Source organism: Streptomyces sp. NPDC047042, from assembly GCF_040644035.1.
GTDB lineage: Bacteria > Actinomycetota > Actinomycetes > Streptomycetales > Streptomycetaceae > Streptomyces.
Genome location: NZ_JBEYVP010000056.1, coordinates 1 through 55,883 on the forward strand (window position 1 = coordinate 1; position 55,883 = coordinate 55,883).

The 55,883-nt window shown below is 69.6% G+C and carries 52 protein-coding genes, 2 other RNA genes and 6 pseudogenes (1 of these 60 running past the window's edge); 19 read left to right on the plus strand and 41 right to left on the minus strand.

The window, feature by feature from the left end; all coding sequences use genetic code 11:
* Positions 1-9: 9 nt before the first annotated feature.
* The 4 genes from ABZ855_RS42950 to pntB all read left to right on the plus strand — a co-directional run bounded on the left by ABZ855_RS42950 (position 10) and on the right by pntB (position 4,404).
* Positions 10-171 carry an SDR family oxidoreductase gene (locus tag ABZ855_RS42950; RefSeq protein WP_360817780.1) on the plus strand — a complete coding sequence of 54 codons (162 nt, stop codon included), beginning with the start codon at positions 10-12 and terminating at the stop codon, positions 169-171.
* Between the two features lie 40 nt (positions 172-211).
* The gene (locus ABZ855_RS42955; RefSeq protein WP_360817642.1) at positions 212-898 is read left to right on the plus strand and encodes a TetR/AcrR family transcriptional regulator; all 687 of its coding nucleotides are present in this window, start codon (positions 212-214) and stop codon (positions 896-898) included.
* 550 nt (positions 899-1,448) lie between these two features.
* Entirely contained in the window at positions 1,449-2,978 is a 1,530-nt protein-coding gene (locus tag ABZ855_RS42960; RefSeq protein WP_360817645.1) for a Re/Si-specific NAD(P)(+) transhydrogenase subunit alpha, read from the plus strand.
* 7 nt (positions 2,979-2,985) lie between these two features.
* The gene (gene pntB, locus ABZ855_RS42965) at positions 2,986-4,404 is read left to right on the plus strand and encodes a Re/Si-specific NAD(P)(+) transhydrogenase subunit beta (protein WP_360817783.1); all 1,419 of its coding nucleotides are present in this window, start codon (positions 2,986-2,988) and stop codon (positions 4,402-4,404) included.
* A 246-nt stretch (positions 4,405-4,650) separates the two neighbouring features.
* On the opposite strand, the gene ABZ855_RS42970 is transcribed toward pntB, so the two are convergent.
* Positions 4,651-5,616, minus strand: a complete 966-nt coding sequence (locus ABZ855_RS42970; RefSeq protein WP_360817648.1) for a phosphotriesterase-related protein — start codon at positions 5,614-5,616, stop codon at positions 4,651-4,653.
* A 310-nt stretch (positions 5,617-5,926) separates the two neighbouring features.
* Here ABZ855_RS42970 and ABZ855_RS42975 point away from each other — a divergent pair, with 310 nt between their 5' ends.
* Positions 5,927-6,850, plus strand: coding sequence for a LysR family transcriptional regulator (locus ABZ855_RS42975; RefSeq protein ID WP_360817652.1), 924 nt, complete (start codon positions 5,927-5,929; stop codon positions 6,848-6,850).
* 125 nt (positions 6,851-6,975) lie between these two features.
* Here ABZ855_RS42975 and ABZ855_RS42980 read toward each other — a convergent pair whose 3' ends face one another.
* The 5 genes and pseudogenes from ABZ855_RS42980 to ABZ855_RS43000 all read right to left on the minus strand — a co-directional run.
* Positions 6,976-8,115, minus strand: a complete 1,140-nt coding sequence (locus ABZ855_RS42980) for a zinc-binding dehydrogenase (RefSeq protein ID WP_360817655.1) — start codon at positions 8,113-8,115, stop codon at positions 6,976-6,978.
* Position 8,116: 1 nt separating this feature from the next.
* Complete coding sequence (locus ABZ855_RS42985) at positions 8,117-8,713, minus strand: nuclear transport factor 2 family protein (protein WP_360817658.1); 597 nt, start codon at positions 8,711-8,713, stop codon at positions 8,117-8,119.
* Between the two features lie 14 nt (positions 8,714-8,727).
* Positions 8,728-9,705, minus strand: coding sequence for a cyclase family protein (locus ABZ855_RS42990; protein WP_360817661.1), 978 nt, complete (start codon positions 9,703-9,705; stop codon positions 8,728-8,730).
* A 152-nt stretch (positions 9,706-9,857) separates the two neighbouring features.
* Entirely contained in the window at positions 9,858-10,613 is a 756-nt protein-coding gene (locus ABZ855_RS42995; protein WP_360817664.1) for an aldolase/citrate lyase family protein, read from the minus strand.
* A 520-nt stretch (positions 10,614-11,133) separates the two neighbouring features.
* Positions 11,134-11,432 (minus strand): annotated as a pseudogene (locus ABZ855_RS43000) (transcriptional regulator); the annotation flags it as partial.
* An 8-nt stretch (positions 11,433-11,440) separates the two neighbouring features.
* Here ABZ855_RS43000 and ABZ855_RS43005 point away from each other — a divergent pair.
* Positions 11,441-11,524: pseudogene (locus ABZ855_RS43005) on the plus strand (transcriptional regulator); the annotation flags it as partial.
* Here ABZ855_RS43005 and ABZ855_RS43010 read toward each other — a convergent pair.
* The 16 genes and pseudogenes from ABZ855_RS43010 to ABZ855_RS43085 all read right to left on the minus strand — a co-directional run bounded on the left by ABZ855_RS43010 (position 11,515) and on the right by ABZ855_RS43085 (position 27,020).
* Positions 11,515-11,715 carry a hypothetical protein gene (locus ABZ855_RS43010; protein WP_360817668.1) on the minus strand — a complete coding sequence of 67 codons (201 nt, stop codon included), beginning with the start codon at positions 11,713-11,715 and terminating at the stop codon, positions 11,515-11,517. The pseudogene ABZ855_RS43005 and the gene ABZ855_RS43010 sit on opposite strands and share 10 nt — an antisense overlap.
* 335 nt (positions 11,716-12,050) lie before the next feature.
* Positions 12,051-12,451, minus strand: an RNA gene (rnpB, locus tag ABZ855_RS43015) — RNase P RNA component class A.
* A 52-nt stretch (positions 12,452-12,503) separates the two neighbouring features.
* The gene (locus ABZ855_RS43020) at positions 12,504-14,462 is read right to left on the minus strand and encodes a zinc-ribbon domain-containing protein (protein WP_360817670.1); all 1,959 of its coding nucleotides are present in this window, start codon (positions 14,460-14,462) and stop codon (positions 12,504-12,506) included.
* A gap of 399 nt (positions 14,463-14,861) precedes the next feature.
* Positions 14,862-15,278: RNase P RNA component class A (gene rnpB / locus ABZ855_RS43025), an RNA gene on the minus strand.
* A 68-nt stretch (positions 15,279-15,346) separates the two neighbouring features.
* Positions 15,347-16,177, minus strand: a pseudogene (locus ABZ855_RS43030) (EamA family transporter); the annotation flags it as partial.
* A 19-nt stretch (positions 16,178-16,196) separates the two neighbouring features.
* The gene (locus ABZ855_RS43035) at positions 16,197-17,036 is read right to left on the minus strand and encodes an AraC family transcriptional regulator (RefSeq protein ID WP_360817673.1); all 840 of its coding nucleotides are present in this window, start codon (positions 17,034-17,036) and stop codon (positions 16,197-16,199) included.
* 26 nt (positions 17,037-17,062) lie between these two features.
* Positions 17,063-17,860, minus strand: coding sequence for a class I SAM-dependent methyltransferase (locus ABZ855_RS43040; RefSeq protein WP_360817676.1), 798 nt, complete (start codon positions 17,858-17,860; stop codon positions 17,063-17,065).
* A complete protein-coding gene (locus ABZ855_RS43045; RefSeq protein WP_360817679.1) occupies positions 17,857-18,057 on the minus strand; it encodes a hypothetical protein in 201 nt (66 codons plus the stop codon). The genes ABZ855_RS43040 and ABZ855_RS43045 overlap by 4 nt, the downstream gene beginning before the upstream one ends.
* 62 nt (positions 18,058-18,119) lie before the next feature.
* Positions 18,120-19,955, minus strand: coding sequence for an ABC transporter ATP-binding protein (locus tag ABZ855_RS43050; RefSeq protein ID WP_360817682.1), 1,836 nt, complete (start codon positions 19,953-19,955; stop codon positions 18,120-18,122).
* Positions 19,952-20,077 carry a hypothetical protein gene (locus ABZ855_RS43055; protein ID WP_319205281.1) on the minus strand — a complete coding sequence of 42 codons (126 nt, stop codon included), beginning with the start codon at positions 20,075-20,077 and terminating at the stop codon, positions 19,952-19,954. The genes ABZ855_RS43050 and ABZ855_RS43055 overlap by 4 nt, the downstream gene beginning before the upstream one ends.
* A 2-nt stretch (positions 20,078-20,079) precedes the next feature.
* Positions 20,080-20,736: a hypothetical protein gene (locus ABZ855_RS43060; protein WP_360817685.1), complete on the minus strand. Its 657-nt coding sequence runs from the start codon at positions 20,734-20,736 to the stop codon at positions 20,080-20,082.
* Positions 20,733-22,616 (minus strand): alpha/beta fold hydrolase, encoded by a 1,884-nt coding sequence (locus ABZ855_RS43065; protein WP_360817688.1) that lies wholly within the window; start codon positions 22,614-22,616, stop codon positions 20,733-20,735. The genes ABZ855_RS43060 and ABZ855_RS43065 overlap by 4 nt, the downstream gene beginning before the upstream one ends.
* Before the next feature lie 176 nt (positions 22,617-22,792).
* Positions 22,793-23,080, minus strand: coding sequence for a hypothetical protein (locus ABZ855_RS43070; RefSeq protein ID WP_319205275.1), 288 nt, complete (start codon positions 23,078-23,080; stop codon positions 22,793-22,795).
* Between the two features lie 197 nt (positions 23,081-23,277).
* A complete protein-coding gene (locus ABZ855_RS43075; protein ID WP_360817692.1) occupies positions 23,278-24,690 on the minus strand; it encodes an NAD(P)/FAD-dependent oxidoreductase in 1,413 nt (470 codons plus the stop codon).
* A gap of 179 nt (positions 24,691-24,869) precedes the next feature.
* Positions 24,870-26,234 (minus strand): histidine kinase, encoded by a 1,365-nt coding sequence (locus tag ABZ855_RS43080; RefSeq protein ID WP_360817695.1) that lies wholly within the window; start codon positions 26,232-26,234, stop codon positions 24,870-24,872.
* A gap of 99 nt (positions 26,235-26,333) precedes the next feature.
* Positions 26,334-27,020, minus strand: coding sequence for a response regulator transcription factor (locus tag ABZ855_RS43085; RefSeq protein ID WP_360817787.1), 687 nt, complete (start codon positions 27,018-27,020; stop codon positions 26,334-26,336).
* A 255-nt stretch (positions 27,021-27,275) separates the two neighbouring features.
* Between ABZ855_RS43085 and ABZ855_RS43090 the strand changes: the two genes are divergently transcribed.
* On the plus strand, positions 27,276-27,617 hold the full coding sequence (locus ABZ855_RS43090; RefSeq protein WP_360817698.1) for a helix-turn-helix transcriptional regulator: 342 nt from the start codon (positions 27,276-27,278) through the stop codon (positions 27,615-27,617).
* Between the two features lie 29 nt (positions 27,618-27,646).
* On the opposite strand, the gene ABZ855_RS43095 is transcribed toward ABZ855_RS43090, so the two are convergent.
* A complete protein-coding gene (locus ABZ855_RS43095; protein WP_360817701.1) occupies positions 27,647-29,089 on the minus strand; it encodes an RNB domain-containing ribonuclease in 1,443 nt (480 codons plus the stop codon).
* A gap of 89 nt (positions 29,090-29,178) precedes the next feature.
* Between ABZ855_RS43095 and yaaA the strand changes: the two genes are divergently transcribed.
* Together yaaA and ABZ855_RS43105 are read left to right on the plus strand one after the other, a co-directional pair.
* Positions 29,179-29,961: a peroxide stress protein YaaA gene (yaaA, locus tag ABZ855_RS43100; protein WP_360817704.1), complete on the plus strand. Its 783-nt coding sequence runs from the start codon at positions 29,179-29,181 to the stop codon at positions 29,959-29,961.
* A 171-nt stretch (positions 29,962-30,132) separates the two neighbouring features.
* Positions 30,133-30,496, plus strand: a pseudogene (locus ABZ855_RS43105) (keto-deoxy-phosphogluconate aldolase); the annotation flags it as partial.
* Here ABZ855_RS43105 and ABZ855_RS43110 read toward each other — a convergent pair.
* From ABZ855_RS43110 to ABZ855_RS43120, 3 genes are read right to left on the minus strand one after another with little or no spacing between them, the layout of a single operon-like run.
* Complete coding sequence (locus tag ABZ855_RS43110) at positions 30,471-31,703, minus strand: bifunctional RNase H/acid phosphatase (RefSeq protein ID WP_360817707.1); 1,233 nt, start codon at positions 31,701-31,703, stop codon at positions 30,471-30,473. The pseudogene ABZ855_RS43105 and the gene ABZ855_RS43110 overlap by 26 nt on opposite strands.
* A 22-nt stretch (positions 31,704-31,725) precedes the next feature.
* A complete protein-coding gene (locus ABZ855_RS43115) occupies positions 31,726-32,469 on the minus strand; it encodes a C4-type zinc ribbon domain-containing protein (RefSeq protein ID WP_319205573.1) in 744 nt (247 codons plus the stop codon).
* A complete protein-coding gene (locus ABZ855_RS43120; protein ID WP_360817710.1) occupies positions 32,466-33,371 on the minus strand; it encodes a Nif3-like dinuclear metal center hexameric protein in 906 nt (301 codons plus the stop codon). The genes ABZ855_RS43115 and ABZ855_RS43120 overlap by 4 nt, the downstream gene beginning before the upstream one ends.
* Before the next feature lie 197 nt (positions 33,372-33,568).
* Between ABZ855_RS43120 and ABZ855_RS43125 the strand changes: the two genes are divergently transcribed.
* A complete protein-coding gene (locus ABZ855_RS43125) occupies positions 33,569-34,804 on the plus strand; it encodes a hypothetical protein (RefSeq protein WP_360817713.1) in 1,236 nt (411 codons plus the stop codon).
* A 97-nt stretch (positions 34,805-34,901) separates the two neighbouring features.
* Positions 34,902-35,075, plus strand: coding sequence for a hypothetical protein (locus ABZ855_RS43130; protein WP_319205255.1), 174 nt, complete (start codon positions 34,902-34,904; stop codon positions 35,073-35,075).
* A 116-nt stretch (positions 35,076-35,191) separates the two neighbouring features.
* Here ABZ855_RS43130 and ABZ855_RS43135 read toward each other — a convergent pair whose 3' ends face one another.
* The 3 genes from ABZ855_RS43135 to ABZ855_RS43145 form a co-directional block, all read right to left on the minus strand.
* Entirely contained in the window at positions 35,192-36,217 is a 1,026-nt protein-coding gene (locus ABZ855_RS43135; protein ID WP_360817718.1) for a 3-oxoacyl-ACP reductase, read from the minus strand.
* A gap of 12 nt (positions 36,218-36,229) precedes the next feature.
* Positions 36,230-37,306 (minus strand): Zn-dependent alcohol dehydrogenase, encoded by a 1,077-nt coding sequence (locus ABZ855_RS43140; protein ID WP_360817721.1) that lies wholly within the window; start codon positions 37,304-37,306, stop codon positions 36,230-36,232.
* A gap of 117 nt (positions 37,307-37,423) precedes the next feature.
* Complete coding sequence (locus ABZ855_RS43145; protein ID WP_360817724.1) at positions 37,424-38,284, minus strand: MaoC/PaaZ C-terminal domain-containing protein; 861 nt, start codon at positions 38,282-38,284, stop codon at positions 37,424-37,426.
* A 302-nt stretch (positions 38,285-38,586) separates the two neighbouring features.
* Between ABZ855_RS43145 and ABZ855_RS43150 the strand changes: the two are divergent.
* From ABZ855_RS43150 to ABZ855_RS43165, 4 genes and pseudogenes are all read left to right on the plus strand, one after another.
* A pseudogene (locus tag ABZ855_RS43150) lies at positions 38,587-39,612 on the plus strand (histidine kinase); the annotation flags it as partial.
* Positions 39,613-40,595: 983 nt separating this feature from the next.
* The gene (locus ABZ855_RS43155; RefSeq protein ID WP_360817790.1) at positions 40,596-41,228 is read left to right on the plus strand and encodes a response regulator transcription factor; all 633 of its coding nucleotides are present in this window, start codon (positions 40,596-40,598) and stop codon (positions 41,226-41,228) included.
* Between the two features lie 167 nt (positions 41,229-41,395).
* A complete protein-coding gene (locus ABZ855_RS43160) occupies positions 41,396-42,943 on the plus strand; it encodes an MFS transporter (RefSeq protein WP_360817727.1) in 1,548 nt (515 codons plus the stop codon).
* Positions 42,944-43,097: 154 nt separating this feature from the next.
* Entirely contained in the window at positions 43,098-43,751 is a 654-nt protein-coding gene (locus ABZ855_RS43165; RefSeq protein WP_360817730.1) for a class I SAM-dependent methyltransferase, read from the plus strand.
* Positions 43,752-43,759: 8 nt separating this feature from the next.
* Here the strand turns inward: ABZ855_RS43165 and ABZ855_RS43170 are convergent, their stop codons facing one another.
* From ABZ855_RS43170 to ABZ855_RS43205, 8 genes are all read right to left on the minus strand, one after another.
* Positions 43,760-44,161 (minus strand): SMI1/KNR4 family protein, encoded by a 402-nt coding sequence (locus tag ABZ855_RS43170; protein ID WP_360817733.1) that lies wholly within the window; start codon positions 44,159-44,161, stop codon positions 43,760-43,762.
* 370 nt (positions 44,162-44,531) lie between these two features.
* A complete protein-coding gene (locus ABZ855_RS43175) occupies positions 44,532-44,666 on the minus strand; it encodes a hypothetical protein (protein ID WP_360817736.1) in 135 nt (44 codons plus the stop codon).
* Complete coding sequence (locus ABZ855_RS43180; RefSeq protein WP_360817738.1) at positions 44,663-45,124, minus strand: hypothetical protein; 462 nt, start codon at positions 45,122-45,124, stop codon at positions 44,663-44,665. Before ABZ855_RS43180 ends, ABZ855_RS43175 begins: the two co-directional genes overlap by 4 nt.
* Positions 45,125-45,211: 87 nt before the next feature.
* Entirely contained in the window at positions 45,212-46,060 is an 849-nt protein-coding gene (locus ABZ855_RS43185; RefSeq protein WP_360817741.1) for a helix-turn-helix transcriptional regulator, read from the minus strand.
* Positions 46,057-46,797 carry a DUF6879 family protein gene (locus ABZ855_RS43190; protein ID WP_360817744.1) on the minus strand — a complete coding sequence of 247 codons (741 nt, stop codon included), beginning with the start codon at positions 46,795-46,797 and terminating at the stop codon, positions 46,057-46,059. Before ABZ855_RS43190 ends, ABZ855_RS43185 begins: the two co-directional genes overlap by 4 nt.
* A 180-nt stretch (positions 46,798-46,977) precedes the next feature.
* Positions 46,978-47,334 (minus strand): hypothetical protein, encoded by a 357-nt coding sequence (locus ABZ855_RS43195; protein ID WP_360817747.1) that lies wholly within the window; start codon positions 47,332-47,334, stop codon positions 46,978-46,980.
* Positions 47,335-47,388: 54 nt separating this feature from the next.
* Complete coding sequence (locus tag ABZ855_RS43200) at positions 47,389-47,808, minus strand: PASTA domain-containing protein (RefSeq protein WP_360817750.1); 420 nt, start codon at positions 47,806-47,808, stop codon at positions 47,389-47,391.
* A gap of 236 nt (positions 47,809-48,044) precedes the next feature.
* Entirely contained in the window at positions 48,045-48,746 is a 702-nt protein-coding gene (locus ABZ855_RS43205; RefSeq protein ID WP_360817753.1) for a twin-arginine translocation signal domain-containing protein, read from the minus strand.
* Positions 48,747-48,938: 192 nt separating this feature from the next.
* On the opposite strand from ABZ855_RS43205, the gene ABZ855_RS43210 reads away from it, so the two are divergent.
* The 3 genes from ABZ855_RS43210 to ABZ855_RS43220 all read left to right on the plus strand — a co-directional run bounded on the left by ABZ855_RS43210 (position 48,939) and on the right by ABZ855_RS43220 (position 51,925).
* Positions 48,939-49,862, plus strand: coding sequence for an N-acetylmuramoyl-L-alanine amidase (locus ABZ855_RS43210; RefSeq protein WP_360817756.1), 924 nt, complete (start codon positions 48,939-48,941; stop codon positions 49,860-49,862).
* A gap of 93 nt (positions 49,863-49,955) precedes the next feature.
* Positions 49,956-50,795, plus strand: a complete 840-nt coding sequence (locus ABZ855_RS43215) for a hypothetical protein (RefSeq protein WP_360817759.1) — start codon at positions 49,956-49,958, stop codon at positions 50,793-50,795.
* 119 nt (positions 50,796-50,914) lie between these two features.
* Positions 50,915-51,925 (plus strand): LLM class F420-dependent oxidoreductase, encoded by a 1,011-nt coding sequence (locus ABZ855_RS43220; protein WP_360817762.1) that lies wholly within the window; start codon positions 50,915-50,917, stop codon positions 51,923-51,925.
* A 120-nt stretch (positions 51,926-52,045) separates the two neighbouring features.
* On the opposite strand, the pseudogene ABZ855_RS43225 reads toward ABZ855_RS43220, so the two are convergent.
* Positions 52,046-52,346, minus strand: a pseudogene (locus ABZ855_RS43225) (transposase); the annotation flags it as partial.
* Between the two features lie 92 nt (positions 52,347-52,438).
* Between ABZ855_RS43225 and ABZ855_RS43230 the strand changes: the two are divergent.
* Entirely contained in the window at positions 52,439-53,650 is a 1,212-nt protein-coding gene (locus tag ABZ855_RS43230) for a transposase (RefSeq protein WP_360817765.1), read from the plus strand.
* Positions 53,651-53,750: 100 nt separating this feature from the next.
* Here the strand turns inward: ABZ855_RS43230 and ABZ855_RS43235 are convergent, their stop codons facing one another.
* The 3 genes in view from ABZ855_RS43235 to ABZ855_RS43245 are tightly spaced (each overlapping or abutting the next) and all read right to left on the minus strand, a layout consistent with a single transcriptional unit that may run on beyond the window.
* Positions 53,751-54,821: a prenyltransferase gene (locus ABZ855_RS43235; RefSeq protein ID WP_360817768.1), complete on the minus strand. Its 1,071-nt coding sequence runs from the start codon at positions 54,819-54,821 to the stop codon at positions 53,751-53,753.
* On the minus strand, positions 54,818-55,615 hold the full coding sequence (locus tag ABZ855_RS43240; protein ID WP_360817771.1) for a class I SAM-dependent methyltransferase: 798 nt from the start codon (positions 55,613-55,615) through the stop codon (positions 54,818-54,820). The genes ABZ855_RS43235 and ABZ855_RS43240 overlap by 4 nt, the downstream gene beginning before the upstream one ends.
* Positions 55,609-55,883: the final stretch of a glycosyltransferase family 4 protein gene (locus ABZ855_RS43245; RefSeq protein ID WP_360817774.1), read on the minus strand. The gene runs 1,180 nt beyond the window's last position; the window shows 275 of its 1,455 coding nt (coding positions 1,181-1,455); its start codon lies beyond the right edge, outside the window; it ends in the stop codon at positions 55,609-55,611. Before ABZ855_RS43245 ends, ABZ855_RS43240 begins: the two co-directional genes overlap by 7 nt.

Consider the following 55,883-nt stretch of genomic DNA (forward strand, 5'->3'; position numbering starts at 1 on the left):
GACCCCGCGATCCAGGCAGCCGTCCTCGAAGGCATCAGCGCCGGCATCCCGCTGGGCCGCATGGGCATGCCCGAGGAAGTCGCCGAAGCCGTCGTTTACCTGGCCTCCGACATCTCCGCCTTCGCCGTCGGCCAGGACCTTATCCTGGACGGAGGCTCGACCGTCCTCTGACAGCGAGGACGCGGCCGGATGACGGGCGAGGGACATGGGCATGTCGGTGGAGGAGCAAGCGGTAACCGGTGGCGACACCTGCGCAACGGGGTATCACGCGCAGATCAAAGAGGAGAACCGCGCGCGCATCATCCGCGCGGCCCGCGACCTCTTCCTGGTCCGGGGCTACGACAAGACCTCCCTCGCCCAGATCGCCAAGCAGGCCCGCGTCTCCACCGGCACCCTTTTCAAGCGCTACCCCACCAAGGCCGCACTGTTCGCGGCCGTCACCTCCGAGCAATGGCAGCTGGACGTGGAGTACGCCGCACCACCCCGGCCCGGTGACCCCCGATACGGCCTGGACCACATCGGCCGCGACTACGCCTGCCTCGTCGCACGCCCCGGCACGGCGGCGCTGTGCCGCCTCATCATCACCGAACTCCCCCAGATGCCGGAACTCGCCGACATCGTAGGCACCGGCTTCGCCATCGACCGCGGACCCTTCTTCGACCGCCTCCGCGACTACCTGGAAGCCGAAGCACAAGCCGGCACCCTCGACTTCCGCACGGCCGACGGGCAACCGATGTCGGCGTCCGCCGTGGCCGAACAGTTCCTCGGCATGATCTGCGCCCAGCTCCTGTGGCCCCAACTCGTACGCACCGACTTCATCCCACCCAACCCCACCGACACCGCCATCGTCGACGAAGCCGTCACCCTCATGCTCACCCGCTACAGCACCGGAACCTGAACCCCACACCACCAGGCCACACGGCCAGAACCCCGAAACGTTCCCTTACCGGGACACGTGCAGGCAGGGGTGACCCGACCAGCAACGAAGACGGGCGAGCGCGACCAGTCCTTCCAGCAGCCGACAGCTGAGCGGGGACCGTGGTCTGCTCACGTACGCTCCCGGCGTTGCGCCCGGCGGCGTGGGCATCGACCAGTGATCGACGAATCGTCCACCACGTGCGCCCCGGGGGGCGACGTCTCCCCCGCTGTAACGGTGTCGGCCTTCTGCGGCGTCGACCATCGCGGCCATACCGGCTGCTCAGCGCCACCCGCAAACAGCGCGTGACCTGAAAAAGATCATCATCCGCGAGTGTCTCAAAGCAGACGCAGCGTTGCAGACCAGGGCCCCTCTGGTCCTGTCGCGCTGGGCTTCAGTCTTGCAATCCCACCGATCGCCGCTGCACGGACGTTCCGAGTACCAAGGCCGCGGCAGGCCAAGGGCTCCGCGCAGCAATTCGAGTATTCAAAGTGGCCGACCAGGGCGCTTTGTCCGACATAGGAAGACGCACATGATCGTAGGTGTATTGAGGGAATCGCCCGTCGGCGAAACCCGGGTCGCGGCCACGCCGGCCACGGTGGCGCAGCTGTTGAAGCTCGGCTACGAGGTCGTCGTCGAGTCCGGCGCGGGTGTGGCAGCCGGCTTCTCCGACCAGGCGTACGCGGAGGCGGGAGCCAGGATCGGCGACGCGTCCGCGGGCGACATCGTCCTCGTCGTGAACACGCCCGCCACCGAGCAACTGGACCGGCTGCGGCCCCACTCCACCCTCGTCGGCATCCTCGGCCCGAGACTGAACCCCGACCTGGCCGATGACATGGCCCAGCGGTCGATCACCGCCCTGGCCATGGACGCCGTACCGCGGATCTCGCGGGCGCAGTCGCTGGACGTGCTGTCGTCGATGGCCAACATCGCCGGCTACCGCGCGGTGATCGAGGCCGCGCACGGGTTCGGCCGGTTCTTCACGGGCCAGGTGACCGCGGCCGGCAAGGTGCCGCCGGCGAAGGTGCTGGTGGTCGGCGCCGGTGTGGCCGGCCTGGCCGCGATCGGCGCGGCGGGGTCGCTGGGGGCGATCGTGCGGGCCACCGACCCGCGTCCGGAGGTGGCCGACCAGGTGAGGTCGCTCGGTGGGGAGTACGTGTCCATCGAGTCCCCGGAGGTCGAGGTCAGCGCGACCGGATACGCCAAGGAGATGGGGGACGACTACAAGGCCCGTGAGGCGGAGTTGTACGCCCGGCAGAGCCGGGACGTCGACATCATCATCACCACCGCGCTGATCCCGGGCCGCCCGGCACCGCGGATCATCACCGCGGACATGGTCGCCTCGATGAGGCCCGGCTCGGTCATCGTGGACATGGCCGCGCAGAACGGCGGCAACGTCGAGGGCACGGTGCCGGGAGAGAAGGTCGTCACCGAGAACGGTGTGACGATCATCGGCTACACCGACCTGGCCGGCCGACTGCCGGCGCAGGCCTCCCAGCTCTACGGCACCAACCTGGTCAACCTGATGAAGCTGATGACGCCGAACAAGGACGGCCGGCTGCTCCTCGACTGGGAGGACGTCGTCCAGCGCTCGATCACCGTCGCCCGCAACGGCGAGTCCACCTGGCCCCCGCCACCGGTCGAGGTGTCGGCCGCCCCGGCGGCAACGCCGGCGGCAGCCGCCGCACCCGCCGAGACTCCCGCCAAGCAGCCGATGTCGACGGGCAGGCGGCTGGGCGTCGCGGGCGCCACGGCCACAGCGCTGTTCGCACTGGTGGCGGTCTCCCCCGCTGCCCTTCAGGCGCACCTGACCGTCTTCGCGCTCGCGATCGTGATCGGCTACTACGTCATCGGCCATGTGCACCACGCGCTGCACACACCGCTCATGTCGGTGACCAACGCGATCTCCGGGATCATCGTGGTCGGCGCCCTGCTGCAGATCGGCCAGGAGAACGCCGCCGTCACCGCCCTGTCAGCCGGGGCCATCCTGCTGGCCTCCATCAACATCTTCGGTGGCTTCGCGGTGACGCGCCGCATGCTCGCCATGTTCTCCAGGAGCTGAGCCCGTGATCACCGTACAGACCGCCGCCCAGGCGGCGTACCTCGTCGCAGCCCTGCTGTTCATCCTCGCTCTCGCCGGCCTGAGCAAGCACGAGACCGCCAAGAGGGGCAACACCTACGGCATCACCGGCATGGCCGTCGCGCTCGTCGCGACCATCGCCCTGGCGATCGACCACGACGTCGAACCGGTCGGCCTCGCACTGCTGGTCGGCGCCACCGCGATCGGTGCGGCGATCGGCCTGTGGCGCGCCCGGGCCGTAGAGATGACCGGCATGCCCGAGCTGATCGCCCTGCTGCACAGCTTCGTCGGACTCGCGGCGGTGCTGGTCGGCTGGAACGGCTACCTGCACGTCGAACGCCACCTCCACGCAGCCGCCGCCGACGAGTTGCGCGCCGCCGATCTGCTGGGCATCCACTCCGCCGAGGTGTTCATCGGCGTCTTCATCGGCGCGGTGACCTTCACCGGCTCCGTCGTGGCGTTCCTGAAGCTGTCGGCACGCATCAAGGCGAAGCCGCTCATGCTGCCGGGCAGGAACATCCTCAACCTCGGCACCCTGGTCGCGTTCGCGGCGCTCACCGCGTGGTTCGTGGTCGACCCGCAGCTGTGGCTGCTCGTCGTGGTGACCGTGCTGGCCCTGCTGCTGGGCTGGCACCTGGTCGCCTCCATCGGCGGCGGCGACATGCCCGTGGTGGTCTCGATGCTCAACAGCTACTCGGGCTGGGCCGCCGCCGCGTCGGGCTTCCTGCTGGAGAACGACCTGCTGATCATCACCGGCGCCCTGGTCGGCTCCTCGGGTGCCTACCTGTCCTACATCATGTGCAAGGCGATGAACCGTTCGTTCCTCTCCGTCCTGGCCGGCGGATTCGGCGTCGAGGCGGGCCCCGACGACGACAAGGACTATGGAGAGCACCGCGAGATCACCGCCGAAGGCGTCGCCGACCTGCTCGCCGCAGCGGACTCCGTCGTCATCACGCCCGGCTACGGCATGGCCGTAGCCCAGGCACAGCACGGCGTCGCCGACTTGACCCGCAGGCTGCGCGAGCGGGGCGTGGACGTCCGCTTCGGCATCCACCCGGTCGCGGGCCGGCTCCCGGGCCATATGAACGTGCTGCTGGCCGAGGCGAAGGTGCCGTACGACATCGTGATGGAGATGGACGAGATCAACGACGACTTCGCGAAGACCTCCGTCGTCCTGGTCATCGGCGCCAACGACACCGTCAACCCGGCCGCCGCCGAGGACCCGGCGTCCCCGATCGCCGGCATGCCTGTGCTCACCGTATGGGACGCCGACAACGTGGTCGTCTTCAAGCGATCCATGGCATCGGGATACGCCGGTGTCCAGAACCCGCTCTTCTACCGCGAGAACAGCACCATGCTCTTCGGCGACGCCAAGGACCGAGTGGAGGACATCCTCCAGGCATTGTGAACCGGGTGCGTGCACGGTCGTGTCCACCGCGATGCATGTCGGGCTCGCGTTCGCACACGGCCGTCGGGCCACTCCGATGCTGCCCGTTCCCCGACCACCTGCGCTAGTCGCTCTGGTTTTCAGGACGGCCGATGATCCACCGGACCACATCGGCGACCGCAGGTGGTGGGGGAGGCACAAGGGGTTGGCCCTCAACACCCCATGCATACAAGGGAAATATCCAGATCCCGGCCTTCTGTAACGCGCTTAGTACCCGCCGGTCTGTTCGAAGATGCGCCGCGGGTTCCCCACGCCCATCTCGTTGATGTGTTCTTCCGTGACCCCTGCTTGCCGCAGCATGGGCAGCACGTCGTCAAGGATGTGGGAAAGGTGCCAGTTCGGGTTCCCCTCGAGCACGGGGTGGTCGCCAGGCAACATCTCCCAGCAGCAACTGGCGTCGTGGGAGAGCACCATCTTCTCTGCGTAGCCCTCCTTGCAGAGCTGCGCAATGGTGTCAACGCGCTCCTGGGTGGTGGCGAAGCGCTCCTCTCCCACGCCGTCCAGGCCGAATCGGTCCATGCCGATGTACGAGCCCCGATCCATGAGCCGCTTCAGGTAGTCAAGGTCGGTCGAGTCGCCCGAGTGGCCGATGACGGTCCGTGACAGGTCCACGCCCTCCTCGAGGAAGATGCGCTGCTGCTCGTCGCCCATGTAGGCGTGCGCGTCCGTATGCGTGGAGATCGGAATCCCCGTCTGGCGGTGCGCCCTACTTCCTGCTCGCAGCGCCATCTCGATGGGCGGAGTCACGCCTTCGGTGTGCGTGGCCACCTTGATGATGCCCGCCTTCACCGAGGTACCGGCGATTCCCTCACGGATGTCCGTGAGGAAGCAGTCGAGAAGCACGTCGACGCTCCGAGTCGCAAAGAAAGCGGGCGGCTGCCACCACATCCCGGTCGCGGCAATCACCTGCATCCCGCTCTCGCGGGTGGCGTCCTCGATGAAGCGGATGTCACGGCCGGTGTCCACGGTCGTCAGGTCGACGATGGTGTTCACGCCCTGTTCCTTGAGGTCGCGCAGCTTCTGGACGGCCTCGTCCAGTTCCTTCCGCCGGTCGAACAGGTGTGGGTAGTTGACAACGACGTTGTGGTCACGCATGAGGATGTGCTCGTGCATCAGCACGAAGCCGAGCTCGCCGGTTTCGATGGGGCCGGCTACTGACTGAATGGATGTCATGTTGCGTCTCCTTTGACGCTGAGGGTGTTGAACGGGCTCCCCTGGGTCCGGGGGGCGTTTCAGTTCGCCGTTTCGCTCTGCGAGCGACGACGACGTCTCTGTGCTGGACGCACCCTGCTCCGTCCGAGACGGACAAGCAGCTTGAGCTTCGAGGCACGCATCGGAGACGACCGCATACCAGAGCGAGATTGGATCGAAGCTTCCGAACTGTTAACGATGCAATAGGACTTCGCGCGTTGTGTCCAATGCAAAGGGAAGCGAATACGATGCACTCCATGCATCTAATGTCTGAGGACCGGCGAGCACGCTCATGATCGATCTGGTGCGGCTCAATCACGCTGTCGTCGTGGCCAGGGAGGGTACCTACGGCGCCGCCGCTGCCGTCATCCCTCTGTCTCAGTCGGCCCTCACGCGGAGCGTGCAGACACTGGAACGGGAGTACGGCATCCAGATTTTCGAGCGAGGAAGGTTCGGTGCCCGGCTCACCGAGCAAGGAGCCGAATTCATCCGGATGGCGGAGGACGTCCTGCAGCGCAGCAGGGTGGACGCCGAAGCGCTCAAACTGCTGGGGCAAGGGGGTGACCGCCACGTCCGCTTTTGCATGGGGTCGATCGCGGCTGCCCTTCTCCTGCCGCGACTCCTACCCGAGTTGGAGGTTCTCGGGGCCCGCTACCAGATCGCTGTCGAGTCGAACAGCACCATGCGGAGTCTGCTGCGAAGCGGGCAGATCGACTTCTTCATCGGCGGCATCCCCCGAGGGTCGGACGGGTTTGCGTCCGCGCATCAGTTCGCCGCATCGAAAATTCCTGGTGGCAAACTCGGTCTGCTGGTCCGCGAGGGTCATCCTCTGCTCCAGGGCCGCGATGGCCGGCCTCTCTCATCGTTCCCGGTCGCGGCAGGCACCTTCATCCGCGACCTCGACGCGGAGCATCTCTTCGAGGGGGAAGCGTTCCACGGCCCGGTCATCGAGATGGACAACTACGACTTGCTTGCCAAGCTCGCTCAGGTGTCCGATTTCGTCCTGATCGGAAGCACTGTGCTCCCTGCGGTTCGACCCGATCTCGGGCTGATCATGGTTCCCGGTTCCGAGCTTCAGGACGTCCCGCTCGACTGGGGCCTCGTGCGAGCGGCCGGGCGCCGCTTGTCCGACAGTGCGACGCGTATCACCCAGAGCCTCTTCGCTCTGATGTCCGAAGTCATGTCAGCGGAGAGCGAGCCGGAACACACTCATTGAGGACGCAGCGCCCCCTCCGGCAGACCCGCAGTCACCAGTGACCAGTGACCAGTGACCAGTGACCACATGATCTCGATCTGCTTCCTCGCTGCGGCGACGAAGTCCTGCGACAGGGCACGCCCGAGCTACGCACTGGACGACTCGGTGAACGTCGGTGTGACGACCACGTTGATCGCCTGCTCTTCCGGGATCTTCCCTTCGAGCACCTCGAGTGCGCGGGGGAACTCGTCGAACCCGAAGACATGGGTCCTGAGCTCTCCGAGCGGCAGGGTTCGGGAGATCACCAGGTCGGCGGCCATCTGCATCGCCTGGTGACTGGAACCCAGTACCCCGATCATCCGGATGCCCTTGACGGTGATGAGGTCGATCGGGAACCGGCCGAGGGTGTGTCCCTTGATACCTGCCGACGCGAATGTGCCACCGGTGCGGAGGATGTCGATGCCGTCGAGCACGGGCTGCTCGGCGCCGGGCGTGGTGTCGATGACGACGTCGAACCCCTGACCGCCGGTGAGCGCGCGCGCCTCGGACACAAAGTCGCTCGTCTGGACGTCGAAGACCGCATCGGCTCCGAGCCGGAGGGCCATGTCCAGCTTGTGACGATCGCTGGTGAGGCCGGTGGACACGACCAGACCGGCTCCCGCGGCCTTGGCGGCGGCGACGGAGGCGAGCCCACGTTGGCCCGAACCCAGGATGGCGACGCGGCTTCCCAGTCGCACACCAGCATCCAGAACGGCCCATTGGATGCCGTTGGAAAGCGGGTTCCACAGGGCCGCGTCGAGCGGGTCGATCTCCTGCGGGAACGGGTAGAGGATCGTCCGAGGATGGATGTAGACGTGGGTCGAGTATCCGCCCCACAGGCTGGGGCCCACCCACGTCGGAATGAATCCGTAGCAGCTGGGACGGAAGTCCATGCCGGTGCAGAACTGCGGATCGCCGCGTCGGCACCCGGGACAGGACCCGCATGCGAGCCACGGGTTCACCGCGACCCGGTCCCCGACCTTCAGACCGGCGCGATCGGCGCTCGGCGGGCCGAGTTCCTCGATGACCCCGACGATTTCATGCCCGTTGATCCGGGGGTATTGCTCCTTGTACGAGGGGTCCATGCCCCCGCCGTGGCCGGCGAACGCGTCGAGATCACTTGCGCAGATGCCGTTGGCCTCGACGCGCAGCAGTGCCGCCCCTGCCTCGAGCTTGGGCAGCGGGATCTCCTGGAACTCCACGGCTCGGGGGCCGGTCTGAACCAGTGCGGTGGCAGAAGTAGCCATGTCAGTCCCTCCTGGTGTTCGCGTCGGACTTCTTGCCGGGTCTCACGCCCAACTCGGCGCGGAGTTGTTCGGCGTAGTCGTGCTCGTCTCGCCTGTAGGCGACGAAGCCGGCAGACAGCGGGAGAGACCCCTCGCCACCGACCCGCGTCGTGCTGCCGGGTACGACCGTGCGCGACTGAATGCGCCAACGGCCCTCGCGACGGGTGAAGCGGTCGACGTACCGATTGCTCGAAAGGATCTCGTAGGGGGCTTCGTCGTCCGAATCTCCGGCCATGATGCTCGAACTGGGGGTGACGCTCTGCCAGATGAGCAGGTACGACTCGACGAAGGCCTCGTCCTCGGATGCGAACTCGACGTAGGCGTTGGTCAGGTGGTGGCTGGAGAAGTCGATGGTGCGGTGTCGGTTCCGCGCCCACTCGATGAATCCGGCCGGAGAGCCCTTGAACACGCCGTGATCGTCGTCGGCGTCGGGGTGGAACACCTCGTTGAGGGCCTCGAGGTCCATCCGGTCGACGGCTCGGCAGAACTGGTGCAGTCGGTGCGTGATCTCGGCGCGATCCGCGGCTCGTGCGAGAGAGAAGTCGTTCTCGTCGGACATGGGTGATGCTCCTTTCAGAGGACCGCGACCGGGTTGAGCGGGCTGGATGTGGACCCGATGAACCGCCAGGGGAGTGCGGTGAACAGGAAGTCCCACTGGCGTGCGCGCGTGGTCGCGGCGGCGAGGGCAGTGAGATGCATGTTGTCGATCAGCCACAGCCCCATGCCGACCAGGCTCACCGCATGGATGGGTCGTGCGAAGTCGAAGTCGGCGAGCCGGGGTGGCTGCACATCGTGGGTGCCGTCCGTCCCCATGACAGAGATCTCGCGCTCGTGCAGGAACGGCAGGCATGACACGTCGAGGCCGGCCTGCACCCCGTCGAGCACACCCTTCTCCTCGGTGGAGTAGAGCGGGCCGTCCTTCAGGATCGCCGCGGCGTTGCCGGTGTGGATCAGGAGCGCGTCCCCGGAGCGCACCCGCACACCCTGCTTCTTCTCGGCAGCCAGGAGATCTTCGGGGGTGATGGCGTAGCCACGTTCGACGAACTCGACGTCGAAGAGCCCGGCGATGTCGAGCAGGACGCCTCGGGTGATGATCCCATCGCTCGCGTGGCGGACGTCGAGGTGCTTGGAGCCGGTCTCGTCCGTCGATTCCGCGATGGAGAATCCGTTGTAGGTCTTCCCGTCCCAGTTGTAGTGGCCAAGTCCGTCCAGGTGCGTGTTTCCGCCGTGTGGACTGATCGAGATCGATTCGGCGATCGCGTCCCAACGCGCCTTGCGCCCGAGGAAGTGCTCCACCTCACCGATCTTCGAGTCGCGATGCACCGCGGAGACACCGGCGTGAAGCGGGTCGGGATTCTCGGGGTCCAGGTCCCCGGCAAGGGACACCGCCTCGCCGCGGCGCACAGATGCGGCGGCTGCGAGTCGTACGGCGGGAGTGATGAGGTTGAGCGTTCCGAGACGGTCGTCGTCCCCCCAGCGTCCCCAGTTGGAGAGCGACTGGAAGTACCTCTCGATCTGCTCGGCGCCAGCTCGTTCGTCGGGGTCGGTCATTGCTTGTTCGTCCTTCGTTCACTTTGCGATCGGGTGATCGCCCTTCCTGATACGGGACCGCGCAAAGCAACCGCCCGTGCAGACGTCAGTTGGTTGTTGCGCGCCCTCCCCCCACTACGGGGTGGCCTCGCCCAAGGGCTCCAGTGGCCCGTCTAGCCCTTCTGCCAACGCGCCAGCACCTGATCGGCCGCCGTACGAAGCATGGTCAGGTCGCTGGCGAGGCTCCCGAAGTCTGCAAGGCCGTCGAAGCCGTAGCCGAGGGGGGCACCTGCCCGCACGCCGTGCCGGTGGGCCGCGGTTACCACCTGTTCCCACATGGCGATGAGTGCGTCCGCGTCCTCCAGCATGTCGATTCCCATGTCCTGCGACAGGTCGGCGAGCCCGAAGAAGATGTAGTCCACGCCGTCGACGGCACAGATCGCGTCGATGTTGTCGACGCCGGCCCGCGTCTCGATCAGGGGCATCAGGATGGCGTTGCTGTTCATGTCGCCGGCGTAATCGGCCCATCCATCGCTCGTGAAACCCGCGGGCGCCACGACCGGGCACATGCCACGGCCGCCCGGCTGGTAACGAGTCGCCGCGACGGCTCTGGCCGCGTCCTCCGCGGATGCGACCTTGGGAACCATGATGCCCTGCGCGCCGGCGTCGAGCGCCTGCTGGATCAAGGGAGGACTGTTGTGCAGCACCCGCACGATGGGGACGAGACCGGTCGCTTCCGCGGCGAGCAGGTGACCGCGCATGGCGAGCTCATCCATCACCCCGTGCTCCCGATCGATGAGCACCCAGTCATAACCGGCGCGGCCGTAGACGATCGTCGTGTTCGGGTCCGTCGACATCACGAAGGAGCCGGCCGGCTTCCTCCCGACGCTGATGATCTCGTCGAACGTTGCCCTTGCTCGCTTGGCCATCCGGTGACTCCATCGTCATTTCGCACTTCACTTGCATGATTCAGCCCGAGCCGCGAGGTGAAGCCCTGGGGGACGTCCATGTCCAGAGAGATCGAGTCGAAGCTTTCGAGCTGTCAACAATGCAAACTGACGCTGAACGTTGTGTCCAATGCAAAAAGACGCAGTTGCCATGTGCGAGATGCATCAAACGTCCGCAGGGCAGTGACCGCGCCCGCAATAGGACTGGTGCGTCTGGATCGCCGTTCTGGTTGCATCAGGGCCTCCCCCGGCACGCCGGACAAGGCCCCCTCCGGACCGCTGCGCCCACAGTTGCGCCGCCTGTCCGAGGGCGGGGGATGCGCCGCCTTGGCCTGCAAGCCCGCTTGCGTCTCATGCAGACGGACTGTCAGGCACACAGCCTCAGGATGACGGTGGGAGCGCCGCAGTCTCGGCTACCGGCGTGAACGAGGTACGGATGCGGTCTGCCGCGGATCACGGCCGCCACCTGTCTCCGTCTTCCGCTCCGGGAGCCCTCCTCCACCTATCCCTGATCGACCACGACGGGCTCCAAGAGCCTCTTCGGCCGGAGCAGAGCCCGGCTGACCGGGGCCGCGGGGTCGGGGTCCAGTCCTGGACCCGGGATCATGGGGACGTCCTCGGCCGGTACGACGGTCGCGCGCTTGGGGCATTCGCCATAGGAGCCGAGTTCGGTGCCGCACTCGGCGCGCTGGAAGACGCGCAGCGCGCTCGCGCCGGCGTGCGGCCCCAGAGGTCGAGGGTGCGCAGGGTGGGCCACAGGGCGATGCCGCGGTCGGTGAGGACGTACTCGTCGCGCGGCGGGGGACTACCTCGGCATCCCGCGCGCGGTCCTGGCCGCCCGCCTCCAGATGCTCACCCAGGCGGGGATCCTCGAAAGGCCCCGCTACCAGGAGAGATGCACGACGAATGGATCACCTTCTTCCGCCGCTACCTCCCCGAAGGCAGCATGGATGACCTCTACCCCGAACTCCCCGAACGCCCCGCCGACAGGGACGGGAACTGCCATGCCGCACATCACCGCTTTTGCCAGAAGCCAGTGGTTCCTGGCAAGAGCAGTCAACGAGGTCTCGTCAACGTCGATCACTTTCACAGCCGCTTGAAGGCAGCCGCGCGGAATCTGGCACGATCCAGCCCTGGGCGCCCTGGGGCCACCGCGCCACACCGAGCGTCACCGTCGTGCAGGATTCCAACCCGACTCTCCCGGGCGACATCCGTTCGCTTCGCCGGGGAGACCCCGGACAACACTGTCGATCCGTCCGAGGCTTCCCGACACACCGCTGGCCAGCTTCCGGCCAATTCCCCGCACCGAGAGCGCACCCGATATATCCCGTCTATCCGCTGCACGGATTAGACAGGGCGGACAATAAGCGGGCCGAATTCGACCCGAACAGTGCTCTGAACTGCGGAGATTCAGAACGGCAGACGAGTCAGGCTGTACGCCGGATTTTGTCACCCGGTCGCCTCGCGGCGGCCGGGGAGACGGCCATCCATCTAGGGTCGGCGTTGCCACCGACCTCGTGCGGTCTACCCGCGGACTCGGGCGGGCAGCCCTCGAACGTCCGCGCAGAAACACCTGGGTGCTTCCTTTTGACCTTGCTCCGGGTGGGGTTTACCTAGCTGCCCAGGTCGCCCTGGGCACTGGTGGTCTCTTACACCACCGTTTCACCCTTACCGAGGATCGAGATCCCCGGCGGTTTGTTTTCTGTGGCACTGTCCCGCGGGTCACCCCGGGTGGCCGTTAGCCACCACCCTGCCCTGTGGAGTCCGGACGTTCCTCGGGGAAGCCCCTGAGGGTTCCACGCGGCCGTCCGCCCGGCTCGTCTGCCGTGTCGACCATGGTAGCCGACGAGGCGCGGCTCCCGGTTTCTTCGATCAACGACTGGCGACCCGATCCGACTTCTCCTTGAGGTGTATCCCAGCCCCAAGCTCCTCCGTGGAGTAGTCGAGCCAGAGCTCTCCAGTCACCCTGCCCCTCGCGCCCAGCCGGCGTCCTTCGCGTACGGCCCACTCGCGAACGCCTGCCTCGTCGAGCAGCCCATCCGGGCCGAGCAAGTCTTCGCGCTCGGCTTGGTCGAGCCGGTAGGAAGCCGTCACTCGGTCCGGGACCCGGCCGCTGCCACCGATGGCGATCCCCCGTTGGTCAGCCCAGGCTCGGACGGCACGGGTCTCGGTCCCAGAGACAGCTGGTCGCCGACGCCGCCTGGCCTGCGTGGCCAGACATCCGCAGCTACGGGTGTTTCCGTAGGTCACCTGGGACTGGACAGCGGGGAAGATCGCTGGATTTCGGCATGCGCACTGGTAGTCGCGGATGATCTCATCCGGGTTTTCCGGGTTCCGGTAGGGCTCGGAGACGGGTGACAGCAGGCTGTCCGGGTGCGGGGCCGTTGGTGAGAGGCGGCGCGGTGTCGGCGAGCCCGCCTTCTTTGGCTTTCGGCGCGGAGGACGCAGTTCGCCCCATACCGCAGTGATGTAGGCATCGGCAGCGGCCTGGTGCCGGGCCGTGCCGCCGTTGAGGTACGCCTCAAGGCCCGCCGCAGCCTCGGGGAAGCGCGCCGAGAGGGCCGAGGCCACCGCACTGGTCTGCTCATAGGCAGTGGCCCGCTCAGGCACCGCCACGACCAGAGCGTGACGGGCCACCATCTCCGGTAGATCACCGATCCTCACGTGAATGAGCAGCTCCAGGAGCCCTGCTTCAACCAGAACCCGGCTCTTGTCGTTCTCGTACTGGCGGCGGTCCCTGTGTCTGGCCGAGTGGTGGAACGCGCCGTCGTACTCGAGCCCTACGCGGACACCGTGAGGCAGATGGAAGACCGCGTCGACCTCGACGTCCTTGTAGAGCCTGTGGGCCGGCTTGTACTCGGGTGGAACGGCGAGCTGGTGCGAGGCGAAGTCGGGCACGCCGTCCGGCAACCGTGGATCCCGGCTCCCCGGCGGTACGAGGTCGATGAGTCCCGCGAGTTCAGCAACCAGCCGGACCTGCTCCTTCGATATCCCAGAGGTCGAGCACTGCCCGCAGCCCGTGCCCTGAACACGATTGAGGACGGTAGCCTCCCAGCCGTGGCCGTGACGGCACCGCCAAGGCAGGGTTGCATACATGCCCTTACTGTCGGCTTCAGCAGCCTGCATCCGAGGGATGTTGTGCTGACTCGTAGGCAGCCCACGCGGGTCAAGGTCCGGAGCATCCAACTCGTCCGCGATTTCCGGAAACCAGGTGAACAGCGAGTTCGTATCGTCGATCACGTACCCGGCACACACCAGGCAGCCGTCTCCCTGAAGGGCCCGCTCTTTGACAACCGCTTCGAAACGGTGTTCAACCGGCCGCCATGCTCCGGTACTTGGGTCGACCGCCCATGTCCGGCAGGTCCACGGCACGCTCTCGTGCGCAGCGTGGGTGATGTCGCTCGCCGGTCTCTGTCCTCGGTATTGGGCGGCCAGGTTCGGAAGGTCCGTGAGCCGGATCAAACGGCGGCACTCGGGGCACCCCGCGCCTTTCTGGATACGGTCCTTGGGCCAGGCCAGCCACGGTTCATGGCCGAGGCCAAGGGGGCATTGCCACAGGTGTGGGCTGACCTCACCGCGTCTTTGAGCTGTCGCCAAGACGTTCTCGGGTAGGGCGAGGTTGTCAGGGTGCCACTGCGCTGCGACCTCCGGGATGTCCGCGACGGTGGTTTCTCCCCGGCCACCGGTACGGCTGTCCCACCGGTCCTTGACCGTGACCTTGTGTCGAGTCCAGTAGGCGGTGACTTCGGCCTGTCGGGCCTGGGCCGCTGCGAGTTCCTTCTTGATCAGCTCACGGCGGGCCCCGTTGAAGTCGTTCCAGACGGAGCGCATCTGACGAAGCATCCGTAACCGGTCCTCGCGTCCGCCGCTCCCGGTGTCGAGCGGCACTGGCTGAGGTGGCCAGGCTGCGAGCGCTGCCGCGTCACTCCGGGATGCGCCTGAGCCTTGAGATGGGATCACGGCGTGAGGATACGAGTGAGGTCTGACAGGGCGGGCCGTTGTCCCAATCATCCAGCTTTGACCGAGCGGGACTCTCCGGACAATATTTTTGTATCGCCCGAGGAGTCCTGCTGTCGGGCGCAACGCTGCTGGTCACGGCGTTTTCGGTGAATGGTGTTTCAGACGGCGTACGTCACGCTGCACGCGCACCATGAAATTCGACCCGGATTCGACCCGGCCGCCGATTTTCTCCACACCGCAGCCCTCTGACCTGGGCAAATACCGGGTGGGAACGGTACTCGGATGTTACGCCGGGTTCTGTCACCCGGGCTCCTCGCGGGGCCCGGGGAGACGGCCATCCATCTAGGGCCGGCGTTGCCGCCGGCCTCGTGCGGTCTACCCGCGGACTCGGGCGGGCAGCCCTCGAACGTCCGCGCAGGAGCCCTTTCCTATCCTTGGAAAGCACTCCCTTTTGACCTTGCTCCGGGTGGGGTTTACCTAGCTGCCCAGGTCGCCCTGGGCACTGGTGGTCTCTTACACCACCGTTTCACCCTTACCGGGGACCGAAATCCCCGGCGGTTTGTTTTCTGTGGCACTGTCCCGCGGGTCACCCCGGGTGGCCGTTAGCCATCACCCTGCCCTGTGGAGCCCGGACGTTCCTCGGGGAGCGCCCCCGAAGGGGTGTCCACGCGGCCGTCCGCCCGGCTCGTCTGCCGTGTCGACCATGCTACCGGGCGTCCGCCCCGACGCGGTCCAGTGGCCGTCGCCAGGACGGAGCCCGCCAGGATCAGGGCGAACGCGGCGAGGATGCCGGCCGTCAGCGGTTCGTCCAGGAACAGGGCGCCCGCCGCCACCGCGACCGCCGGATTGACGTACGTGAACACCGTGGCCCGGGTCGGGCCGACCTCCTTGATCAGCTCCAGGAACGCCACGAAGGCGAGGGCCGTGCAGATCACGCCCAGGACGGCCAGCGCAGCCAGAACCTCGGGAGACGGAAGCTCCGCCGGGCGGGTCAGCACCGCCGCCGGGGCGTAGACCAGAGCCGCCAGAGCCAGGCACGGTGCTGTGAGGTGGAGCGACGGGACGGTTTGCAAGTGGCGCGCCACTATCAGGGGGGCCGTGGCGTAGCCGATCACCGTCAGCAGGACCTCCGCGAGGGAGCGGGCGTCGCCGCCGGTCAGGTGCGGGACGGTCAGGACCGCGACGCCCGCCAGGCCCAGGGTCAGGCCCGTGAGACGGTGGGCGCCCAGCCTCTCCGTACTGCCGAAGAAGCGGGCCAGTGCGACGCCGACGATCGGGACGCCCGCGATCAGGAGGCCCGCCGTGGAGCTGGAGAGGTGGCGTTCCGCGTCCGTCAGGGTCCACCAGGGGCCGATGATCTCGATGACCGCGAAGGCCAGCATCGGACGCCAGTGGGTGCGGATGGTGTGGGGGAGGCTTCCCTGGCGGATCGCGAAGGGGAGGAGGAGGGCGGCGCCCAGCAGGCAGCGGGTGAACACCACCGTCGATGGAGAGAGGTCGGCCTCCACGGCCACTTTGATCAGCAGGTACGGGATGCCCCAGACCACTCCCATCAGGGAGAACAACAACCAGCCGCGTGCAGTCATGCGGGCAGTCTGGGGTGCCTCAGTGGTCCCCGTCTTGAACGCTGTTGCGGTACGCCGCCGGGGTGACCCCCAGGACGCGTCGGAACCAGCGGGTCAGGTGCGCCTGGTCGGCGAAGCCGACGAGGGGGGCCACCTCGGCGGGGCGCAGTCCGGTCTCCAGCAGGGCCCTGGCCCGGGTCACACGGTGCTGGGCCAGCCAGGCGTACGGGGGGATGCCGACCGTCGTCCGGAACGCGCGCAGGAGTTGGTAGCGGGACAGGCCCAGGTCGGTGGCGAGGTCGGCGAGGGAGGGCGGGGTGGTGAGTTCGTCGGCCAGGCGGGTGCGTACGGCGTGGGCTATGTGGTGCGCGCCGGGGATCCTGTCGTCCAGCGGGCGGGCGGTGGAGTGGCGGCGGGCCAGGGCGGTGAGCAGCCAGGGGAGGCGGGACTCGGCCTCCAGGGGGTCCGGGCAGCTGCTCAGGTCGGTGTGCGCGGCGCGGAAGGCGGCTGCCAGTTCGGGGTCGTGGACGAGGGGCTCGCGGAAGTGGGGGAAGCCGGTGGTGGTGCCGTCCGTGAGGAGGGAGGTGTCGGCGTACAGCGCTCGGTAGGCGTAGCCGTTCGTGGTGTCCGGGCCGCCGGTGTGCATCTCCCCGGGTTCCAGTACGACCACGGAACCGGGCCCGGGGCGCAGACGGCCACCTCGGTAGTCGATGACCTCCGAGCCGCCGACGTACAGCCCGACGGTGAACTCGTCGTGGGCGTGCGGGGCGTAGACGTGCCGGTCGAAGGAGGCGGTGAGCAGGTCCAGGGCGGGGCCCGTGTGGCCGAGCCTCGCTCTGGTCCAGCGTGCCTGTTCCCGTCTGCCCCCGACTGCGCTCACGGTTCCACGGTACTTCGCGGCTGTCGCTACGACGGTTTGACGTATGTGCAGATCGCCAGGGGTGAGCGCGAGGAGTACGGCTCCGCGTCGGTGGGCCAGTCGCCGAAGCGGGCCTCCGGTACCAGGCCGGCGGCCCGGGCGTAGGCGTCCATTTCCTCCGGTGCGGTCAGGCGGGAGACCTCCGTGCCGACGCGGGTGGTGCCGTCGGACTCGTACCAAACGTGGGAGAGGTGCCACAGCGAGCCCTCGGGCAGCAGCAGGGAGTGGCTCTGCAGGCCGGTGCCGGGCTCGGGGTAGGGCGTGAAGTACGTGTCGCGGTCGCGGCCCTCGTGCAGGGCGATGACGGCCGGTTTGTTGTGGGTCTCCAGGACGAGCCGGCCGCCGGGGGCGAGCAGGTCGGCGGCGCGGCGCACCGCCTGTTGCTGCTCCTCGGGGGTGAGCAGCATGGACAGGGTGGCGCAGACGCAGTACACGAGCCCCACGGTGTGGCCGTCGGCGGTGTAGGTGCGGATGTCGGCGTGCACGGCATCGACGGGGGTGTCGTCGGTGAGGTTCCGGCGCAGGACGTCGAGCATCTCGGACGAGGAGTCGACGCCGGTGATCCGGCCGACACGGCGGGACAGCGGGAGCGCGAGCCGCCCGTTGCCGACGCCGAACTCGATGGTGCCCGAGGCCGCGTCGGGGTGGAGGGAGGCCAGCCGGTCGACCTCGACGGTGACGGAGGCGTCGTCGGGGAAGAGGCGGTGGTAGAAGCCGTCGAACTGCCTGCCGTAGCCGATGTCGTCGACGATGCCTTGCGTGGTGGGTTTGGTGAACGTGCTCATGGGTGCTGCCTCCGCTTCTTGGGTGGGGTGGTCCGGGTGGTCCTCGGGTGGCTGTTCCCTCTGGCCTGTGAACAGGCGCCGAACAGCACGACGAGGGCGCTGCCGATGACGGCGGGAAGGCTGACGGCCCCGGTGGCGATCAGGAAGCCGACGATGCCGACGGCCACGACGAGCGGGGCCAGCAGGAAGTCGTTCATCACGTTCTCCAGTCCTTCGGTTCTCCGGTTCTTCTGGCGGGATCTGTGGCTGCGTCCTGGGATCAGGGCGCCACGTCGCTGAGTTCCTGGAGCCGGGCCAGCCGGCGGTAGAGGTCGCTGTGGCGGTGGAGTTCGTCGTGGGTGCCGACGGCGTTCACCCGGCCCCGGTCGAGTACGACGATCTGCTGGGCGTCGGTGACGGTGGACAGCCGGTGGGCGATGGCGATGACCGCGCAGAACCCGGAGATCATCGTGATGCTGTCGCGCAGCGCGCTCTCCGACTCCGTGTCGAGGTTGGCGGTGGCCTCGTCCAGCAGCAGGAACCGGGGGGCCTGCAGCAACGTACGGGCGATGGCGAGGCGTTGTCGCTGACCGCCCGACAGGCCTGCGCCCCGGTCGCCGAGTTCGGTGCTCAGGCCCTGGGGCAGCGCGCCTATCACCTCGGTCAGGTTGGCCATGCGCAGCGCCTCGGCGATGTCCTTGTCGCCGGCGTCCGGGGCGCTGTAGGTGAGGTTGTCGCGTACGGTGCCGCGCAGCAGGGTGTGGTCCTGGTCGACGTAGCCGACGATGGACCGGAGTTGGTTCAGGGGCAGGTCGGTGATGTCCGTGCCGTCGATGCGGATCGCCCCGGACACGGGGTCGAAGAGCCGTTCGATGAGCTGGAACACGGTGCTCTTGCCGGCGCCGGACGGGCCGACGACCGCGGTGAGCCCGGTGGCGGGCACGCTGAAGGAGACGTCGTCGAGGACGACCTTGTCGCTGCCGGGGTAGGCGAAGGTCACCGAGTCGAAGGCGAGCCCGCTGCCGTAGGTGTTCCTGGGGGCGCGGGCGCCGCGCTTGCGCTCGGCCGGGGGCCGGGTCGGCCGGTCGCCCTCCACCTCGATCTCGCCGAGCTCGGCCAGGCGGTCGATCGACGCCCGGCCGACCTGGAACTGCGCGATGGAGGTGAACAGGGTCAGGAGGGGTGCCACCAGGTAGAACAGGTAGAGGATGAAGGCCGTCAGGTTGGCCGCGGTCATGTCGCTGGTCGCGGTGCGGGCCGCGCCCAGGGCGATGACGACGGTCAGGGCGAGCTGCGTACCGATGCTCATCGTGGGGTCGAGAAGTGACGACAGCACCGTCACCTTGATCCCCGACTTGCGGGCCTGTTTCGCGATGTCCGCGATGCCCTCCGCCTCCCGGGCCTCGGCACGGGACGCCTTCACGGTCGGCATCGCGCCGAGCACCCGCAGCAGCGCGGAGCCGAAGTTGCCGGTGTCGGTCTGGTTGGTGATCGACACCTTCCGCACCCCGCGCGCCAGCCAGAGTGAGACGAGGCTGGTGACGCCGAGACAGCCCACGGTGGCCAGGAGCAGTACCTCGTCGACCCAGGCCATCAGCGCGAGGCCGCCGACGACCAGGAAGCCGTTCTGGATGATGCTGTCGATGGCGTGCGTCATCGTGGTGCGGGCGAGGAGCGTGTCGCTGACCATCCGGGCGAACACGTCGCCCTGCTTCCAGCCGCTGTAGGCCCGGAACCGGGAGCGAAGGAGGCGGGAGGCGAGGTTGCTGCGGATGTCGTAGACGATGTTCTCGCCGGCGAGCCCGATCACGTACGAGTGGAGGGCGCCGAGGATGGCGTCGGCGATGAACAGGACGGCGGCGAACAGGATGGGTTCGGTCACCGGCTGCCGGTCCTCGACGGTGGCGACCAGTGCGCCGATGACCGCGGGCTGGGCCAGGGACGCCGTGGCGCCCAGCAGGCCCAGCAGGATGCCGAGCGCGATCAGTTTGCGGTGCCGGCCGAGCGCCCGCCACGGTTTGGCTCCCTTGCCCCACAGGAGATGAAGGTGGAGCTGCGGGACCGCCCGGTGCACGGCCCGCGGCCTGGCCGGGGGCCGCGTGCCGGTGGGGCTCACTCGGGGTCACTCCCGTCCCGCTTGCGCCCGCGTATGAGCTGTACGTACAGGAGGGCCGCCCGGACCAGGCCGACCCCGGCGAGTGCGAGGCCGCTGAGGAAGAAGGGGTTGTCGAGGGTCATGGTCAGGCCCTCGCTTCGGACCGGGCGGACGCGGGCGGAGTGGATGGGGCGGACGCTTTACTGGTGGAGGGCGCGGTGAGCGGAGTGCTCGGCGCGTGCGGGTCCAGCGGGACGAACGGGGAGACGAACATCAGCCGGGGGCCCTGGCGCAGGTCGTAGCCGGTGCCGGAGGCCAGGGCGAACTGGAAGCCCCTGACCCCGTCGGCCTGCGTGTCCTCGGCCGCGATACGAGTGCGTACGTGCTCGGTGATCAGGCGGTAGCCGGGGGTCTGCGCGGCGGCCGCGAAGCCCTGTTCGAGGCGCGGCAGGATCTCCTGGCACGCGTCGAAGACGGACTTGTCGGCGCGCCGGGTCGGGAACCAGACCAGGTGCATGGGCTTGCGGTCGACGATGCCGCTGGCGTCGCGCCAGGTGGAGGCCGAGCCGTCGCCGCTCACCGTGCGGTACAGGAAGTGGTAGTCGAACATCGCCGGGTGCGGTGCGAAGAACCGCCAGTTCGGCAGGAGCGAGAAGTGGTCCCGGGTCCGGACCCGGCTGAAGTCGTGGTGGGGGTGCTGGCCGGCGAAGGTCAGCAGGAGCACCGCGGCTCCGGCGATCCGCCAGGGGGCGCCCTCTCCGGTGAGGGCGTTCTTCAGCCGCGTACGTGGCAGGGACGTCATCGGACGGTCTCCTTCCGGCCGACGGGGCGGGAGGGGCTGGAGGGGTGGGAGGAGGACGCGGCCTGAGTGGTGGGGGAATTGGCGCCCAGGCTGTCGAAGAACGCGATGACGCGGTCCGTGACCTGGTTCGCGTAGCGGCTGGTGATCAGCATGGTCTCGTGGGTGGCGCCCTCGATGACCACGGTCTCGGTGCGCGCGCCGGTGTGGGCCTCGGCGAGTTCCTTGTGGAGCAGCAGCTGTTCGGGGTTGCGGTCCACGGTCCGCTGGGCGGAGACCACGAGCGCGGGTATGCCCTCGATACGGGCGAGCGCGCCGGTGAAGGACCTGAAGTCGGCCCGGATCGCCTTCCATTCGCGGCGGGCGGCCTCCCACATACGGGCGTCCGCGTACTGCGCGAAGGCCTTCTTCCGGTAGGCGTACGGCAGTTCACCGATCCACACCGGTCGGTTGAGGAGGATGCCGGTGCCCAGCCTCAGCGCCCGGCCGACGGTGGAGAGGTTGCCTGCCAGGCCCTTCTCGCTCGCGCCCAGTCCACTGGCGAACTGGCCGGGGTGGGAGGAGTCCAGGTAGACGATGCCCTGGAGCCGGTCGCCCAGGTGACGGGCGGCCCGGCGGGCGAGCTCGCCCCCGATGGAGTGGCCGACGAGGATCACCTTGCGGTTCGGGGCGACGGCGCCGTTCACGAGGTCGACGAGATCCTGGACGGACTCCGACAGCCGGAAGCCCGTGGTGGCGTGGCGGTGGCTGCCGGCGTATCCGGCGCGGGCGTAGGTGATGACCCCGTACCGGGTCTCGTAGCACAGGCGTTCGGCGATCCACGCGTAGTGCTCGCTGGTCGACAGCAGCCCGTTCACCAGCACGACGACCGGCTGCTGGGGATCGCCCGGCGAGTACTCCTCGTACTGGAGCCGGTTCTTGCTCCGGGTGGTCAGCGTGCGGGAGGTGTGCCAGCCCTCGGTGGTACGCAGGCGGCGGCGCACGGCGGTGGCTGCGGCGGCGAGGGTGCCGCCCGCGAGCGCGACGGCCGCGGCGGTCAGGGCGCGGTCGTCGCGGCCGGCGACGGTGGGGTGGGACCGGGGGGCGGCGGTGTAGGCGACCAGGGGGTGGAACGCGGGGAAGGCGGTCACGAACCTGCTGAGGCCCATGAAGTAGCCGTTGGCGACGTGGAACGCGGCGGCGCTCGTGATCATGGAGCGGGTCAGCCGGCCGCCCCCGGCGTAGACGAGCGGGAAGGAGCACTCCAGTGCCAGCACGCTGTGCGTGAGCAGCTTGGCGGTCCTCGGGTGCTCCTGGGTCCACCGGTGCATGCCCTCGTGGCCGTACGTACGGGTGCGCATCACGCCGCCGAGTGCGCTGGCGTCGCGCCAGGGTTCGCCGAAGAGCTTGACCCAGCCGGAGATCGCGTAGGCCATGTTGGCCTGCAGGGCGGCGTACCAGACCAGCGCGTCCTTGGCCGCCGGTGACGGCACCAGGCGGGCCGCGCCGGTGGCCAGCTGCACCAGTGTGGCCACCTGGTCGGAGCCGTCGCCGCCGTAGTGGTGGCGCGGGGAGAGCAGGGCCGACGACGCGCCGAGGAAGACGTTGCCGGCGCCCCGCCAGCGGGAGTCGCCGGGCAGCAGCATGCCGAGGGCCACGGCGGAGCGGGCGACGTGCAGGGCTGTCGTGGTCCGCACCCCGCTGACGCTGTCGACCAGACGGCGGGTCAGGGGGCCGGCGCCGGCCAGGTACTGCCGGGCGACCTCCCAGTCGTTCATGCCGCCCTTCTCGATGTCCCTGCGCTGGGTCAGGTACTCCAGGGAGGACTGCAGGCTGGACACCGCGGCCAGCCGCTCGGACATGCCGATGGCGCGATCCCTGCCGACCGGAGCCGGTCCGAACACCGCAGAGGTGATCCTTCCCGGAATGACGGGAGGAATTTTTCCGCTGAATTTCATGGGCCCCTCTTTCGTGGTAGCCTCTTGCTGCGATTTATTTGCCTCAGGGCGCACTGCCGGGCCAGAACACACCTCTGGCCCGGCAGTTTTTTCATGCGCCTCGAATCGATTGCTCGAATCGATCAGACGGTGCCGCCGACGGCCGCGGCCTGCGCGTTCGCGGCGTTCGCGACGGCGTTGTTGGCGTCCACCGCGGCGTTGTTGGCCTCGACCGCGCTGGCCGCGCCGACCACCTGGCCGACACCGCCGGCGACCTGAGCCAGGTCCCCCAGGGCGGCGAGCGCGTTGAGGGCGTTGGCTCCGTTGATCCGGCCGATGCGCGGGGTACCGAGGGTGGGACGAGCGGACGCGAGGATGACACCCTCCACGGGGAGGTCCATACGGTCCATGGCCTTCGCAATGCTGCTCATTCGCTTTCCCTTTCGTTTAGAGGGCTTCGGAGATTCTTTTTCCGTGCCCTTCGAGAAAGAACACTACGGGCGGCCCCAGGGGCCCACATCCAGAAAATTGATTAATTTCAGAGTGACGGGGTTCACATGGTTGAGGGCGGCGCGAAAAAGGCCCGGACCACGCGGTCCGGGCCTTTCGGTAAGGGGATTGTCGAGACTTATCGAATTCGGCGCAGCGCCGACGCCGCCGCGTTCGCGCCGCACATGCCGTGGGCGCCCGCTCCCGGTGGTGTGGCGGCGGAGCAGATGTACATGCCCGGCACACCGGTGCTGTACGGGTCGAGTGCGGCGCGGGGGCGCAGCACCAGCTGGCGGGCGGTGTTCGCGCCGGCGACGACGTCACCGCCGACGTAGTTCGGGTTGTACTCCTCGAAGGCGGCCGGTGAGCGGACGGCCATGTCCAGGACGCGCTCGCGGAATCCGGGGGCGAAGCGTTCGATCTGCGCGACGACCGCCTCCGTGGCGTCGCCGTCGTAGCCGTGCGGGACGTGCGCGTACGTCCAGACGGGGTGGACGTCGCCCTTCGAACGCCGTGGATCGGCCAGGTACTGCTGGCCGACGAGCACGAAGGGCCGCTGTGGCATGCGCCCGGCGTGGATGGCCCGTTCGGCGGCGGCGACCTCCTCGTAGGTGCCCCCGAGATGGACGGTGCCGGCCCGGCGGGCCGCCTCGTTCCGCCAGGGCACGCCCTCCTGGACGGCGAAGTCGACCTTGAAGGCGCCGGGTCCGTGGCGGTAGCGGCGGTACGCCCGGGCCACCCGCGCGGGCAGCCGGTCGCCCAGGATGTCGGCGACCGCGCGGGGCGCGAGGTCGAAGAGGACCATGTCGGCCGGGGGCAGGTCGGCCTGGGAGCGCACCCGGATCCCGGTCTCGATCCGGCCGCCGAGCTCCACGATCAGCGCCGCCAGCGCGTCGCTGATCGCCCGGGAACCGCCCGCGGCCACGGGCCAGCCGTGGCGGTGGCCGGCGGCGATGATGGTCAGCCCGACCGCGGCACTCGCCGGCCGGTTGAACGGGCGGAACGCGTGCGCGGCCACCCCGGCGAAGAGCGCGCGGGTGGCCTCCGACCGCCACAGCCGGGCCACGACGGCGGTGGGCAGCAGGGCCTGTGGCCCGAACCGGGCCAGGCGCAGGGGATGGCGCGGCAGATGGGCGAGGGGCCGCATGAGGTCCTCGGCGAGCTCGTCGTAGCCGCCCGCGAGCGGCCCGAACACCTGCCGCCAGCTGCGGGCGTCGACACCGCCGAGACCGTCGGCGGTCTCCGCCACCGACCGGTGCAGTACCCCGGCCTCGCCGGAGTCCAGCGGGTGCACGCAGTCGATGTCCGGCAGGCACCAGCTGAGGCCGTGGCGGCCGAGGTCGAGGCCGCGCAGGAACGGGGAGCCGACGGCCATGGGGTGGGTGGCGGAGCAGTGGTCGTGCAGGAGTCCCGGGGTCAGTTCGCTGGTGCGGGTGCCGCCGCCGATGGTGTCGGCGGCCTCCAGCACGGTGACCTCCACGCCTTCCCGGGCGAGGTACGCGGCGGCGGCAAGCCCGTTGGGGCCGCTGCCCACCACGACGGCCGTACTCATGGGCCTCCTCCCGTCACTTCGAGAATGGCTGGGCCGGGCCCTCGGCAGGGCCCGGCCCGGGCCGTTTCACCACTCTGCGGAACGTGTGAAGGCCGTCCCGGCACCTTTGGGTCTCCGACATTAGGGGCCGCCCCGGTCCGGCGCATTCGTAGAATTGCCTAACTCTCGCGCCGGATCGCCTACACCGCGTCCCAGTTCATCTCCGGCTCGGGTTCCTTACGGGCATTGCGCTTGGCGTGGCGTCCGGGTTGTGGCGGGCGGGGCGAGGGAACCGCAGCGGCGGGGCGTTCCACGCTCTGGAGGGCGGGCTGTTCGAGCAGCGGGAAATGGGCGATGAGCCACCAGCCGCCGTCGTCGGCGGAGCCCGCGGTCAGGGAGCCGCCGACCGCCTCCGCGCGTTCGCGCAGACCGATCAGGCCGTAGCCGCCGTCGCCTCCCGTGGGGAGGGAACTCCGGCGCTGGGAGGCGGTGTTGTAGACATCGACCCGCAGCAGGTCGTGTCCGGTGCGGTGGACGCGTACGGTCGCCTGGGCGCCCGGCGCGTGCCGTCGTACGTTGGTCAGCGCCTCCTGTACCACTCGGTGGACCGCGGAGCCCACCTCGGGCAGCAGGTCGCTTCTGCGGGCGGCGCGGGTGATCTCGAGCTGGGCGGTCGATCCGTCGCCCTGGCCACTGAACGCCGAGACGAGTTTGACGAGTTCGGCGTACGGCTCGTCCGGCACCTCGACGGTGGTGTGCTCGACGGTGGTCTGCTCGCCTTCCTCGCGCAGTACGCGGACCAGGCGGCGCATCGAGTCCATGGTCCGCTGCCCGGCCTCGGCGATGTTGGTCAGGATGGGGCCGATCTGCTGGGGCGCGCTCGCGTGGATCACCCCGGCGGCGTGCGCCTGGGCGATGATGCCCGTCACATGGTGAGCGACGAAGTCGTGCAGCTCCCGGGCGAGTTGCACCCGCTCGGCGAGCCGTACGGCGGCGATCGTGCGCCTGCGCCGGGCGGCCAGGGTACGCAGGTAGCAGCCGGTTCCGACCGCCCCGCCGACGGCGAACGTCAGCAGGAAGGGATAGGTCAGGGTGATTCCGGTGCCCCCGGTGCGCAGGGGTTCGTCGATGATGCTGACCCCCATCGCGGCCGCCAGTGCCAGGGCGATGCCGGGGCGGTCGACGTCATGGCAGACACGGGCGACCAGGACCAGCATGCAGGCCGTCTCCAGCAGCCCCCATTCGGGCATGGCCCAGCCCATGAGGCAGGTGCCCAGCGTCACCGCCGTCGAACCGGCCGCGGAGATTCCGGCCCGTAACTCGGTGCTCAGGCGCGCTTCCGGCACGAGCAGCAGCGCCAGGGCGAGGGGGCCGGTCACGAGCGGCAGCCAGTCGAGGGGGCCGCGCTGCCGGGAGCCGATGATCCCCATGTCCACCATCCACAGCATGCCCAGCGCCGGGTACAGGGTGCGGCGGGTCAGCCACCCCCGCACGGGTGATCGAGGAGGGCCCTGGTGCGGCTGGGTCGCTCGAGCCGAGAGTGCCGCGAGTGACGAAGTTGTCATACAACCGGAGGCTAGGCAGGCGGGCGCCTGTCCAACAGCGAGTGGAAGGATCTGTGGGCAGGGACACAGATCGAATACAGGATCATCACAGAACGACGGTCAATGTCCCATCCGTACAGCTCCGTTGGCCCAGGCCCAGGCGGCGACCTCCACCCGGTTGCGCACACCGAGCTTGTGGTGGATGTGACCCAGATGTGTCTTCACGGTCGACAGCGACAGGCACAGCTCGTCACTGATCTCCTGATTGGTACGGCCCACCGCCACCAGTCGAGCCACGTCCAACTCCCTTGCGCTGAGCGCTGATTCGGGGTCGCAGGCGTCATCGGCCGGCGCCGACGCCCGCTCCAGCTGCTTCAGCAGCCGGAGCGTCACCGCGGGCGAGACCAGTGCGTCACCGCGGGCCGCCGCCCGCACCGCCTCGACCAGCAGCGCGGGCGCCGCGTCCTTCAGCAGAAAGCCGCAAGCTCCGTTGCGCAGCGCCACGTTGAGGTAGTCGTCCTGGTCGAAGCTGGTGACCACCACGACCCGCGTCGGGTGGGTGGCTCCGGGGCCCGCGAGTAGACGCGTCACCTCCAGCCCGTCCAGCTTCGGCATACGGACGTCCACCATGCACACGTCCGGCCGCAACGCGCGCGCCAACTCCACGCACGCGAGCCCGTCGGCGGCCTCTCCGACCACCTCGATGCCTTCCTGTGCGTCGAGGATGAGCCGGAAACCGGCCCGGACCAGGTCCTGGTCGTCGGCGATCAGCACGCGTGTGGGTGTACGGCTCACGCAGCCGAGCATGCCATGGATCACGTGCCGGATCCGGCCGTCCACGGAAAGCCGGCGGAGCGAACGGCCATAGGGATCGAGCGAGTTGGGGGGATCTTCCCGCCGATCGGCCGATGCCTACTTCCGGGTATCGGTCCAATGACCGATGGCCGGGGCCCGGGAGTCACGGAAGAGTCACGACGCACCAGGCGGAATCCGCCGCTGGTCCTTGACCCCCCATTCCTTGACTCCCCATCCCTTGCCCCTTCTCCGAACAAGGCAGGCACCATGGCAGTGACAGTGGACAGCTCCGGCCGACTCAGCACCCGGGAACTGGAGATCCTCCTGCTGGCCGCCCACGGTATGTCGGACGCGGACATGTCCGACCAACTGTCGATCTCGCCCCGTACGGTGGCCTCCCATATGCGCAGCATCCGGGAGAAGTTGTGCGCGAAAAATCGCACACATCTCGTCGCGATCGCACTGCGCGCGGAAATCCTCGCGCTGCGAACGGACCGGACCGAGCTCACGGACCGTTCAGCGTGGTCGGGCGGGCTGGACCGGCTGGACGAAACGTTCCGCCTGACGGGACGGAGCGGGGTCCGGACCCGGCCCCTCCGCGCCGCGTAGCCCTCCGCGCCGCATAGCCCGACGGGCCCTCACGCCGGAGCGAACCGCACCCCCGCCACCCCCAGCTCGGCCCGAGTGAGCCGTACCCGCAGCCGCTCCCCCAGCGGCAGCGGAACCCCGTCGCCCTCGATCCTCGCCACCACCGCCGGAGACTCCAACTGCACTGTCCCGACCGTCGGTTCGCGCTCCTCCACGTCCACCACGCAGCCCTCGAAGACCTCCCCCACCCGGCCCTTGAGGATCGCGGCCTCGACGATGTCCACGCAGCCGCGTTCCACCGCGCCCGCGCGTCGTCCGCCCTCGGCCATCTCCCCGGGGAGGGCGTCCAGGGCCGCCAACACCCAGTCGGGCGGGGGCTGTTCGGCGACGGCGGCCAGGCAGATCTCCGAGGCGTACCGGTCGGCCAGGCGGCGCAGGGGTGCCGTGCAGTGGGCGTAGGGCGCGGCCACGGCCGAGTGGGTCGTGATGTCGGGGACTTCGCCGTCGCGGAAGACCGTGTAGCCGGCGCCTCTCAGCAGGGTCGTGCACTCCTGGAGGAAGGCCGCGTGGTGGGGGCGGTGCGGGTCGAGGGAGCGGATCAGGGCCGCGTACGACACATGGTGCGGCCAGTCGATGTGCAGGGCCTGGGCGGTGCGGCGCAGCCGGCCGACCGCGCCGTCCGGGGCGGCGGGGAGGGTACGGAGTACGCCCGTGCCGTACGCCAGCATCAGCTCGGCCGCCGCCATGCCGGTGAGGAGGGAGATCTGCGCGTTCCAGCCCTCGGCGGGCAGGGGCGCGCGGTAGGTGAGGCTGTAGGTGTGCGCGTCCTCGACGATCTCCTGCTCGGGCACGTTCAGCGAGATGCCGCCGCGTTCGACCTCGAGGCGTTCCCGTGCCTCGCCGATGTCCTTGAGGAGGGCGAGCGGCTCCTCCGCCGTTCCGGTGTCGAGCCTGTGCTGTACGTCCGCGTAGTCAAGTTTGGCTCGGCTGCGGACGAGCGCCCGGTGCACGTCCGCGGTGACGGTACGGCCGTCCGCGTCGAGGTCGATCGTCCAGAGGGCGGCCGGGCGGGTGCGGCCCGGGAGGAGGCTCGCCGCGTCCTCGCTGAGCACGGGTGGGTGCAGCGGGGTCTTCTCGTCCGGGAAGTAGAGCGTGGTGACCCGGCGGTGCGTCTCCTTGTCCAGCGTTCCGCCGGGTACGACGAACGCCGCCACGTCCGCGATGGCGTACCGGACGCGGAAACCGCCGCCCGGGCGGCGGGAGAGGTGCATCGCCTGGTCGAGGTCCGTGGAGGTGGGCGGGTCGATGGTGAGGAAGGGGATGTCCGTGGCGTCGACCGCCGGAGGGGGCAGGGCCATCGCGGCCCGGTCCGCCTCGGCCAGTACGGCGGGCGGGAAGCCGTCGGGGACGCCGAGTTCGGCGCGCAGGGCGGTGAGGGCGGCCCGGAGCGGGGCTTCGGGGGCACCGGTCACGCGTATGGGGCGGCGGGGCATGGAACGAGCGTAGGCACAGATCAGGCGGGCCCGCCTCACCACGTAATCTGACGCGAGTCGACGCCGCGTACCTGTTGGGAGAACTCACCGTGCTCGTCCTGCTGCCCCCCTCCGAAGGCAAGGCCGCTTCGGGGCGCGGCGCCCCGCTGAAGCTGGAGTCGCTGTCCCTGCCGGGGTTGACCGCCGCCCGTGAGGCCGTGCTCGCGGAGCTCGTGGAGCTGTGCGTCGGGGACGAGGACAAGGCGCGTGAGGTGCTCGGGCTCAGTGAGGGGCTGCGGGGTGAGGTCGCCAAGAACGTCAACCTGTTGACGGCGGGCGCTCGGCCCGCCGGGCAGGTCTACACGGGGGTGCTGTACGACGCGCTCGACCTCGCCTCTCTCGACGCCGCCGCGAAGAAGCGGGCCGCGCGGTCGCTGCTGGTCTTCTCGGGGCTGTGGGGTGCCGTCCGGATCACGGACCGTATTCCCTCGTACCGGTGCTCGATGGGGGTGAAGCTGCCGGGGCTCGGGGCGTTGGGGGCGCACTGGCGTGCGCCGATGGCGGCGGTTCTGCCCGAGGTTGCCGGGGAGGGGCTTGTTCTCGATCTGCGGTCGGCCGCGTATGCGGGGGCGTGGAAGCCCAAGGGGGAGGTTGCGGGGAGGACGGCTACCGTGCGTGTGCTGCATGCGCCTACCCGGAAGGTTGTCAGTCACTTCAACAAGGCGACCAAGGGGCGGATTGTGCGGAGTCTGGTGAGTGGAGGGGCGGTGCCCTCCGGGCCCGGGGAGTTGGTGGAGGTGTTGCGGGAGCTGGGGTATGTCGTGGAGGTTGCGGTGGCGGGGAGGGGTGGGGTGGCTTGGGGGCTTGATGTGTTGGTGGACGAGGTTCATTGAGGGGCGCTCCGCGAGGGGCGCGTCGTGTTGTTCGGCGGGTGCTGCGCCGTGGGGGCTTGTCGCGCAGTTCCCCGCGCCCCTATAGGGCGCGTTTCCTGGCCCATTGCAGTATGTGCAACGGTCTTTGCGTGTAATCCCATCCGTTCTTGAGCTTGCGGGTGTTGTTGCCGGGGGCTGCCCGCCATTGAGGTCACCCTGCGTACGCCCGTTGCGCTGGAAGCCATTCGGGCCGTTGCCGATGCCGTTGCCGCCGGGGCCCGTTTTCTTGTGAGTCCGGGGTGGACGGACGTACTGCTGGAGTCCATGCGGGCGTCCGGGGTGCCGCGAGCGCGGGGTGAGCGAGATGAAGTTCTTTCCGGCGGAGGCGGCCGGTGGCACCGCGTATCTGAAATCCCTGGCCGGGCCGCTCCCCCAGGCCCGGTTCTGTCCTCGCGCTGCCCAACGTGCGGATGCGATCGCCGCGCGCGACTGGGAGCGGGTCGAGACGCCGGCCCGTCGGGCGGCGGCGCTCAGCGCAGGTGCGACGTGTCGTTGAAGAGCCGTACGCTCGCGTTGCCGTCCGTGTAGTACGCCACCGCCGACAGCGAGGCCGCCGAGAGTTCCATGCGGAACAGGGACTCGGGCGGGGCGCCCAGGGCCAGGCGTACCAGGGTCTTGATCGGGGTCACGTGGGTGACCAGCAGGACCGTACGGCCCGCGTGGGCCGCGATCAGCTTGTCGCGGGTGACGGCCATCCGGCGTGCGGTCGCCGCGAAGCTCTCGCCGCCGCCCGTCGGTTCGGCGTCCGGGGAGGCCAGCCAGGCGTTCATGTCGTCCGGGTAGCGCTCGCGCACCTCGCCGAAGGTCAGGCCCTCCCACGCGCCGAAGTCCGTCTCGCGCAGGCCGTCGTCGATGGTGACGTCGAGGCCGAGGCGGGTCGCGACCGCGGCGGCGGTCTGGCGGGTGCGGGTCAGTGGGGAGGCGATGATCGCCTCGATCGTGCCGCGCGCGGCCAGGGCGGCCGCCGCGCGCTCGGCCTGGTCCCGGCCCACGTCCGAGAGGGACGGGTCGGTGCCGCCGCTGCCCGAGAAGCGCTTCTGGGGGGTGAGGGGGGTTTCGCCGTGGCGGAGGAGTACGAAGGTGGCGGGGGCGCCCATGTCTGCGGGGGCCCAGCCTGTGCGAGGGGTTGCCACCTTGTGCGCGGCGCGGGCGTCGACTTCGGTCTTCTCGGCCGTTGTCACAGTGCCGGCCGGTGGGGGCTGGTCGCGCAGTTCCCCGCGCCCCTTGGGTGGGACGCCTGAGCCTGTGGTGCGAAGTTCCGCCGTCGAAGCCGATGCCGACCACTGTTCGCCGCGCTTGCCCGCGTCCATCGCCTCGTTTGCCAGGCGGTCCGCGTGCTTGTTGCGTTCGCGTGGGATCCACTCGTACGTCACCTGCCCGGCGACCGGGTACACCTGGGCCGCCTCGGCAGCCAGGGGCTTCATGTCCGGGTGCTTGATCTTCCAGCGGCCCGACATCTGCTCGACGACCAGCTTGGAGTCCATACGGACGCGGACAGTGGCCGCGGGGTCGAGTGCGCGGGCCGCGCGCAGGCCGGCGATCAGGCCCCGGTACTCGGCGACGTTGTTGGTGGCGATGCCGATGTACTCGGCCGCCTCCGCCAGCGTCTCGCCCGTGGCCGCGTCGATGACGACCGAACCGTAGCCCGCGGGACCCGGGTTGCCCCGGGAACCGCCGTCGGCCTCGACGATGAACTCCCGCACGCCACCTGCTCCTTAAGGACCTTTACAGACCGGACTCGGAGGTACGCACCAGGATGCGGCGGCAGTTCTCGCAACGCAGTACGGCGTCGGGGGCGGCGGCCTTCACCTCGTTGACCTCGGTGATGTTCAGCTCCAGGCGGCAGCCCTCGCAGCGGCGCTGGTAGAGGCGGGCGGCGCCCACTCCACCCTGCTGCAGGCGCAGCTTGTCGTACAGCTTCAGGAGGTCCTCGGGCACCGAGCCCGCGATGACCTCGCGCTCCTTCGTCGCCGTGGCCACCTCGCCGTCGAGGGACTCGTACGCCGCCTCGCGCCGCGCGGTCGCGTCGTCGATCTTGCCCTGGACCGCGCCGACCCGCTCGGTCAGCTCGGCGACCCGCTCCTGCGCGGACTCACGGCGCTCCATGACCTCGAGGACGATGTCCTCCAGGTCGCCCTGCCGCTTGGCGAGGGAGACGATCTCGCGCTGGAGGTTCTCCAGGTCCTTGGGCGAGCTGACGGCGCCGGAGTCCAGACGCTGCTGGTCGCGGGTGGCGCGCTGGCGCACCTGGTCCACGTCCTGCTCGGCCTTGGTCTGCTCACGGCCGCAGTCGCTCTCCTCCGTCGTCGCGGCCACCAGCAGGTCGCGCAGCTGCGTGAGGTCCTTGGTCAGCGACTCGATCTCGGCGTGCTCGGGCAGCGACTTGCGCTTGTGCGCGAGCTGCTGGAGGCGGACGTCGAGGGCCTGGACGTCGAGAAGGCGGATCTGGTCGGCGGGCGCGGCGTTCAGTTGGGGGCTCCCAGTGCTTCGGAGGTAGCTGCAGATGTGGTGGTGGACGCCGCGTGGGCGGTCCAGGGGTCGGTGACCGTCGCGGAGACATGGACCCGCAGGCCCCAACCGTGACGGTCGGAGATCTCGTCGAGCTGGGCGGCGGCCAGCTCGCACCAGGGCCACTCGGTGGCCCAGTGCGCCGCGTCGAGCAGCGCGAGGGGGTTGTGGGTGCCGGTGCCCGTGCCGGTGCTGTGGGCGCTGTGGGCGCGGGCCTCGGATGCCGGGTGGTGGCGCAGGTCCGCGGTGAGGAAGGCGTCGACACCGGCCGCGCGTACGTCGTCGAAGAGGCTGTCGCCCGAGCCGCCGCTGACGGCGACCGTGCGGACGAGGGCCTCGGGGTCGCCGGCGACCCGGATGCCCTGCGCGGTCGCGGGCAGCCGTTCGGCGGCGCGGGCGGCGAACTCGCGGACGGTCAGCGGGTGGTCCAGCTCGCAGACCCGGCCGAGGCCGCGTCGGCCGGCGGGGTCGGAGGGGTCCGGTACGAGAGGTCGTACGACGCGCAGGTCGAGGGCGCCGGCGAGGGCGTCGCTGACTCCCGGGTCGGCGCGGTCGGCGTTGGTGTGGGCGACGTGCAGGGCGATGTCGTGCTTGATGAGGGTGTGCACGACCCGGCCCTTGAAGGTGTCCGCGGCGACCGTGGTCGTACCGCGCAGATAGAGCGGGTGGTGGGTGACCAGCAGATCGGCGCCCAGCTTCACGGCCTCGTCGACGATGTCCTGGACGGGGTCCACGGCGAACAGGACCCGGGTGACCTCCTGGTCGGGGTCGCCCGCGACCGTGCCGACCGCGTCCCACGACTCGGCCCGCTCGGGGGGCCAGAGGGCGTCCAGCGCGGCGATGACTTCAGACAGACGAGGCACGAAGCTAGGCTACCTGGCTGGTCCGCGCGCCTGAACCGGTACGCCCACACCCTCTGGTCCCCCACCCCGGTCAGCACACGCGCCGCCGTTTCCTCAGGCGAATCGTTACTTGGCCACCCTTATGTGTGAAATGGGCGCTGCCGGGTCCCCCGCCTGTGCGTGCGAAAACTACCTTCGTCGCCGGAGGTGACCGATCGATGACGGCCTGTGCGATCGAACCCGCGGTGGTGTACCCGCGGGCGGAGTGCGCGATCACTGCGGACGGTGCCTACGGCGCCCGGCTCGCGCGCAGCGGCGACTCCTGGTTCCCGGAGCGCTGGACGCTCGACGGACCCGAGCCGTACGCCGTGCCGCTGCCCGGCAACCAGCCGGAGGAGCCCGGTACGCAGGTGCTGCCGATGGGCGATGGGCGCGTCCTCATCCACCGTCCGATCGACGGCCGGCACACCTTCGCGCTGCTCTACCCGACCGGCCCCGGCACCGGCGAACTCCCCCTCGGCGCCGTCGAGTGCCCCGACCCCGGCACCCCGCTGCGGCTGCTGCCCCCGGCTCCGGGCGGCGACCGCGCGTACGCCCTCGCCCTGGGCCCGCGTTCGACGACGGTGTGGCTGGTGGCGGGCGGCGCCTTCGGCCCTGAGTACGTCACGGAGGTGCCCGGCCGCTGCTCGGGCGGGGTCTGGCTGGACCGCACGGGCCGGCTGCTCGCCCTGGACCGGGAGGCCGGGGGGTGCACGAAGGCGGTCGTGGTCGACCTGGAGCGCGACGGCGAGGTGTCGCCGCTGCTGCAGATCTCGGCGGAGAGCAACGACCGGCTGCTGCTCGCGGACGCGGACAGCGGACTGCTGCTGATCGGCTCGGACGCGCCCTCGCCCGGCGGGCAGGAACGGTTGGCCTGGGGGGTGCTGGGCAGCACGCTGCCGGTGCGGTTCCCGGAGTGCCTGCGGATCGACGGGTGCGCGCTCACGCCGTTCGCGATCCAGCCGGGGCAGATGTTGACGCCGGAGAGCTGCGGAGTGGCGTTGCGGGTCGAGGGTTCGGCGGGGAGCTGGGTGGGGGTGTGGCGGCCCGCCGCGCGGCAGGTGCGGCACTTTCCGGCGCCGGAGGGGTGGCTGGCGGGGGTCGGGCTGTGGAGCAGGGACGGCGAGCTGCAACTGCCGTACGCGACGGGGGAGGTGCCGTGCGGGGTGGTCCGGGTGCGGGCCGAGGAGCCCGGGGAGGGTATGGAGAGGGGGGAGGGTGGGGAGAGTGGTCCGGGTTGCGTGTCGGGGGCGGTGACGGGCGCGGAGGCGAACGCTGAGCCGGGGACGGAGACGGGTGTTCCGGCGCCTGTCGCCGTGGCTCGGCCCGTGCCCTTGCAGCAGGCTCCGCTGGGGCGGCTCGTGACGAAGACCGGGAAGCCGGGTAACGAAGTGGCGAAGCTTGTAACGAAGTAGTCCCGGTCCGTGTGTGCGGCTCGTGTCACCCGTGGGTGGGTTGGTTAAGATCATCCGGCTGTTAGAAAGATCATGTTGACGGGGTGAACAGTTACCGATGAACGACGCAAGCACCAGCACCATTCAGCCGCTGTCCGCCGACGCCCACGAGGCCACCGGCCACAGCAGGGGCCAGGGCAGGCACCGGGGTCCCGTCTCGGCCCACAACGACGAGACGACCCCGCACGGCCGTCACCGCAAGCCGTCCGAGCAGGCCGAGAACCGGGCCTGACGACACGTCAAGTACGTCCAGTACGTCAAGTACTGTGCGGCCCCGCCCGGTTGGCTACGGGCGGGGCCGCTCTGCGTGTCAGCGCTGTCGGCGCTGTCGGCGCTGTCGGCGCCGGGTCAGCCGTGCTTGAGGCCGAGCACCTCCGCCGCCGCGAACGTCTCCCCGGCGGGTCGCGCCGCGTAGTGCGGGGTGAGGAGGGCGTCCAGTTCGTCGTAGGTGAAGGTGTCCTGCTTGCTGTCGAACTTGGCGGCCACCCGGGGCCGTTCGACGACGGCGACCATCCCGCCGTGGACGACGAGCAACTGTCCGTTGACATGTGCGGCGGCCGGTGAGGCCAGATAGCCGACGAGCGGGGCGACATGCTCGGGGGCGAGGGGGTCGAGGCCGCTCTGACCGTTCTGACCGTTCTCGCTCTGCTCGAAGTCGCCGAAGACGTCCTCGGTCATACGCGTCCGGGCGCGCGGGCAGATCGCGTTCGCCGTCACGCCGTACTTGGCGAGGGCGAGGGCCGTGGAGGTGGTCAGCCCGACGATGCCGCCCTTCGCGGCGGCGTAGTTGGGCTGTCCCGCCGAACCGGCGAGGAACGCCTCCGAGGACGTGTTCACGATCCGCCCGTACACCGGCGCGCCGGTCGCCTTGGCGCGGCCCCGCCAGTGTGCGGCGGCGAAGTGGGTCGTGTTGAAGTGGCCCTTGAGGTGGACCCGGATGACGGCGTCCCACTCCCCCTCCGTCATGGAGAAGATCATGCGGTCCCGCAGGATGCCCGCGTTGTTGACCAGGATGTCCAGCTTCCCGAACTCGGCGATCGCCAACTCGACCAGTTCACGGGCCTGTTGCTGGTCGGCCACGTCCCCGGTGTGCGCGATGGCCGTGCCGCCCGCCGCACGGATCTCGGCGGCGACCTCCTCGGCGGGGGTGGCGGACGCCTCGCCCGAGCCGTCCCGGCCGGGCTGCCCGTAGTCGTTGACGACGACGGCCGCGCCGAGCCGGGCCAGTTCCAGTGCCTCGACCCGGCCGAGCCCGCGCCCCGCGCCCGTGACGATCGCGGCGAGCCCCTCAAGTGGCGACGACGGTAGCGGTAGCGGTAGCGGTAGCGGCGACGGTGACGATGACGATGACGGTGAAGGTGACGGCAGTGACATCGGTGTCGCCCCTCAGATCTCGATGCACGTACGCAGTGCGGTTCCCGTGCGCATCTGGTCGAGGGCCTCGTTGATGCCGGCGAGCGGTACGCGGTGGGTGATGAGGCCCGCGAGGTCGACGCGGCCCGCGCGCCAGAGGGCGATCGTGCGCTCGTAGGACCGCAGGACGTCGCCGCCGCCGTACATGGACGGCAGAATGCGCTTCTCGTCGAAGAACAACTCGAACATGTTGAGCTGGAGGTTGTCGTCCATGGCGCCCGCGCCGACGACGACCATGGTGCCGCCGCGCCGGGTGGTGTCGTAGGCGGTGCGGGCGGTGGCGGAGCGGCCGACGACCTCGAAGACGTAGTCGAACCCCTCGCCGCCGGTGAGCTGTTGCTTGGCGTCGGCCAGCTCGTCCGGCGAAACGGCCTTGGTGGCACCGAACTTGAGCGCGGACTCGCGGCGCGAGAGCACCGGGTCGACGGCGACGATCTCGGCGGCGCCCTGGAGCCGCGCGCCCTGTATCGCGGAGATGCCGACGCCTCCGCAGCCGATGACGGCGACCGACGAACCGGCGGTCACGTCAGCGGTGTTGAGGGCGGCGCCGAGTCCGGTGGTGACTCCGCAGCCGATGAGGGCGGCGATGTCGAAGGGCACGTCGTCGGGGATGGGCACGGCGCAGCCCGCGGCGACGACGACCTCCTCGGCGAAGGTGCCGGTGCCGGCCATACCGAAGACATCCCCGCCGGGGCGCCTGAAGTTGGGGGTGCCCGCGTTCATGAACCCGGCCAGGCACAGCTCGGTCTGGCCGCGCTTGCACGCGGGACACTCGCCGCAGGCGGGCAGCCAGCACACGACGACCCGGTCACCGGCCTTCAAGTGGGTTACACCGTCCCCCACTTCGAGGATCTCCCCGGCGCCCTCGTGGCCCGGGACGAAGGGAGCCGGCTGCGGAAGCACACCACTCATCGCGGAGAGGTCCGAGTGGCACAGCCCGGTGGCCCGTACCCGGATCCTCACCTTCCCGGGGCCGAAGCCCACGGCCTCGACGTCGTCCAGGACGTCGAGCTTGTCCTGCCCGATCTCGTGCAGTACGGCTGCGCGCATGATGCGGCTCCCCTCAGGAACATGCTTGGTACGAAGCTCAACCCACGGGTGTGCGGTCGGGTGTGTGGTTGCATGTGCGGTCGCGTGCGCGGTCGCGTGCGCGGTCGCGTGTGCGATTCATGAGTGTTCGACGACGGTGTCCGCCAGTACGGGCGCGTCCTCCCGCTCGACGGCGGTGACCGACACCTGGACGCGGTCCGGTCCGGGCGTCCACATCCGGATGCGCAGGGTCTCGCCAGGGAACACGACCCCGGCGAAGCGCGTGCGGTACGCGCGGACCCGGCCCACTTCCCCGCCGAGGACCGTGTCGACGACCGCCTTGAGTGTCATGCCGTAGGTGCACAGCCCGTGCAGGATGGGCCGCTCGAACCCGGCGCGGGCGGCGAACTCGGGGTCGGCGTGCAGCGGGTTCCAGTCGCCGGAGAGCCGGTAGAGCAGCGCCTGGTCCTCGCGGACGGTCCGCTCGACGACCTTCACGGGATCGCCGTCGGGCGCCGGGAGCCGGTTCGAGGGTCCACGGTCGCCGCCCCAGCCGCCCTCTCCGCGTACGAAGATCTGCGCGTCGCTCGTCCACAACGGGCCGTCGGCGTCGGCGACTTCGGTGCGCATGACGAGGATCGCCGCGCTGCCCTTGTCGTACACGGCGGCGATGCTTCCGGTGGCGCGCGCTTTGCCCTCGACCGGGATCGGACGGTGCAGTTCGATGCTCTGGCCGCCGTGCAGGACGTGGGCGAGGTCGACGTCGACGCCGGGCATGGAGAGGCCGCCGATCACGTCCGGGGAGTCGTTGCCGGCGACGGTGGCGAAGCTGGGCAGGACATGCAGCCGGGATTCGAGGGTGTAGCGGAGTTCGCCGGGGTCGGTCGCGGGGAGGCCGGCGCCGATGCCGAGGTGGTAGAGCTGCACGTCCTTGCGTCCCCAGGCGATCTCTGCGGACCGGGGTTCGGCGGCGACGGCCTTGGCGGCGTCAATGGGCATGGGGCTCCTGATCAACTAGTGGGACGGGCATCTCACCAGACAAACAACTCGCGGGACTGAGACCTCGGTACGACCGTCCGCACCGTCGGCCGTACCGAGGTCGATACGGGCCGATCTAGAACGCGTTCCAGTCCGGCGCCCCCTGTTGTATAGCCGAGCGGTCCCGAGTTGTGAATACTCCTGACGATGCGTCAGCTCGGTGGCCCCGGGCCGCCCGGCACGCCGGGCCGGGACATTTGTCCTGCCGGACTCCGTACATCGGCATCTGCCCGGCGTGCCGCCCGCTTCGTACGCTGTCGCACATGTCGTGGATACGGAAGGCCGCCTGCCTGGTGGGCGAGTGGCGCGTGGAGCGGATGCGCTGGCGGGCGGACATGGCGCGGTACAAGGCCGCCCGGCGTGCCGCGCGGAAGGCGGGTGTGCCGGAACCGGAGAACCCGGGGCCGCCGCCCACCGGTTTCGCCCTGCTGCCCTGGCTGCTGCTGGGCCTGGGCTCCTTCTCCAACCTCCTCGAGGGCCGGACCCCGCTGCCCTGGATCGGCGCGTTGGGGCTGCTCACCTTCAACTCCCTCTACATCTTCGTCACGTTCCGTGCCTTCACGAAGGAGACGCGGGCCGCCAGGTCCACGCGGGTGGCGCTCGTCGCCATGGGCACGCTGACCTGCGCGCTGGCCATCGGGTACGGCGGCACCTGGCTGTACTTCTTCCCGCTGCTCGGGCTGGCCACGGGCGCGGTGATGCGCGGCCCGTGGCTGGGCCGCACCGGACTCTCGCTCGCGGCGCTGGCGGGGGCCGTGTCCGCCGTACACGAGGGCTGGGACGCGCTGAACGTGGCATACGGGACGTTCCTGTCGACGATGGTGACGGCGGCGATCCTGTCCCTGGCCGAGGCGGTACGTGAACTGCGGGCGGCGCGCGAGGAGTTGGCGCACCGCGCGGTCGAGGAGGAGCGGCTGCGGTTCTCGCGTGACCTGCACGATCTGCTGGGCCACACCCTGTCGGTGATCGTGGTCAAGTCGGAGGCGGCGCGTCGGCTGGCGCCCCGGGACATGGACGCGGCCCTGCACCAGATCACGGACATCGAGTCGGTGGGCCGCCAGGCCCTGACGGAGATCCGCGAGGCGGTGACGGGCTACCGCCAGGGCGGCCTGGCCGCAGAGCTGGACCGCGCGGAGTCGGTCCTGACGGCGGCGGACATCACCCCGGTGATCCACCGCTCGGGCCCACCCCTGTCACCGACGGCGGAGGCACTGCTGGGGTGGGTGGTGAGAGAGGCGGTCACGAACGTCGTACGGCACAGCGACGCGACACGGTGCGAGATCACGGTGGAGGGGGCGGCAGGGTCGGGGGCGCGGAGGTCGGATACGGGGGGTGCGAGCGCGCGGGGGACGCGCTGGGGAGCGGAGGGCGCGCGCTCGCGGGGCTCGGGCGCGGCGACCATGACCGGGGCGGGCTCGGGCGCGATGGGAGCGGGTGCGGCGGGCAGGGGCCTGGGCCCGGTGGACAGAGGCACGGGTGCGGTAGGCAGGGACATGGGTGCGGTGGGCAGGGGCACGGGTGCGGTAGCCAGGGACCTGGGCCCGGTGGACAGAGGCACGGGTGCGGTAGGCAGAGGCACAGGCACGGCAGGCAGGGACCTGGGTGCGGAGGGCACGAGCGCGGGCGCGATAGACAGGGGCCCAGGCCCGGAGGGCACGAGCGCGGCGACCATGACCGGGGAAGGCTCTGGCGCGGAGGGCGCGCCCCCGCTGGGTTCGGGATCGCGGGGGTCGGGCTTGGTGGGCACGGGGCCGAAAGGCACCGCCGAGGATGACTCCGGCGCGGAGGCCACGGGCGCCGCGGCCACGACCGGCGACAGCTCGAGCACGGCGGGCACGAGCCCGGCGACCACGACCGGGGAGGCCTCGGGCGCGGAGGGCGCGCCCCCGCTGGGTTCGGGATCGCGGGGGGCGGGCTTGGTAGGGGCGGGGTCGGAAGGCGCGTCCGGGGAGGGGATGCGGTTGCAGGACTTGGGCACGAGTGAGTGGGTGTGTCTGCGTGTTGCGGACAACGGGACGGGGCCGATGCAGGTGCCCGAGGGCTCCCCGGGGTGCGCGCGGCCCGGGATCGGCGGTACCGGGATCAAGGGGCTGGCGGAACGGCTGGCGGCGGTGGGCGGCTCGGTCGAGGCCGGGCCGGTGCCAGGAGGCGGCTTTCTGCTGACGGCGGCGCTGCCGCGAAGCTCGCGGGAATCATCGTCCCCCCAGCTCGACGCCGAGCCGAACACCCAGCTCAACGGCCGCATCCGCCCTACCCTTACGCCGTGAACGAGATGCCCCGGGATCACCCTCCCGCGAAGTCCATCAGAGTCCTCCTCGCCGAGGACCAGCAGATGATGCGCGGCGCGCTGGCCCTGCTGCTCGGGATGGAGCCGGACATCCAGGTCGTCGCCCAGGTCGCGGCCGGGGACGCGATCGTCGACGCGGCCCTCCTGCACCGCCCCGACGTGGCACTCCTCGACATCGAACTGCCCGGCATCAGCGGCCTGGACGCCGCCGCCCGGCTCCGCGACGAGGCCCCGGACTGCCGCGTACTGATCCTGACCACGTTCGGCCGCCCCGGCTATCTGCGCCGGGCCATGGAGGCGGGGGCCGCCGGTTTCCTCGTCAAGGACGGTCCGGTGGAGGAGCTGGCGGTGGCGATCCGGCGCGTGCTGACCGGCGAGACGGTCATCGACCCCGTCCTCGCCGCCGCCGCGCTCAGCGCGGGGCCCAACCCGCTCACGGCGCGGGAGTGCGAGGTGCTGAACGCGTCGGTGGACGGTGCGACGGTCGCCGACATCGCCGTCGTACTGCACCTCTCCGAGTCGACGGTCCGCAACTACCTCTCGGCCGCCATCGGCAAGACCCGCACCCGCAACCGCATGGAGGCGGTACGGGAGGCCAGGCAGCAGGGCTGGCTCTAGGCGCCTCCGCGACGGGACCGTGTGGCGGGCTCGTGTGACGGGAGATCAGATTCCCATGAACAGGTCAAGGATTAGTTAGTAAGCCAAAACATCGGAATAGTTGCCCAGGCACACGGCTTTATCCACGTGTACGTCCCCCATCCGGACCCGCCTGGAGGCTCCACCCCATGACGCATACGACGACCGACCGGCCGGCCGGCGACACCGGCAGAACCGGCGGGGCCATAGTCCCCGTGCTCGCCTTCGCGGGCATTGTTGTCGCGGTCATGCAGACCCTGCTCGTCCCCGTCATCAAGGACCTGCCCCAGCTCCTGAGCACCTCGCCCAGCAACGCCACCTGGGTGCTGACCTCGACCCTCCTCTCCGGAGCCGTGGCCACGCCGATCATGGGCCGGCTCGGCGACCTGTACGGCAAGCGGCGTCTACTGATCACCAGCCTCTCCGTGATGGTGGCCGGCGCCCTGATCAGCGCGCTCACCAGCGACCTGCTGACCATGATCGCGGGACGTACGCTCCAGGGCTTCGCCATGGGCGCCATCCCGCTCGGCATCGGTCTGATGCGCGACCTGCTGCCCCGCGAGAAGCTGCCCTCCGCGATGGCCCTGATGAGTTCCTCCATCGGCGTCGGCGGCGGCCTCGCCCTCCCCGTCGCCGCACTGATCGCCCAGAACTCCGACTGGCACGCCCTCTTCTACGGCGCCGCCGGCCTCGGCGCCCTCGCCATCGTCCTCACCCTGCTCGTCGTACCCGAGTCCCCGATGCGCGCCGAGGGCACCTTCGACGTGCTCGGGGCGGTCGGACTGTCCGTGGGCCTCGTCCTCTTCCTCCTCCCGATCACCAAGGGCAGCGACTGGGGCTGGGCCTCCGGCACCACGCTCGGCCTGTTCGCCGCGTCCGCTGTCGTCCTGCTTCTGTGGGGCGTACTGGAGCTGCGTCTGAAGGCCCCGCTGGTGGATCTGCGGACCACCGCCCGGCCCGCCGTGCTGTTCACCAACCTCGCCTCGATCATGGTCGGCGTCTCCTTCTTCGTCGTCTCGCTCGTCCTGCCCCAGCTCCTCCAGCTGCCCACCTCCACCGGCTACGGCCTCGGCCAGTCGATGGTCACGGCAGGCCTGATCGTGGCGCCCCTCGGCCTGACCATGATGTTCACGGCGCCCGTCTACGCCCGCCTCTCCGCCAGGTACGGACCCAAGGTCACCCTCATCATCGGCATGCTGATCATCGCGATCGGCTACGGCGCCGGCCTCGGCCTGATGAGCGCCGCATGGCAGTCCGTGGTCATCGCGGTGGTGCTGGGCGCCGGTATCGGCCTCGCCTACTCCTCCCTGCCCGCCCTGATCGTCGGCGCGGTCCCGGCCTCCGAGACCGGCGCGGCCAACGGCCTCAACACCCTCATGCGGTCCATCGGTACGTCGGTGTCCAGCGCCGTCATCGGCATGGTGCTCGCCAACACCGCGAACCATGTCGGCGGCGTCGCCATCCCGACGATGCACGGCTTCCGGGTCTCCTTCCTGATCGCGACCGGCGCGGTGGCGGTCGGGCTGCTGCTGGCCCTGTTCCTCCCGGGCCGGCGCTCTGCTCAGCCGCAGCTGCGGGCGAGCAGCGAGGAGGACGCGAACCTGGCACGGGCCGAGGAGGCGCTCGCGGCCGGGGTCAGTGGGCGGGTCCTGGACGCGGAGGGCAGCAGCCCGCGCGGGGGCGGCCGAGGGGACTGATGAGGTGTGGGGGCGTGGTGTGACTGCGGGTCCGTTGTGGCTGGGCGCGCAGTTCCCCGCGCCCCTCAAGTCGTGAGTCGTGCCCCCTGTCGGTCAGTTACCCGGGGGTAGGGCACCATGGGCTTCCGCACACACGTACGACCGGGAGGCCCCCATGACCGCCGCAGCGCCCAAGCCCGAGGTTCTGGCCGCTTTCGAGGGGGCCAAGGGGTTCATGCCCGCCCGGGAGGGGCTGGCGCTGTACTCGGCCGCCGTTGAGGCGGGGGCGCTCGGGCTGCCGTTGCTGGAGGTCGGGACGTACTGCGGGCGCTCCACGATCCTGCTCGCCGACGCGGCCCGCGCGGCCGGCGTCACGGCCATCACCGTCGATCATCACCGGGGCAGCGAGGAGCAGCAGCCCGGCTGGGACTACCACGACCCGGAGACGGTCGACCCCCAGCTCGGCATCATGGACACGCTTCCCCAGTTCCGGCGCACGCTCCACACCGCCGGTCTCGAGGACCACGTCATCGCGGTCGTCGGACGTTCACCACAGGTGGCGCGGATCTGGAACTCACCGCTCGCCCTCGTCTTCATCGACGGCGGCCACACCGACGAGCACGCCACCGCCGACTACGAGGGCTGGGCCCCGCATGTCGCGCCGGGCGGCCTCCTGCTGATCCACGACGTCTTCCCCGACCCCAAGGACGAGTTCACCGGCCAGGCCCCGTACCGCATCTACCTCCGCGCCCTCGCCTCGGGCGCGTTCACGGAGGTCTCGGCGACGGATTCGCTGCGGGTTCTGCGGCGGACGGGGGTCGGGGTCTGAGGCTTCAATCAGGGGGCCGCAGTTTCGGAATCATCCCACTTCCACCCGTTTTCGGGGAACTGTTCAAGCAGGGCAGACAGGGAGGCCGCCTGATAGATGGCGGACGACCAGTCCTGAGCCGATATGTCGATCAGGACAAGAGGCGGATGTTCCTGCCGGAAGTCGTAGGTGAGCATTTCGCGGCTACCGTCCCCGCCGATGACGAGACTCCCGGGGAAGCGTTGCTGGAACTCCCCGGCCTCATTGACATCGACAAGCTCAGCCACGTCGTTGATCATCAGAAAGTCGTCTGCAGGGGGAACGAACCGGCTCATGCTTCCCTGTGTGACCAGGAAATGCCGGTAGTCCTGCGGAAAGCGGACTCCGAAGTGACGCTCGGCCTGGGTGACGTCATCGGTGTTCGAGTTCATTCAGCCGTTCTATCAATGCTGAGCCCTGCCGGATGGTGGGGGCTGCCCTGAACTGCATGGAGCAGGACTCGCTTCAAAATTGGCTGGCGGCGAGAGTTCAGAGGCGTGTGCCCACGGCGAGCGTATCGACCCCCGACAGCCTGACCAGGGCGCGCAGAATGATCGTGAGGCGGCACTCGTCGAGGTCCGTCATGCGCGTGAGGCTGGTCTGGTGCGGTGACGCGATGGACAGGACGAGGTCGACGAACGATCGCTCCGCGTCGTCCAGTCCCAGGCCGTAGAGGTAGCAGGCGAGGTTCTGCCATGAGAACTCGAAGCCCTCGTCGGTGCGCCGGACGAGAGCCCTGCTGAAGGCGTCTCGGGCGAGGATCTACTCCACGTCCACCAGGGCTCGTACGGCGGCCTGTTCGCGGGGTGGGACTGCCGCCTTCAGCAGCTGCTCCTCGAACGGCGGGACGTCGACGTCCTCCTCCTGTTGCTGGTCGAGGAACGGTGTCGTGGTCATCCGAATGCCTCCAGGGGAAGGGGAGCGCCGCCCGGGCTGAGAGCCGCGCCGAGCAGTACAGGGTTCGTCAGGCGGCCCGATCCGTCCGGGCGCTCCAGCCACCAGCGGCCGGTCACCGAGTACAGGACGGGCGGGCACTTGAGGACCCAGCCGTCCGGGCGGACGGTGAGCCGATGGATGTCGTCCAGTTCGTCGGTGAGGTCGGGCGGGAGAAGCCACCACGCGACATCGCGGTGTACGTCCGCGAGGACGGGACCGATCCGGTCTGCGCCGATGCGGCTGATGGCTTCGACCGAGCGCAGGAGCGGCGCCTCGGCGACGCGCCAGTGCGGTCCGGTGGGGAATTCGGCGAGTTCCTCGGTGTCCCATGCGCCCTGCACGTCGGCGGGGTGCAGGGCACAGGACAGCAGCCAGTCCTGGCCTGCCTGCGACATGCGGTGGGCGGTCTGTGTGGCCATGACCAGCACGGTAGGGAGCCCGGTTGCGCGCCCGCGCGGCGATTGCGCGCGATTGCCCGTACGGGTCTGCCGCTTGCAGTGGATTGCCTACGCGAGGTCCAGCGAAGCCCTTGCCCTGCCGATCAGGCGGCGCGCCGGTGCCCCGTATTCGGCGGACTCAGCCAGCCAGTCCCACGCCCGTTCGTACAGCTGGATGTCTTCTTCACCAGTGAGCCAGAGTTCTTCGCTGATCGTCTCGACGATGACCAACCGCCGGTCGTAGATCCAGAAAGCGTGCGGGGCAGTACGCCGCAGCTGTGCCCCGAAGGGCAGGATCCCCAGCTCGATACGGCGCTGCCCGACCAGGTTGTACAGCCGGTCCAGTTGCTCCGCCATCACATCCACGGGGCACGACCGGTGATACAGCGCTGCCTCACATACGAGGAACCGGAAGTTCTTCTCCGGGTCGTACAGCGCCACTTGCCGCCGCATCCGCTTCTCGACAGCAGCCTCCGTGGTCGGCGCAATTCCACGGAACTCGGCGTTGGCGTCGAAGATGACGCGCGCGTACTCCGGTGTCTGGAAGAGCCCTGGCACCCGCGACACCTCAAGGCCGCGGATCTCCCTTGTGGCCTCCGTCTGCCGTACCGCGATCTCCTGGCGGCCCTGGTGGCCTCCGGCCAGCTGGCGTCGCCACGAACGGTGCCGCTGCTTCATGTCGAGGCCGGCGAGCAGACCATGCAGCTCGGGCTCCACGTCGTGACGGCCGATCGCGTTCGCCCAGGCGGTGAGATCGGCGCGAGTGGGGGTCTGCTTGCCGTTCTGGAGACGGCTCACCTTGGAGGGCTGCCAGCCGAGTTGGGCGGCGAGGTCTTTGCCTTCGAGACCGGCCTCGGCGCGCAGTTCGCGCAGGCGCGCGCCGAGGGCTTCCCGTGCGGTCTGGAAGTCGGTGGTCACACGGTCGAAGCTACCTGCCGCGCGAACTCCTGCGTAGGCAGAGCGTGATGCCAGGCGGCGTCGCGGGCCTGGCAGGCGGCGAGCACTTCGGCTGGGTCGTCGGTGACGTACACGCCGAGAGTGGTGCCGTCCTCGTCGAACGCGAAGCGCACGACCACCTTGGAGTCGAACAGCCAGAAGTCGTAGTCCGGCAGCCGCAAATGCTCGGCCTCGGCACGGGAGAGGTTGCGGATGTCTTCGCCTGCGGCCACGTTGCCTGGGGCGCTCGCGAGGAGGAACCGCTGTCCCTGGGTGGGAGGGGCGTCGACCAGGCGTACGCGCTCGAATCGTTTCCCTGCGGCCGTCTGCTCGGCGACGTTCTGCCGCCAGGTGTTGGCCGGCTCCGCAGTGATGTCCTCTCCGTCGAGCCACCGTTTCCACCTGGGGCTGTTGCGGTCGGAGGCGTACCCGCGCTGGGTCTCCAGCCGCCACGCGGTATGCCGGAACTCGCGGAAGAGGTGGGAGACCGACGCGAAGGGCTGCAGCTCGGGTGCCTCAGTGCGGGGCGCGTAGCGGGTCAGCAGGGTGCGGGGGACACGGACGAATGTCTCGGACTCTTTGACGTCGCGCAGTTGTACGAGGTGCTCTGGATCGGTCACTCGCTCGCCCTGGACGAGGATCTCGTCTGTCCCGGCGACCTCGTACAGAGTGGGACAGTCGCCGTCGTCGCTGGTGGTGCCGAGGAACCTGAGCGTCATATCGCCCTCCTTCTGCGCTGGTTGGAGGGTCCAGGATGCGCAGAATTGGCGGCGGGTGCCCTGGGATTGCGGCAGATTGTCCATGTGCCCGAGGGTGCTGGGATTGCGCGCAAGCGGGCGGAGCCCGCCTCATGACGAAGGCCCCGCCCGGAAACGGGCGAGGCCATGTTCCCGCCCCTCCTACTGACCTTCGAGCGCGTCCTCCAACATCTCGTTCTGGTCGACGTTCCCGTCCTCGTCCACCCAGCCGAGGTCGTTCTTCAGGATGTGCGACATCAGCAGCGCGTCGTAGTCGTCTTCCTTCAGTCCGTTGCAGGCCTCCGGCTTGGCCTTGTCGCCGTCCGAGCGTTTTTTCAACGCGGCGACACAGTCCTCGGCGATCTCGTCGTACGACTTCGAGCAGCCGACCGCGGCTCCCGCGAGCAGCAGACAGGCGGCGAGCAGGATGACGGTACGGCGCATGGTCCCCCCAAGGACGTGCATGTCGAGGTGGGCATCATGCTCGGCGCGGGGCGGGTGCGTGGGCGGTGTGTCCATCTTGTGACCACGCACGGGTGACCTGTTGCCCGCAGGGTCGGCAGGCCGGGCCAGTCAGCAGGTCTCGTCGTCCTTGACTGCGTACAGGATCACGGGCGTGTCCGTAGCGTGCGTGCCGGCTGCGGGTTCCTGGCTACAGACCGTCCAGTTGCGGTCCAGGATCTGCAGGCGACCCTGACCGCTGGCGTCCTGGTCGTCGAGGACGTAGAAGCCGGCGGCCTGCGCTTCGTCTTGGGCGGCCTGGAGGTCTTGGCCGACGAGGTTGGGCAGCGTTGCTGTTTCGGGGGCGGCGTCGGTCGCGCTGTCGGGCGTTTCCGTCTCGGCCCCGGTGGTGCTGGTGTCCTGTTTCGGCTGGTCGCTGGCGCCCTGGGCTGCTGTGCTTGACTCGCTGGGGCTGTTGTCGGTGCCCTCGCATGCGGTGAGCATGAGCAGCGCTACGGCGCCGAGTCCGGCTGCGATGGTGCGTGCGCGCATGGTGGTTCCCCCTGGGACGGTGCGTGAGTTGGGGAAGCATCATGCGCCGCGGACGGGGACCATGTGCAGGGAGTGACGGTGCTGTGACACAAATAAGTTTTCGGGTACGGCGAAGGGCCCTGTCCTCGACCGGAGTGCGGGCCGTTGCCGTACGCACGTGAGGGTCAGCGGGTGCCGTCCTCGTACGTCCAGCGGCACGCGTTGTGCGCCCTCCGATCGGCGCGCAGCCGGAGTCGTTAGCCGGTCTTCTTCCAGGCTTTGCAGCCCGTGGTGGTGAACGCCTTGTCCGTGGCAGCGATCGTGACGGTCGTCTGACCGCCGGTGTTCGCGTTGGCGATGATGTCTTTCGCCTCGCCGGAGGTACTCGACAGCCGCGCCCAGTAGCAGTCGGTAACGAGACCACCTTGTGGGCCTTCGCTGCGGTAGGTGCCGGGCTTGATGTCGCTGCCGACGACGTAAGTGCCATCGCCAGGGATTCCGTCCGCGAGGACCTTGTCAGCTGAGGGATGCTTTCCGGCGGCGGCCGTATGCGTGGTGGTCGCGGTCGTGGTGACAGCCGCCGAAGGTGCTGCCTTGTCAGCGCTGGAGTTGCCAGTGACGCCAATCAGCACACCAACAAAGAGAGCGACGAGGGCCACGCCCGCATGGGTAAGGAAGCTCCGTCGGGAGGCTGCGGGACGTGGCCCCGACCAGATCCTTTCGTCACGGTCCCGGCGTTGCAGGGGCCCCTCTGGAGGGCCTGGCGGGGTGCGGCTATTCATGGCTTCAGAGTGCGTCGGCCAGCCTCTCCCCGCACGCCGGGAGAGAGGTGCGGCGTGTGGGGAGGCCAGGCGCTTATGTCCGCCTCGGCATCCACTCGGCACGCGCATCGACACTGGCGAGTCGAACGCCCTGATCTCCGGCCCTGTGGACTGGCACCCTGAGTGCATCGCCCGCATTCGTGTGGAACTCGAAGCAGACCAGAACGCGAGCGACAAAGAGGCGGCCCGCGCCGCCTTACCTACTCGACAGCCGTCTCACATACGCCTCACAGACCGACGGTCGGAGCGCATCTCGCAGCCTCACATGCCCCACCCGTGCCGCCGCCACGGAGCCGCTGGACACCGTGGACGGCAGCTAGGCTGGCTGACGTGTCCTACGCCGGTCCCGGCTTCGAGCCGTCCCAGCCTCGTCGTTCCCTTCTGCGTCGTCCCCTGGCCGTCGCCCTCGCCGTGTTGGTGCTGGGTGGGGGCGGTGGGTGGTTCGTGTGGGGGGCCGTCGCCGATGACGGTGGGGGTGACGGCGCGGGGAAGTCGTTGTCCAGCGGCGGCTACGAACCCCTGACGCCGATCTCGCCGCCCGCCCTCGCCGTCCCCAGTGAGGCCGCGAACTCCCTCGCCGGGAAGGTCGTCGTCATCGATCCCGGGCACAACCCCGGGAACTTCAAGCACACCGCCGAGATCGCCCGCAAGGTGGACATCGGTACGAACTCCAAGGAGTGTGACACCACCGGTACCGCCACCAACAGCGGTTACACGGAGGCCGAGTTCACCCTCGACGTCGCGCGGCGGCTGCGGACGATCCTCGAACAGCAGGGCGCCACCGTGAAGTTGACGCAGGACGGCGACCGGTCCGACTACGCCTTCGGGCCCTGTGTCGACGATCGTGCCCGGATCGGGAACGCCGCGCACGCCGACGCCGTCGTCTCCATCCACGCCGACGGGAGCGCGCAGGGCAACCGCGGCTTCCATGTGATCCTGCCGGGGGCGGTCCACGAGGGCGCCGCGGACACGCGGTCGATCGTCGGCCCGTCCCGGCTGCTCGGCGAGCGCGTCAAGGCCGGGTTCATCGACGAGACCGGCTCCGAGCCGTCCAACTACATCGGCGGCGGTACCGGTCTCGACACCCGTACGGACCTCGGCGGTCTCAATCTGTCAACGGTTCCGAAGGTGTTCATCGAGTGCGGCAACATGCGCGACAGCAAGGACGCAGCCCTGCTGACCAGCGGATCATGGCGCCAGGAAGCGGCACTGGGGATCTCTGAAGGAATCGTGAGTTTCCTGCGCGGGTCGTGATCAACGCGTGCATCCCGGCGGACAGCTCACACACGCGGACGATAATGTCGTGCCCCTACGCATGATGACGACGAGACGACCTGAGGACCTGAAGTGAACATCCGCTCCCTCACTCGAGGCGACGGCGTGGTGATCGGAGCAGCGGTGTTGCTCTTCATCGCGTCGTTCCTCGACATCTACTCCGTCGACGGCGCCACGGGCCTCGACATGCCGAACGCCTGGGGCAGCGGCCCGGTCCTGCTGGGCGTCGTCCTCGCAGGCATCATCGGGGCCGCGCTCGTCGTCATGTCGCGCGGTCTGACGCAGCTGCCCAAGGTCGCCGGTATCGACCTCGGCCAGTTCGGCGTCGCCTTCACCGTGTTCGCCGCCTGGAGCGCGCTCGGCAACGTCTTCGACCCGACGGGCGGTGTCGACAACGTCAGCAACGGCGGTTCCGGCCCGGACGCCGGTACCGGTCTGATCCTCTCCCTCGTCGCCACGGTCGTCATGGCGGCCGCCGCCATCGCCACCCCGCTTGTCCCTGCCCTCAAGGGCGCCCTGATCGGCGCCCCCAAGCCGCCCTCCCCGCAGCCCTACGGCGGTCAGCCCTACCCGGGCGGCCAGCCCCAGGGCGGCTATGGCTACCCGGGCGCCGGCGCGCCGCAGCAGCCGTACGGTGGCCAGCCGCAGGGCGGTCAGCCCTTCGGCGCCGACGCCGGCGCTGGTCAGCCGCAGCAGGCCCAGCCGCCGGCCTCGGACTTCTCCCCGTTCTGGTTCGCCGTGCCGGTGCCGCGCCCGCTGTTCGCCGAGGACGGTTCGCCGACCCCGATCGCCGAACTGGCCCCCGGTACCTGGTACTTGGCGGTCGAGCAGCGCGGCCAGGGTTTCATCGCCCAGACGCAGGACGGCCGTCGGGGCGTACTTCAGGACACCTCCGGCATCCAGCGCGGATAACGCGGACAACACCCTCTGCGGGATGCGCGAGCTGCGGCCCCTTGCCCTTCCGGGCGAGGGGCCGTTGTCGTACAGTCGCCGCCAGGGCATCACAGCTGACGGACCGTCAGGAGGCAGGTATGCGGCTCGGTCTCGCGCTCGGCTACTGGGGTCGCGGTCCCTCCCCGGACCACGTACCGCTCGCCCAGGAGGCCGAACGGCTCGGCTACGACTCCGTGTGGACCGCCGAGTCCTGGGGCTCGGACGCGTTCACCCCGTTGACCTGGATCGCGGCCCAGACGTCAACCATCAAGCTGGGTACGGCTGTTGCCCAGATGGCGGCCCGCTCGCCGACGGCCACCGCGATGCACGCCCTCACCCTCGACCATCTCTCCGGCGGGCGGGTTCTTCTCGGGCTCGGGCTCTCCGGGCCACAGGTCGTCGAGGGGTGGTACGGGCGCCCGTTCCCGAAGTCGCCGCTCACCGCGACCCGGGAGTACGTGGACGTCGTACGGCAGGTTCTGCGGCGCGAGGCGCCGGTTCAGGTAGCGGGGCGCTTTCATCCCCTGCCCTACGACGGGCCGGACGGTACCGGCATCGGCAAGCCGCTCAAGTCGATCACCCATCCGCTGCGCGCCCAACTTCCCGTCCTGCTGGGCGCGGAGGGGCCGAAGAACATCGCCCAGACGGCCCGTATCGCCGACGGCTGGCTGCCGCTGTACTGGTCTCCGTCGCGGACCGAGATGTACGAGGAGCCGCTGAGCGGGGCCGGGGAAGGGTTCCTTGTCGCGCCGATGGCGCAGGCCCGGGTCTGTGCCGATGTGTCGGAAGGGCTGCTGCCCGTCAAGATGATGCTCGGCTTCTACATCGGCGGGATGGGCCACGCGGCCCGTAACTTCCACGCCGATCTGATGGCACGCATGGGGTACGAGGAGGAGGCCCGGCGGATCCAGGAGCTGTTCCTCGCCGGGCGGCGCGAGGAGGCCGTGCTCGCCGTGCCGGACGCCTTCGCCGACGAGATTTCCCTCGTGGGGCCACGTGAACGCATCGCGGAGCGGCTGGAGTTGTGGCGCAAGGGGCCGGTGACCGACCTCCTCGTCCTCTCCCCCGATCCCCATACGCTGCGCGTCCTCGCCGAACTCAACTCCTGAACCCATTTCTGTCGGCGGAAGATGGCGATCGAGTCCAGTCAATGCGCCCGACTGCCTATGGTCTTGGCCAGCGCTCTGCCACTTCAGGGCGGGGCCGAAGGCCGTCCCTGGCCCGGCGCCGCGGAGCGGCGCCGGAGTGCGCTGTCTCTGCACGTACCGGCGGACGTGACTGTCGTACTCCTGATGGAGTCTGAGGGAGCTGACGCCCTCGATGGAGTTGACCAGATTGACCGTTGAACTGTTTCAGCTCGGCCTCGAAGTCAGCACAGACCTCCCGCATGATTTCTTCGGTGCGGGTCAGCATGACGTTGGTGAGCGCGTTCCGCCGGTACTTGGTGACGAAAACCAAGTGAACGTGCAGGCTGTGAACAACATGGCAACCGGTTCCGACATCGGGAATGGGGTTCCAACGCGGTGACATAAATCAATGCTAGTTTCCCAATTGTGAATCAAGGCACCCTGGTTAAGCGGCAGTTCGGGCACCGTGCCCGCCTTGCGCTATGCCCTGCCGAGGTGCTGAAGGCTGATGGCCAAGCGCACGCGGCCCGCTCCATGTGGAACCTGCTGCACGCTTGGTGGTGGATGATGCCGAAGGAAATGCGGACCCTCAAACATGCGGACGCTGCGATCCGGCAAGCCCGCGAGGACATCGACTTCCTGGCCGTCCTGCCCGCCCAGGCCGCGCAAGCGGTACTCAAGACGTATTTCCAGGCGTGGAAGAACTGCTGGGACGGGCGCGCCGACGCCCCGAACTTCAAGGGCCGGTTGCGCACGGTGATGTCGGTGGACATTCCGCAGGGCCGCGACCTGAACATCACCCGCGTGCACCGCCGGTGGGGCATGGTCAACATTCCCAAGGTGGGCAGGGTCCGCTTCCGGTGGACCAAGGACCTTCCGGTCGGCAAGCATGCAGGCGCGGAGAACCGGATCACCGGGGCACGGCTGGTCAAGGATGCGCTCGGCTGGCACATCGCCTTCCGAGTCCAGACCCAGGAGGCCGGGCCCGAGCCCCACCAGGGGCCGGACATCGGCATCGACGTGGGTGTCAGCGTGCCCATCGCCCTCTCGGACGGTCAAACGTACGAGCACGGCGCATGGCTGACGGAGAAGGAGAAGGCCAGGCTCCTGCACCTGGAACAGCGTGCCGCGCAGCGTAAGCAGCACCGAACACCCGGCGAGCGCACCAGCCACCGACTGCACCACACCTACGACCAGATCGCAGGCCTGCGCGCGAAAGCCAAGCGCCGGGCCCTGGACTGGCAGCACCGGACGACCACCGCCATCGCCCGCACCTACGGCACGGTCGTGGTCGAAGCACTCACCATCACGAACATGGTTAAGTCCGCCAAGGGAACGGTTGAAGAGCCGGGGAAGAACGTCGCCCAGAAGTCCGGGCTGAACCGCTCCATCAGCGGGGAGGCGTGGGGGCGCACGGTCACCATGCTGGCGTACAAGACCGCCCGGCTCGGCGGCACCCTGGTCAAGGTCCCGGCCCCCGGCACCTCCCGCCGCTGCTCGGCGTGCGGCCACACCACGCCCGGGAGCCGGGAGTCCCAGGCCGTGTTCGTGTGCAGGAACCCGGACTGCGGCTGGTCGGGCAACGCCGACCACAACGCGGCCCGCAACGTCCTGCACCTGTACCGGACGGGCCTCGCGCTCGTCCCGGCTGCCGGGAGGGCAGTCGTCAGGCGCGCCAAGCGCGTCAAACCCGCTGCCGCAAGGTAAGCAGGAATCTCCCGGCTCCAGCCGGGAGAACACTTCAACTGTTCGTGGGTCACGCCCCTTAGCAAGGTCGGCCGTCACTGATCACCGGCGCCCACGTCGGTCAGCCGCAGCAGTCCGGGTCCAGTCCCGTCGGCAACAGCTCGCCGCCGAAGACCGCGCAGGTCGCCTCGTGGCCGCCGAGTGCCGCGACCGCGAGGAGAAGCGAACCCGCCGTCCAGGTGGTGAGTTCGCGCGGCCAGATCGCCTCGTCGTCGAACACGTACCCCGTCCAGTACAGGCCGCTGTCCGTGTCGCGCAGATGCTGGATCGACTGGAGTATCTCCAGGGCCCGGTCGGACTCCCCCACCGCCCAGAGCGCCAGGGCGAGTTCGGCCGACTCGCCGCCCGTCACCCAGGGGTTGGGCACGACACAGCGCACCCCGAGGCCGGGCACGACGAAGCGCTCCCAGCCCTCCTCTATACGGGACTTGGCCTCCGTACCCGTCAACGCGCCGCCCAGCACCGGGTAGTACCAGTCCATCGAGTAGCGCGCCTTGTCGAGGAACCGCTCGGGGTGCCGGCGGATCGCGTGCCGCAGCGCGCCCACCGCCAACTCCCAGTCCGGCTGCGGCTCTTCGCGCTGCTCGGCGATGGCGAGCGCACAGCGCAGGGCGTGGTGGACGGATGAACTGCCCGTCAGGAGGGCGTCGTTGACGTCCGTGCCGTCGTCCTCGCGCTTCCAGCCCATCTCGCCGCCGGGCTGCTGCAACTGGAGGACGAACTCGACGGCCGCGAAGACCGTCGGCCACATCCGGTCCAGGAACGTGTCGTCGCCGGTGGCGAGGTAGTGGTGCCAGACGCCGACGGCTATGTAGGCGACGAAGTTGGTCTCCCGGCCCCGGTCGGTGACGGCGTCCGCGTCCCCGTCCGCGTACGCGGCGTACCAGGAACCGTCACCGGTCTGGTGGGCGGCGAGCCACAGGTACGCCCGTTCGGCGGCCTCGTGTTCACCGGCCGCGTCAAGGGCCATCGCGGCCTCGGTGTGGTCCCACGGGTCGAGATGGTGCCCCCGGAACCACGGGATGGCGCCGTCCTCCCGCTGCTCCGCGAGGATTCCGCGGACGGTGCGGGCGGCCTGCTCGGCGGTGAGGACCCCGGGCAGGACGAGGTGTTCTGTCCGGGGAGTCGTCACTTGGCGGCCACCTCGGCCTCAACCTCGGACGCGGACTCGGACTCGGACGCGGACTCGGACTCGGACTCGGCAAGGCTCGGCAGGTGCGGCTTGGTCGCGTACGCCACGAAGCTCTTGCCGATCAGCGGGTTCAGCGCCTGCTCGGCGACCCGGGTGGCCAGCGGCTTCTTCATGATGTCCCAGACCAGCAGCTTGTGGTACGCGCGCACCGGCAGCACCTTGTCGTTGTCCACGCCGAACGCGCACTTCAGCCACCAGTACGGGGAGTGCAGGGCGTGGGCGTGGTGGGTGCCGTAGGGCTTCAGTCCCGCTTCGCTGATCTTCGTGAGGAGTTCGTCCGCCTTGTAGATGCGGATGTGGCCGCCCTCGACCTCGTGGTAGGCGTCGGAGAGGGACCAGCAGATCTTCTCGGGACCGTAGCGCGGCACGGTGATCGCGATCCGGCCGCCGGGCTTCAGCACCCGGACCATCTCCGCGAGGACGCCCTTGTCGTCGGGGATGTGCTCCATGACCTCGGAGATGATCACGACGTCGAAGGACTCGTCGGGGAACGGCAGGGCCAGGGCGTCGCCCTCCATGGCCGTCGCGGTGGCCCCCGCGGGCGCCTCGCCCGCCTCCTCCATCGCCGCGAACCACTTGGCGACCTCGCGGATCTCGTCACCGTTCTGGTCCAGCGCCACGACCTGGGCGCCGCGCCGGTAGCACTCGAACGCGTGCCGGCCGGCTCCGCAGCCGAGGTCCAGAACACGGTCGCCCGGGGCCAGCGGGAACCGGGTGAAGTCGACGGTCAGCACGAAGTCCTGCTTTCGCGGTCGGGGGTCTCGTTGGGGGCGGATATGGAGGTGCGCGTGCGCGTGGGGCGGGGTCCCCGGGGTGCCGATCGGGCGATCGCCTCGCGGTAGTGGTCCGCCGTGCCCTGGGCCGCGCGGGCCCAGGTGAAGCGGGCCAGTACGCGCTCGCGGCCCGCCCGGCCGAGGCGCGCCCTCAGTTCCGGGTCGGCGAGGAGCGTCGCCAGGGCGGTGGCCAGGGCCCCGGGGTCGCCGGGCGGTACGGCCAGGCAGG

Excerpts from the sequence above, each read along its gene's own strand:
- ABZ855_RS43170 (WP_360817733.1), bottom strand. The coding sequence starts at position 44,161 with ATGAACTCGAACACCGATGACGTCACCCAGGCCGAGCGTCACTTCGGA.
- ABZ855_RS42960 (WP_360817645.1), top strand. The coding sequence starts at position 1,449 with ATGATCGTAGGTGTATTGAGGGAATCGCCCGTCGGCGAAACCCGGGTC.
- ABZ855_RS42955 (WP_360817642.1), top strand. The coding sequence starts at position 212 with ATGTCGGTGGAGGAGCAAGCGGTAACCGGTGGCGACACCTGCGCAACG.
- ABZ855_RS43175 (WP_360817736.1), bottom strand. The coding sequence starts at position 44,666 with ATGACCACGACACCGTTCCTCGACCAGCAACAGGAGGAGGACGTCGAC.
- ABZ855_RS43080 (WP_360817695.1), bottom strand. The coding sequence starts at position 26,234 with ATGACAACTTCGTCACTCGCGGCACTCTCGGCTCGAGCGACCCAGCCG.
- ABZ855_RS42970 (WP_360817648.1), bottom strand. The coding sequence starts at position 5,616 with ATGACATCCATTCAGTCAGTAGCCGGCCCCATCGAAACCGGCGAGCTC.
- ABZ855_RS43090 (WP_360817698.1), top strand. The coding sequence starts at position 27,276 with ATGGCAGTGACAGTGGACAGCTCCGGCCGACTCAGCACCCGGGAACTG.
- ABZ855_RS43055 (WP_319205281.1), bottom strand. The coding sequence starts at position 20,077 with ATGACCCTCGACAACCCCTTCTTCCTCAGCGGCCTCGCACTCGCCGGG.
- ABZ855_RS43140 (WP_360817721.1), bottom strand. The coding sequence starts at position 37,306 with ATGCGCGCAGCCGTACTGCACGAGATCGGGCAGGACAAGCTCGACGTC.
- ABZ855_RS42995 (WP_360817664.1), bottom strand. The coding sequence starts at position 10,613 with ATGGCCAAGCGAGCAAGGGCAACGTTCGACGAGATCATCAGCGTCGGG.
- ABZ855_RS43190 (WP_360817744.1), bottom strand. The coding sequence starts at position 46,797 with ATGACGCTCAGGTTCCTCGGCACCACCAGCGACGACGGCGACTGTCCC.
- ABZ855_RS42990 (WP_360817661.1), bottom strand. The coding sequence starts at position 9,705 with ATGACCGACCCCGACGAACGAGCTGGCGCCGAGCAGATCGAGAGGTAC.
- ABZ855_RS43205 (WP_360817753.1), bottom strand. The coding sequence starts at position 48,746 with ATGCGGGCGATGCACTCAGGGTGCCAGTCCACAGGGCCGGAGATCAGG.
- ABZ855_RS43060 (WP_360817685.1), bottom strand. The coding sequence starts at position 20,736 with ATGACGTCCCTGCCACGTACGCGGCTGAAGAACGCCCTCACCGGAGAG.
- ABZ855_RS43180 (WP_360817738.1), bottom strand. The coding sequence starts at position 45,124 with ATGGCCACACAGACCGCCCACCGCATGTCGCAGGCAGGCCAGGACTGG.
- ABZ855_RS43195 (WP_360817747.1), bottom strand. The coding sequence starts at position 47,334 with ATGGACACACCGCCCACGCACCCGCCCCGCGCCGAGCATGATGCCCAC.
- ABZ855_RS43220 (WP_360817762.1), top strand. The coding sequence starts at position 50,915 with ATGCGGCTCGGTCTCGCGCTCGGCTACTGGGGTCGCGGTCCCTCCCCG.
- ABZ855_RS42980 (WP_360817655.1), bottom strand. The coding sequence starts at position 8,115 with ATGGCTACTTCTGCCACCGCACTGGTTCAGACCGGCCCCCGAGCCGTG.
- ABZ855_RS43160 (WP_360817727.1), top strand. The coding sequence starts at position 41,396 with ATGACGCATACGACGACCGACCGGCCGGCCGGCGACACCGGCAGAACC.
- ABZ855_RS42985 (WP_360817658.1), bottom strand. The coding sequence starts at position 8,713 with ATGTCCGACGAGAACGACTTCTCTCTCGCACGAGCCGCGGATCGCGCC.
- ABZ855_RS43155 (WP_360817790.1), top strand. The coding sequence starts at position 40,596 with ATGCCCCGGGATCACCCTCCCGCGAAGTCCATCAGAGTCCTCCTCGCC.
- ABZ855_RS43075 (WP_360817692.1), bottom strand. The coding sequence starts at position 24,690 with ATGAGTACGGCCGTCGTGGTGGGCAGCGGCCCCAACGGGCTTGCCGCC.
- ABZ855_RS43085 (WP_360817787.1), bottom strand. The coding sequence starts at position 27,020 with ATGCTCGGCTGCGTGAGCCGTACACCCACACGCGTGCTGATCGCCGAC.
- ABZ855_RS43200 (WP_360817750.1), bottom strand. The coding sequence starts at position 47,808 with ATGCGCGCACGCACCATCGCAGCCGGACTCGGCGCCGTAGCGCTGCTC.
- ABZ855_RS43145 (WP_360817724.1), bottom strand. The coding sequence starts at position 38,284 with ATGCCCATTGACGCCGCCAAGGCCGTCGCCGCCGAACCCCGGTCCGCA.
- ABZ855_RS43095 (WP_360817701.1), bottom strand. The coding sequence starts at position 29,089 with ATGCCCCGCCGCCCCATACGCGTGACCGGTGCCCCCGAAGCCCCGCTC.
- ABZ855_RS43135 (WP_360817718.1), bottom strand. The coding sequence starts at position 36,217 with ATGTCACTGCCGTCACCTTCACCGTCATCGTCATCGTCACCGTCGCCG.
- ABZ855_RS43020 (WP_360817670.1), bottom strand. The coding sequence starts at position 14,462 with ATGCGCTCCGTCTGGAACGACTTCAACGGGGCCCGCCGTGAGCTGATC.
- ABZ855_RS43040 (WP_360817676.1), bottom strand. The coding sequence starts at position 17,860 with ATGAGCACGTTCACCAAACCCACCACGCAAGGCATCGTCGACGACATC.
- ABZ855_RS43165 (WP_360817730.1), top strand. The coding sequence starts at position 43,098 with ATGACCGCCGCAGCGCCCAAGCCCGAGGTTCTGGCCGCTTTCGAGGGG.
- ABZ855_RS43045 (WP_360817679.1), bottom strand. The coding sequence starts at position 18,057 with ATGAACGACTTCCTGCTGGCCCCGCTCGTCGTGGCCGTCGGCATCGTC.
- ABZ855_RS43125 (WP_360817713.1), top strand. The coding sequence starts at position 33,569 with ATGACGGCCTGTGCGATCGAACCCGCGGTGGTGTACCCGCGGGCGGAG.
- ABZ855_RS42975 (WP_360817652.1), top strand. The coding sequence starts at position 5,927 with ATGATCGATCTGGTGCGGCTCAATCACGCTGTCGTCGTGGCCAGGGAG.
- ABZ855_RS43070 (WP_319205275.1), bottom strand. The coding sequence starts at position 23,080 with ATGAGCAGCATTGCGAAGGCCATGGACCGTATGGACCTCCCCGTGGAG.
- ABZ855_RS43130 (WP_319205255.1), top strand. The coding sequence starts at position 34,902 with ATGAACGACGCAAGCACCAGCACCATTCAGCCGCTGTCCGCCGACGCC.